The organism is Gottfriedia endophytica (assembly GCF_017814275.1).
Lineage (GTDB): Bacteria > Bacillota > Bacilli > Bacillales > Bacillaceae_G > Gottfriedia > Gottfriedia endophytica.
Map to the genome: position 1 here is coordinate 1 of NZ_JAGIYQ010000007.1, position 57,671 is coordinate 57,671.

56 protein-coding genes and 2 pseudogenes are annotated in these 57,671 nt (G+C 32.5%); 7 read left to right on the plus strand and 51 right to left on the minus strand.

The window, feature by feature from the left end; translation table 11 throughout:
• Positions 1-370: 370 nt before the first annotated feature.
• The 3 genes from J5Y03_RS11515 to J5Y03_RS11525 form a co-directional block, all read right to left on the minus strand.
• A complete protein-coding gene (locus tag J5Y03_RS11515; protein WP_209405747.1) occupies positions 371-811 on the minus strand; it encodes a hypothetical protein in 441 nt (146 codons plus the stop codon).
• A 212-nt stretch (positions 812-1,023) separates the two neighbouring features.
• Positions 1,024-1,515, minus strand: coding sequence for a DinB family protein (locus J5Y03_RS11520; RefSeq protein ID WP_209405749.1), 492 nt, complete (start codon positions 1,513-1,515; stop codon positions 1,024-1,026).
• Positions 1,516-2,355: 840 nt separating this feature from the next.
• On the minus strand, positions 2,356-3,051 hold the full coding sequence (locus tag J5Y03_RS11525; protein ID WP_209405751.1) for a Dph6-related ATP pyrophosphatase: 696 nt from the start codon (positions 3,049-3,051) through the stop codon (positions 2,356-2,358).
• A gap of 765 nt (positions 3,052-3,816) precedes the next feature.
• Between J5Y03_RS11525 and J5Y03_RS11530 the strand changes: the two genes are divergently transcribed.
• Entirely contained in the window at positions 3,817-4,452 is a 636-nt protein-coding gene (locus J5Y03_RS11530; protein WP_209405753.1) for a YrrS family protein, read from the plus strand.
• 617 nt (positions 4,453-5,069) lie between these two features.
• On the opposite strand, the gene J5Y03_RS11535 is transcribed toward J5Y03_RS11530, so the two are convergent.
• From J5Y03_RS11535 to J5Y03_RS11655, 25 genes and pseudogenes are all read right to left on the minus strand, one after another.
• Complete coding sequence (locus J5Y03_RS11535; protein WP_209405755.1) at positions 5,070-7,028, minus strand: fructose-1,6-bisphosphatase; 1,959 nt, start codon at positions 7,026-7,028, stop codon at positions 5,070-5,072.
• A gap of 910 nt (positions 7,029-7,938) precedes the next feature.
• Positions 7,939-8,484 carry a nucleotidyltransferase domain-containing protein gene (locus tag J5Y03_RS11540; protein ID WP_209405757.1) on the minus strand — a complete coding sequence of 182 codons (546 nt, stop codon included), beginning with the start codon at positions 8,482-8,484 and terminating at the stop codon, positions 7,939-7,941.
• 149 nt (positions 8,485-8,633) lie between these two features.
• The gene (locus J5Y03_RS11545; protein WP_209405759.1) at positions 8,634-8,891 is read right to left on the minus strand and encodes a hypothetical protein; all 258 of its coding nucleotides are present in this window, start codon (positions 8,889-8,891) and stop codon (positions 8,634-8,636) included.
• An 86-nt stretch (positions 8,892-8,977) separates the two neighbouring features.
• Positions 8,978-9,940 (minus strand): NAD(P)H-dependent glycerol-3-phosphate dehydrogenase, encoded by a 963-nt coding sequence (locus tag J5Y03_RS11550; RefSeq protein WP_209405761.1) that lies wholly within the window; start codon positions 9,938-9,940, stop codon positions 8,978-8,980.
• A gap of 378 nt (positions 9,941-10,318) precedes the next feature.
• Positions 10,319-10,552 (minus strand): hypothetical protein, encoded by a 234-nt coding sequence (locus J5Y03_RS11555; RefSeq protein WP_209405763.1) that lies wholly within the window; start codon positions 10,550-10,552, stop codon positions 10,319-10,321.
• A 501-nt stretch (positions 10,553-11,053) separates the two neighbouring features.
• Entirely contained in the window at positions 11,054-11,638 is a 585-nt protein-coding gene (gene clpP, locus J5Y03_RS11560; RefSeq protein WP_209405765.1) for an ATP-dependent Clp endopeptidase proteolytic subunit ClpP, read from the minus strand.
• A 30-nt stretch (positions 11,639-11,668) separates the two neighbouring features.
• Entirely contained in the window at positions 11,669-12,388 is a 720-nt protein-coding gene (locus J5Y03_RS11565) for a sigma-70 family RNA polymerase sigma factor (RefSeq protein ID WP_209405767.1), read from the minus strand.
• Between the two features lie 337 nt (positions 12,389-12,725).
• Entirely contained in the window at positions 12,726-13,154 is a 429-nt protein-coding gene (locus tag J5Y03_RS11570; protein WP_209405769.1) for a hypothetical protein, read from the minus strand.
• Between the two features lie 175 nt (positions 13,155-13,329).
• Complete coding sequence (locus tag J5Y03_RS11575) at positions 13,330-13,536, minus strand: hypothetical protein (RefSeq protein WP_209405771.1); 207 nt, start codon at positions 13,534-13,536, stop codon at positions 13,330-13,332.
• Positions 13,537-13,806: 270 nt separating this feature from the next.
• A pseudogene (locus J5Y03_RS11580) lies at positions 13,807-14,840 on the minus strand (S66 family peptidase).
• A 274-nt stretch (positions 14,841-15,114) separates the two neighbouring features.
• Complete coding sequence (locus J5Y03_RS11585; RefSeq protein WP_209405773.1) at positions 15,115-16,494, minus strand: DJ-1/PfpI family protein; 1,380 nt, start codon at positions 16,492-16,494, stop codon at positions 15,115-15,117.
• A 418-nt stretch (positions 16,495-16,912) separates the two neighbouring features.
• Positions 16,913-17,263: a transposase gene (locus J5Y03_RS11590; RefSeq protein WP_209405775.1), complete on the minus strand. Its 351-nt coding sequence runs from the start codon at positions 17,261-17,263 to the stop codon at positions 16,913-16,915.
• A 173-nt stretch (positions 17,264-17,436) separates the two neighbouring features.
• Positions 17,437-18,636 carry a macrolide family glycosyltransferase gene (locus tag J5Y03_RS11595; RefSeq protein WP_209405777.1) on the minus strand — a complete coding sequence of 400 codons (1,200 nt, stop codon included), beginning with the start codon at positions 18,634-18,636 and terminating at the stop codon, positions 17,437-17,439.
• A 258-nt stretch (positions 18,637-18,894) separates the two neighbouring features.
• Positions 18,895-19,236: a hypothetical protein gene (locus J5Y03_RS11600; RefSeq protein ID WP_209405779.1), complete on the minus strand. Its 342-nt coding sequence runs from the start codon at positions 19,234-19,236 to the stop codon at positions 18,895-18,897.
• A 126-nt stretch (positions 19,237-19,362) separates the two neighbouring features.
• The gene (locus tag J5Y03_RS11605) at positions 19,363-19,542 is read right to left on the minus strand and encodes a hypothetical protein (protein ID WP_209405781.1); all 180 of its coding nucleotides are present in this window, start codon (positions 19,540-19,542) and stop codon (positions 19,363-19,365) included.
• A 177-nt stretch (positions 19,543-19,719) separates the two neighbouring features.
• On the minus strand, positions 19,720-20,187 hold the full coding sequence (locus J5Y03_RS11610; protein WP_209405783.1) for a DUF3291 domain-containing protein: 468 nt from the start codon (positions 20,185-20,187) through the stop codon (positions 19,720-19,722).
• 228 nt (positions 20,188-20,415) lie between these two features.
• On the minus strand, positions 20,416-20,931 hold the full coding sequence (locus tag J5Y03_RS11615; RefSeq protein ID WP_209405784.1) for a GrpB family protein: 516 nt from the start codon (positions 20,929-20,931) through the stop codon (positions 20,416-20,418).
• Between the two features lie 118 nt (positions 20,932-21,049).
• Entirely contained in the window at positions 21,050-21,598 is a 549-nt protein-coding gene (locus J5Y03_RS11620; RefSeq protein ID WP_209405786.1) for a GNAT family N-acetyltransferase, read from the minus strand.
• 355 nt (positions 21,599-21,953) lie between these two features.
• A complete protein-coding gene (locus tag J5Y03_RS20010; protein WP_209406119.1) occupies positions 21,954-22,103 on the minus strand; it encodes an anti sigma factor C-terminal domain-containing protein in 150 nt (49 codons plus the stop codon).
• Between the two features lie 393 nt (positions 22,104-22,496).
• Positions 22,497-23,417, minus strand: a complete 921-nt coding sequence (locus tag J5Y03_RS11630; RefSeq protein WP_209405788.1) for an alpha/beta hydrolase — start codon at positions 23,415-23,417, stop codon at positions 22,497-22,499.
• A 40-nt stretch (positions 23,418-23,457) separates the two neighbouring features.
• Positions 23,458-24,273 carry an alpha/beta fold hydrolase gene (locus J5Y03_RS11635; protein ID WP_209405790.1) on the minus strand — a complete coding sequence of 272 codons (816 nt, stop codon included), beginning with the start codon at positions 24,271-24,273 and terminating at the stop codon, positions 23,458-23,460.
• Between the two features lie 120 nt (positions 24,274-24,393).
• Positions 24,394-24,816 (minus strand): MarR family winged helix-turn-helix transcriptional regulator, encoded by a 423-nt coding sequence (locus J5Y03_RS11640; RefSeq protein WP_209405792.1) that lies wholly within the window; start codon positions 24,814-24,816, stop codon positions 24,394-24,396.
• Between the two features lie 291 nt (positions 24,817-25,107).
• Positions 25,108-25,399, minus strand: a pseudogene (locus J5Y03_RS11645) (hypothetical protein).
• Positions 25,400-25,411: 12 nt separating this feature from the next.
• Positions 25,412-26,359 carry a class I SAM-dependent methyltransferase gene (locus J5Y03_RS11650; protein WP_209406121.1) on the minus strand — a complete coding sequence of 316 codons (948 nt, stop codon included), beginning with the start codon at positions 26,357-26,359 and terminating at the stop codon, positions 25,412-25,414.
• Positions 26,360-26,749: 390 nt separating this feature from the next.
• Positions 26,750-27,673, minus strand: coding sequence for a DMT family transporter (locus J5Y03_RS11655; protein WP_209405794.1), 924 nt, complete (start codon positions 27,671-27,673; stop codon positions 26,750-26,752).
• Positions 27,674-27,903: 230 nt separating this feature from the next.
• Here J5Y03_RS11655 and J5Y03_RS11660 point away from each other — a divergent pair, with 230 nt between their 5' ends.
• Together J5Y03_RS11660 and cuyA are read left to right on the plus strand one after the other, a co-directional pair.
• Positions 27,904-28,389, plus strand: coding sequence for an Lrp/AsnC family transcriptional regulator (locus tag J5Y03_RS11660; protein ID WP_209405797.1), 486 nt, complete (start codon positions 27,904-27,906; stop codon positions 28,387-28,389).
• A 302-nt stretch (positions 28,390-28,691) separates the two neighbouring features.
• Positions 28,692-29,693 carry a D-cysteate sulfo-lyase gene (cuyA, locus tag J5Y03_RS11665; RefSeq protein ID WP_209405799.1) on the plus strand — a complete coding sequence of 334 codons (1,002 nt, stop codon included), beginning with the start codon at positions 28,692-28,694 and terminating at the stop codon, positions 29,691-29,693.
• Positions 29,694-29,741: 48 nt separating this feature from the next.
• Here the strand turns inward: cuyA and J5Y03_RS11670 are convergent, their stop codons facing one another.
• The 6 genes from J5Y03_RS11670 to J5Y03_RS11695 all read right to left on the minus strand — a co-directional run bounded on the left by J5Y03_RS11670 (position 29,742) and on the right by J5Y03_RS11695 (position 37,321).
• A complete protein-coding gene (locus J5Y03_RS11670) occupies positions 29,742-30,050 on the minus strand; it encodes a DUF3892 domain-containing protein (RefSeq protein ID WP_209405801.1) in 309 nt (102 codons plus the stop codon).
• Positions 30,051-30,516: 466 nt separating this feature from the next.
• A complete protein-coding gene (locus J5Y03_RS11675) occupies positions 30,517-31,044 on the minus strand; it encodes a DinB family protein (protein WP_209405803.1) in 528 nt (175 codons plus the stop codon).
• A 444-nt stretch (positions 31,045-31,488) separates the two neighbouring features.
• Positions 31,489-33,519: a sigma-54 interaction domain-containing protein gene (locus tag J5Y03_RS11680; protein WP_209405805.1), complete on the minus strand. Its 2,031-nt coding sequence runs from the start codon at positions 33,517-33,519 to the stop codon at positions 31,489-31,491.
• 250 nt (positions 33,520-33,769) lie between these two features.
• Positions 33,770-34,930 carry a beta-aspartyl-peptidase gene (iadA, locus tag J5Y03_RS11685; RefSeq protein ID WP_245208872.1) on the minus strand — a complete coding sequence of 387 codons (1,161 nt, stop codon included), beginning with the start codon at positions 34,928-34,930 and terminating at the stop codon, positions 33,770-33,772.
• A 700-nt stretch (positions 34,931-35,630) separates the two neighbouring features.
• The gene (locus J5Y03_RS11690; RefSeq protein WP_209405807.1) at positions 35,631-36,659 is read right to left on the minus strand and encodes a galactose ABC transporter substrate-binding protein; all 1,029 of its coding nucleotides are present in this window, start codon (positions 36,657-36,659) and stop codon (positions 35,631-35,633) included.
• Positions 36,660-36,838: 179 nt separating this feature from the next.
• Positions 36,839-37,321, minus strand: a complete 483-nt coding sequence (locus J5Y03_RS11695) for an NUDIX domain-containing protein (RefSeq protein ID WP_209405809.1) — start codon at positions 37,319-37,321, stop codon at positions 36,839-36,841.
• Positions 37,322-37,574: 253 nt separating this feature from the next.
• On the opposite strand from J5Y03_RS11695, the gene J5Y03_RS11700 reads away from it, so the two are divergent.
• Positions 37,575-38,291 carry a CPBP family intramembrane glutamic endopeptidase gene (locus J5Y03_RS11700; protein WP_209405811.1) on the plus strand — a complete coding sequence of 239 codons (717 nt, stop codon included), beginning with the start codon at positions 37,575-37,577 and terminating at the stop codon, positions 38,289-38,291.
• An 81-nt stretch (positions 38,292-38,372) separates the two neighbouring features.
• On the opposite strand, the gene J5Y03_RS11705 is transcribed toward J5Y03_RS11700, so the two are convergent.
• The 12 genes from J5Y03_RS11705 to J5Y03_RS11760 form a co-directional block, all read right to left on the minus strand.
• Entirely contained in the window at positions 38,373-38,549 is a 177-nt protein-coding gene (locus J5Y03_RS11705) for a hypothetical protein (RefSeq protein ID WP_209405813.1), read from the minus strand.
• 282 nt (positions 38,550-38,831) lie between these two features.
• Positions 38,832-40,052 (minus strand): phospholipase D-like domain-containing protein, encoded by a 1,221-nt coding sequence (locus J5Y03_RS11710; protein ID WP_245208873.1) that lies wholly within the window; start codon positions 40,050-40,052, stop codon positions 38,832-38,834.
• A 113-nt stretch (positions 40,053-40,165) separates the two neighbouring features.
• Positions 40,166-40,936 carry a 3-hydroxyacyl-CoA dehydrogenase gene (locus J5Y03_RS11715; RefSeq protein ID WP_209405815.1) on the minus strand — a complete coding sequence of 257 codons (771 nt, stop codon included), beginning with the start codon at positions 40,934-40,936 and terminating at the stop codon, positions 40,166-40,168.
• A 24-nt stretch (positions 40,937-40,960) separates the two neighbouring features.
• Positions 40,961-42,112, minus strand: a complete 1,152-nt coding sequence (locus J5Y03_RS11720) for a thiolase family protein (protein WP_209405817.1) — start codon at positions 42,110-42,112, stop codon at positions 40,961-40,963.
• Positions 42,113-42,261: 149 nt separating this feature from the next.
• Positions 42,262-43,407, minus strand: coding sequence for an acyl-CoA dehydrogenase family protein (locus J5Y03_RS11725; RefSeq protein ID WP_209405819.1), 1,146 nt, complete (start codon positions 43,405-43,407; stop codon positions 42,262-42,264).
• Between the two features lie 345 nt (positions 43,408-43,752).
• Complete coding sequence (locus J5Y03_RS11730) at positions 43,753-44,772, minus strand: quinone oxidoreductase family protein (protein WP_209405821.1); 1,020 nt, start codon at positions 44,770-44,772, stop codon at positions 43,753-43,755.
• Between the two features lie 118 nt (positions 44,773-44,890).
• Positions 44,891-45,751 carry a DegV family protein gene (locus J5Y03_RS11735; RefSeq protein WP_209405823.1) on the minus strand — a complete coding sequence of 287 codons (861 nt, stop codon included), beginning with the start codon at positions 45,749-45,751 and terminating at the stop codon, positions 44,891-44,893.
• 456 nt (positions 45,752-46,207) lie between these two features.
• A complete protein-coding gene (locus J5Y03_RS11740; RefSeq protein WP_209405825.1) occupies positions 46,208-46,651 on the minus strand; it encodes a DinB family protein in 444 nt (147 codons plus the stop codon).
• A gap of 62 nt (positions 46,652-46,713) precedes the next feature.
• Positions 46,714-47,901 carry an MFS transporter gene (locus tag J5Y03_RS11745; RefSeq protein WP_209405827.1) on the minus strand — a complete coding sequence of 396 codons (1,188 nt, stop codon included), beginning with the start codon at positions 47,899-47,901 and terminating at the stop codon, positions 46,714-46,716.
• Between the two features lie 145 nt (positions 47,902-48,046).
• Positions 48,047-48,913, minus strand: coding sequence for a DegV family protein (locus J5Y03_RS11750; RefSeq protein WP_209405829.1), 867 nt, complete (start codon positions 48,911-48,913; stop codon positions 48,047-48,049).
• Between the two features lie 167 nt (positions 48,914-49,080).
• Positions 49,081-49,533, minus strand: a complete 453-nt coding sequence (locus J5Y03_RS11755; protein WP_209405831.1) for a YkvA family protein — start codon at positions 49,531-49,533, stop codon at positions 49,081-49,083.
• Positions 49,534-49,620: 87 nt separating this feature from the next.
• Complete coding sequence (locus J5Y03_RS11760; RefSeq protein WP_209405832.1) at positions 49,621-51,243, minus strand: ABC-F family ATP-binding cassette domain-containing protein; 1,623 nt, start codon at positions 51,241-51,243, stop codon at positions 49,621-49,623.
• Positions 51,244-51,557: 314 nt separating this feature from the next.
• On the opposite strand from J5Y03_RS11760, the gene J5Y03_RS11765 reads away from it, so the two are divergent.
• Positions 51,558-51,767, plus strand: a complete 210-nt coding sequence (locus J5Y03_RS11765; protein ID WP_209405834.1) for a hypothetical protein — start codon at positions 51,558-51,560, stop codon at positions 51,765-51,767.
• 350 nt (positions 51,768-52,117) lie between these two features.
• Here the strand turns inward: J5Y03_RS11765 and J5Y03_RS11770 are convergent, their stop codons facing one another.
• Together J5Y03_RS11770 and J5Y03_RS11775 are read right to left on the minus strand one after the other, a co-directional pair.
• Complete coding sequence (locus tag J5Y03_RS11770; RefSeq protein WP_209405836.1) at positions 52,118-52,666, minus strand: hypothetical protein; 549 nt, start codon at positions 52,664-52,666, stop codon at positions 52,118-52,120.
• Between the two features lie 228 nt (positions 52,667-52,894).
• Positions 52,895-53,353 (minus strand): PH domain-containing protein, encoded by a 459-nt coding sequence (locus tag J5Y03_RS11775; protein WP_322099575.1) that lies wholly within the window; start codon positions 53,351-53,353, stop codon positions 52,895-52,897.
• 235 nt (positions 53,354-53,588) lie between these two features.
• Between J5Y03_RS11775 and lepB the strand changes: the two genes are divergently transcribed.
• Together lepB and J5Y03_RS11785 are read left to right on the plus strand one after the other, a co-directional pair.
• Positions 53,589-54,128, plus strand: a complete 540-nt coding sequence (gene lepB, locus J5Y03_RS11780; RefSeq protein ID WP_209405838.1) for a signal peptidase I — start codon at positions 53,589-53,591, stop codon at positions 54,126-54,128.
• Between the two features lie 210 nt (positions 54,129-54,338).
• Complete coding sequence (locus J5Y03_RS11785) at positions 54,339-54,980, plus strand: DUF1062 domain-containing protein (protein WP_209405841.1); 642 nt, start codon at positions 54,339-54,341, stop codon at positions 54,978-54,980.
• Between the two features lie 283 nt (positions 54,981-55,263).
• Here the strand turns inward: J5Y03_RS11785 and J5Y03_RS11790 are convergent, their stop codons facing one another.
• The 3 genes from J5Y03_RS11790 to J5Y03_RS11800 all read right to left on the minus strand — a co-directional run bounded on the left by J5Y03_RS11790 (position 55,264) and on the right by J5Y03_RS11800 (position 57,544).
• Positions 55,264-56,337 carry a hypothetical protein gene (locus J5Y03_RS11790; RefSeq protein ID WP_209405843.1) on the minus strand — a complete coding sequence of 358 codons (1,074 nt, stop codon included), beginning with the start codon at positions 56,335-56,337 and terminating at the stop codon, positions 55,264-55,266.
• A gap of 290 nt (positions 56,338-56,627) precedes the next feature.
• Positions 56,628-57,263 carry an SdpI family protein gene (locus J5Y03_RS11795; RefSeq protein WP_209405845.1) on the minus strand — a complete coding sequence of 212 codons (636 nt, stop codon included), beginning with the start codon at positions 57,261-57,263 and terminating at the stop codon, positions 56,628-56,630.
• Positions 57,260-57,544 carry an autorepressor SdpR family transcription factor gene (locus J5Y03_RS11800; protein ID WP_209405847.1) on the minus strand — a complete coding sequence of 95 codons (285 nt, stop codon included), beginning with the start codon at positions 57,542-57,544 and terminating at the stop codon, positions 57,260-57,262. The genes J5Y03_RS11795 and J5Y03_RS11800 overlap by 4 nt, the downstream gene beginning before the upstream one ends.
• Between the last annotated feature and the right edge of the window lie 127 nt (positions 57,545-57,671).

Genomic DNA, 57,671 nt, shown 5'->3' on the forward strand with positions numbered 1-57,671 from the left:
TGCCGCCGACTTCCTTCAGATTCTGCGTCACCACAGACACCCTTGTCTTAAGCTAACCACTACTACTGCCTTCATGGCTCGGGACTTACACCCTATAGATTATGCACATGCTGGGCGCACATAGAAAAATAGGAGCTGAATGATCAGCCCCTATACTTTGTTCAACTATAGGATTATATGATGTTATTACTAGGACTCTTCCAAAATTAACTACTAATAAAGTTGTCAAAAATACAAATCATATTACCTTTCCTTCTCTACATAAATTTTTAACGTACTGTAGAGATAACCCCTATAATTTCGCAGCTTCTATTTGTTGTACAACAATCGTATGCTTTAGTTCAATTAGTAATTTTAAATTACTCTGCAATTATTTATCTTTCCAGCCATCTTTTGAATGAACTTGAATTATCTTACTGTTACTCATAAATTCAACTGTTTTTCCATCAACTGTATACTTATTTACTTTAAATTTAATCTTTGCAGAATCGTATTCAGGATGTCTTGACATATAATTATCCGTTATAAGTACAGTATTTGCTCCATCGCTAATTTCCCAATATAGCCAATTTGTTTTCGTCTCAACAGAATATTTATAACGAAGCCTATCTTGTATAGAAAAAAGTTGTCTAATTTCATCTGTGGTTAAATATTTTGTAACGATTGAATCTTTTTTCGTCTTATGAACAATAAATTTGTTATATGAACTTTGAATTTTAGTAAAGGAGTTTACAGCTATTGCCAAAACAATAATAATAATTACCAATCCTAAAATTAAACTTGTTTTAAGACTTTTTTTTCTTTCATCCATAATTATAAGCACTCCTTACAATATAAGTCCTAATTTATAGATATTAAATAATAAAGTGAAAAATCCTTTTATGTAATAAATTAATTTCATCCTTGTTCAACTAAACTGCCCTGATGAATAAGAAAAAGCGATCTTCTATTGAAGAATCGCATGCGTAAGTGAGTATTGCAAAAAACATGTCATTGTGAAACTTAAGCAATTTTAATCATCGTTTATAAATATGGGCGCTGAGCTGGCCATGAACCTTGGAGTTTACGAAGTTGTACAATTTGTCCTGTATGATAAGCATCGTGCAAAAGGATATTCAGATATTGTTGCCAAACTGGTAGAGAAGGACATTGATGATCCAGTTCTGCTTCTTGAAGGGATGTTAATGAAGATTGTAAGGCATCATGTACTTGAAGTGTTCGCTTCACTGTTTGCTGCCAAGCATCATCATCATTAGGTCCACCTTGGACAAACGTTTCATCATTATTTTGTGGAGCTACAAATGTGTCATCTTGATGTAAGCGGGAAAGTAAGCGCTCTTTAAAGATTAGTAAATGGTTTACATTTTCCCAAATCGTATTACTGGCCTTTCCATCTGGTTGCCAACATGCTTGTGCAACGGTAAGATTCTTTAAAGCTTCTGATATCGGTGGGTACCATTCTTCTTCATAAAAAACTTGCTTGATTCCATTTTGCAAGATTTCTTTTTTACTCATTAGTATAGCCTCCTTTTTTTGTAATTTCCCAAAAAATACAGAACAGCCAAAATATTCATGTCCTTTATATCTGTGGAGCTCAATCCTTAATCAACGATAACCTGTGCGTAACGTATGAGTCACAATTTCCTGAAGACCTTTTCCTAACATATTTCTTTCATAAAAAAGTTAAGACTTTATTAAGAGCCCACCTTTGGAAGTAAATGAGCTATGTCTTACACGCTCTAACTATTGTAATTGATGGTCAGATAGTTGCTCTTGTGTTGGACTTTTGCCGAAAACTAGTGCGTTTAAAATAGCTACTAATACTATATTACAGATAGTACTTCCAGCAATCCATATCACTACTAATTCCCCTTCTTCTAATATGAAAATTTCTTTATTTCAAATCGATTATTTTTTATATAATTACCAATATTATATTCCATTTAATTCCAAAAAGTCCTTTACTTATTTAACCAAATTGCTAATGAGCAAAATAAAAAGGCTACCAAAGCAGCCTGCATAAAACTATAAAAAATTCTAATCTTTAACGTCGATTCTTTTATAAAAATCGTAAACAATTGGATAAATGTCTGGTTTTGTCTTATAGTAATTCCCTTTTTCTTGGGAATATTAGTATTTTCATTTTCAATAAAATTTTCTCCCTTTTTATATAAATAATTACATCAGACGGAATATTAAACCATCCACCTTTATAAGTCATTCACCCAGTATAACGAACAACTAAATTGTTATCTTGTTCTAGGAAAACATCTAACACCCATTCATCGTCCTTGAAAACTTAATCATACGTATTCCTTCTTATCCTTTTCTACTAGTATATTTCTTTCTCAACAATTAAAGCTGAACCAAGTCTGTAAAACAAAATCTAGTTTCTCCTGAATAAACATCAGCTGTCAGCTTCTTTTCTCCTACATGAAACTGAATTGGCTTTTTAAAAATAGGACCATCAAAAACAAATGAATGGTACTCCCCATTTTCACCGCAAGGATCAACCTCATAAGGAAGTTCATCAATAAATTGATCATTTATTTCTTTACCTGAAAATTCTTCTGTTAATCTTGTTAAATCCACACAGGTAATAATGGTTTTATAACCTAGTGATAAAAACCGTTTAAGAACGTCTGTCGTATTTTCTCCCCACAGAGGAAAAATCGGATTTATATTTAATGGTTTTAGCATTTCCTCTCGATATTTACGCACATCTTCAAGAAATAGATCACCAAAGGCAATATCCTCAATCCCCTGCTCCTTTAACTCTATATTTACCTCAGTCATTATCTCTTGATATTTTTGATTAGAACAACTTTCTGGAATCCATATTTTCCGCAGTGGAAGTCCAATAGATTTTGCCTGAGCCTCCAATAATTCTACCCTAACACCATGAATACTAGTGCGATTCAAACCTTCCGTTACTGTTGCAATTAGCAAAACTACTTCAAATTCATCAGTATGTAAAAGATCATGCAAAGCCAAGGTTGAGTCCTTACCGCTAAAAGATACGGCTACTTTTCTTTTAATGATGATGATCACTTCCTTCTTCAGATTTATGTTCTCTATTACTTACCTTACGCAACTAACTCATTCGTTAGTTATTAACTGCCATTTCAGCTATGCCTTCGTGAAACCATAATGGATAAGCTGAAACACCAGATTTTTACCTTCTACCATTCGACTGAATATATAATGAGTGTACTCATGTAAAATAGATTTTTGAAAGATATATAGCGGTGTTTCTTTTCTTTCTAAAATCGCTTCCTTATCGTCGCACTTTATTGCCAATAACTTGTCAAATCCGAATATACCCCTGATACATCTATAAGATTACTTATCTTGTTCATCTCTTTCTTGTCTTTAATTACATGCCCTCAAAATTAGTAGACAGAAACATTTTATTGATGAAAAAAAGGTAAGTTTTCATGAGTTTTTTTCTCTAAAGTTTCGTGAATAAATACACCCACACCAATGACAAATAAAAGTACAATTAATAATATGGTAGATAAAGTGATACTGAAAATTTAAAAAAATCTTTTCATTTTGCTAAACCTCACTAGTTTATGAGATAATAGAACAGAATAAAAGTAAGAATATTCCAATTTTACCATACATAAGAAAGTTCGTAATTAATAATGCAATTTTCTTATCACCAACTCAAATATGCACTAGTTACTTTTAATAGTGTGAGTGGTAATGAAAAAGGTACTTATCAGTTGTATTACGAAATGGTTAAGTTTGTGATTAAATACTTCAAGTTTTTCACAACACATGATAAAATTTTGACATTCTCAGTTTGGGAGAGTGATTAGACTGAATAATTTTCAAGGCAATTCTCGTGCAAAGGCAAGAGCAAAAAGAAAAAAAACCAAGTTCATTTTAAACGGATCAATTGTTGTCGTTCTTATACTTATTGCATTTGTTTCGTATTCGATTTTTAACAAGGGAGCATCCAAAAAAAGTGTTCAATCCTCAGCCGAAAAACAATCGGTTCACAACATAACGAAGGATAATCCCGCTGGAAATAATAGTTCAACAAACAATCAAACAAATGAGGGCTCATCGTCCCAAGATCAAACTCAAAATGATCAAACGAATACTGATTCAGCATCAGCAGGCAGTTCATCCTCATTTTCATCGGGTAGCTCGCAGTCAAGTTCAACAATAGCACCGGAAACACCGGAACAAACGGGTATGAAGCATGTTACAAGCTATGATTCAAGTTCTCAAGATTGGCAGGAGATGCTACAGTCAATCTCTTCTGCTACTGGAATAGACCAAAACAATATGACTGTATGGTTTTTAGGAAGCGATAAAAGCACCCCAGGCGGCTCAGTCGGTACTGTATCAGCAAAAGCAAAAGGCTCGCAAAAATATCGTGTGTATCTCCAATGGAATGGCTCAGGCTATACAGCATCTAAAGTTGAACCTGCTTCATAATAAGGTAAATAGGTTATACCTAAGGTACATCATCAGGCTGTCGAAAACACTCGACAGCCTATTTTAATTCAACTATTCATTGGGATAAGCTTTTAACTACGCACAACCAATTGATAGAACCACATTGATTGTTAGTCCCCAATAAATATTACTGTACGCCTGAGCTAGTGATAAATTCTTCTGCCAATTAAGAGCACTTGCTGTCGTCGCAACTCCAAATGCCCCACTAAAAAATTGTAGTAATTGAAACAGGCCTATCCCAACTCCAATTTGAGATGGTTATAATATTTTAGACATCTCATTTGAAATAATACTTGAAAGGATTGAGATACTTACGCTCATTATCATGTAAATTCCCATGATTGCAAAGTAATCCCCCCTTCAAATAATGCTAACAATACGACCTATGCTAAAAGTAATCGGAATATGCTTAATAAGGCCATTGTTTCCGAAACTCTTCTCTAAAATAGAAAAGAAGACCATCAATAAAATGATCTTCTTACTAAAGTAAGTTTAAAATTGATAATGCATTGACTTTCCACATTCAATATTTGCAGCTGCTTAACTAGGATTTAATAAAGAACATAGCATTAAGCATCTATGTTTAAATAAAGTCTTTAATCATTAGATTGTAATGATTGGTCTAAACTCATATAGCGATATTCCAACAGACTTTTTAAAACAGATATTTCCTGTAATAATAGCTCTCCCACATTAGTTTCTAGAACAATTTTTCTCTCGAGTTCTTTGTCCACCAATCTCTTTACTGATAAAACATCTGACCCTTTTAGTAGAACATCTTTTTTTGAATTAAATTTTTCATGGGCGACAAGTTGTATACCGTAGGAATTATATAATAAAGTGTATCCAGCAATACCGGTTGTTGATTGATAAGCCTTGGAAAATCCTCCATCAATGACAATCATCTTTCCGTTTGCTTTAATTGGATTCTCTCCTTTTATTTCTTTAACAGGTGTATGTCCGTTTATTATATGACCTACGTTAGGATTAAGATTCATTTCTGCTAAAATTTTACTGCAGATTTCCTCTTTTTCGCGTAAATAGTAGTATGGGTTCTTAATCTCTTTATGGGTTTCTTTGTCTTTAATGAAATACCTTTCAAAGGTCGTCATTGCTCTTTTCCCAAATAATGATGAATATTCTCCTGTCCATAAATACCAGACCATATCTGTTGCGAGATCATCTGTCTCCTCAGGATGTTCAAAAGCATGTCGTAAATAATGTTCAAAAATATCAAGTAAATCACGACCTGCATAGGTATGATTTTCAATTACCATTTTTTCCATATTTCCTTCTTCATCAATTGGGATGCATCCATGTATTAATAAGTTTCCATTATATTTCAAATAAAGACTGCCTTTCTTCAAAAGAAAATTCATATGTCTGGCCAACTTTTCCGAATGCTGGACAAAAAACAATAGTCTGTCCATAACTTGCTCTTCTTCCTCTAATAATTCGCCAGGATTATCTGGATTAATGGTTGCAAAGCAAGTATTTTCTAATGGATAAGTTTTCCCATTAATTGTTATTTCATTTTTGTCATAATTAATTTTTTCAAGCAAAAGCCTTTCTGACATATTAAAATCCGGGCGTCTCTTTATGATTGACATTTCAAGCTTAAACTGAATAATTGCAATCGCTTGATGAATTTTAGTGATTTGCAAAAGTTCATGATCAGACTTTTTTTCATCCGAATTGCTCTTGGGTCTAAACGCTTGATTGTCCTCATAGTACTTATCCGCAAGATTAAGAAGTGGTATAAGATTTATTCCATACACATCTTCAATAATATTTAAATTGTCGTACCTGGCACAGATACGAATAATATTAGCTAGGCAAACCTTTGATCCAGAAAAGGCACCGATCCATAGGGCATCATGATTTCCCCATTGAATATCAACAGAATGATAATTAATTAGAGTCTCCATAATTTTATCAGGTTCAGGTCCGCGATCATATATATCACCCACGACATGAAGATGGTCAACAACCAACCTCTGAGTAGAATATGCCAGACCTGTAATTAGCTTGTCTGCCTGACCAAGAGAAATAATTTGCTGGACTATTTTTGAATAATATGGTTTTTTATTTGTGAATTCATCCGTTTTGTATAGTAGCTCTTCTATTATATAAACAAACTGTTGAGGCAATGCTTTATGTAATTTTGAGCGTGTATATTTAGAAGAGGAATAAGAAATTAGCTTTAACATACGGTCAATGGTTTCTGTGTACCATTGATGTAATTCTTGTTTATTGACACACTTATCTCTAATTAACTTTAATTTTTCTTCAGGATAGTAAACTAACGTCGCAAACTCATTAAGTTCTGTGTCAGATAGTTCATCTTGAAATAGGTCTCTTATTTTCTCGTTTACTCTACCCGAACCATTTCTTAACACATGTTGAAAAGCTTGATACTCCCCGTGTAAATCACTGACAAAATGCTCTGTCCCCTTTGGCAGATTGAGGGTGGCTTCAAGATTAATAATCTCAGTTACCACTTTTTCTTCACTATCATATTTATGAGCCAGTAAATCTAAGTATTTTTTGTTCAACTTTATGATATCTCCTTTATAATTTCTTCATTTGTTTTTCTCTCGATGTTTGGTCTTAATACTTACATAATAAAAGAAAACTCGATTCTATTTTAGAATAGTATATTACATTTTTAGAGTAAATATATATATTTAAGGATGCCTCTCCTTTTAAATCGTTTCACTGCAGTGTATCCTTCTAATAAAGAGTTATCTTATTTATTCACTACTGTCGCAGGCAGGTATTGAATTTCATTTTTATCCAACTCTTTTAATATATTTTCCAACTTAAAAGAAGCAAGAAACCATCCCTAATCGTTAGCTAAATAATTTATTTTCTTTCCTTCTTTAAGATGATATTGTTCAAATCCCAAACTATCTTCACAATAACACAGAATGTCACTTTTATTGCTATCATTCAAAAGTAATTTATAATATTTCATACCTACTTCCACCCATTAATTATATCTATATTTTAGCATTTCTTATTCAACTATCCTTCCCAGTTGAAGAACTTCCATCGAAAAAAATAGACAAAGTGTTTACAAATTAAAAAGCCATATTATCTCCTAACAGAGATGATATGACTCATTAATATTCAAGCAAAGGCTAAACAAACAAGTTGTTAGTTGTTTCCTAATATATGTGTTTTTTATTATCATAACTATTTTTTACCCTTTACTAAAAACTCAATTTAGTCCAATAAAAGAAATGCCTTATCAACTCACTTCATATCCAAAATTAATTGGAAAGAATTTCTCCCCATTTACTAAATTAATTATTAGAGTCTAGAACTATCTAAAAGCATTGCTATTGAAATAAATCACACAATTATTAAACCATACAAACTTATAGGGTTGATTTAAATCGTCCTTTCTGACTAAGTAATGCTAATAAAATTGAAAGTCCTACACCACAAAACAGAATAGCACTAGTCCATTAAATTTAAATCAGAAATTATACGACGAAGTATCTTTTTGCTTTCTGCATCCTTTAATCGAGGTATTCGACCAATTCGTTCATATACTTCTTTTTCTTCTAAAAGTTGTTTTGGATTTAAGACTTGAGCTGATATTCCTTGCAACATATAGCTTTGAGATAACAATGAATCTTCTCGCCATTTCCATTCAGGTAATCCATTCATAATAAGGCTTCCACCCTCGGAATGAGTTATATAGCCAAATGTGATTTCTACATTATCTTTAAGAAAATCAGACTGCCTTAAACGAAACTCTTCTTTAACAGGTGTCTGCACATAACCAACTTTTGAAAGTTCATATTCTAACTGTTCCCGATTATTTATCCACGTTATTATATCGATATCGTCGTGTGAACGAGTAATCTTGCCAAGTAGAAAATCGATAGCCCATCCTCCGCGTAACCAGAATTCAATTCCAATTGCCTCAGAAAGTGTACTTATTTCTTTCAATACCTTTAATTGTGACTCAGTTTGTCCATCGAAGATTTGGTGAGTCATTTGAAACCTCCTTCTATCATTCTTTAGTTCATAAGAGAGTTTGCATATCTACATTTTTATTCACTAACCTGCCCCTTAGTAAAATAGACGATGATTGCTCATCCTCTAAATGGTCTTCATCTTTCTTTAAATAAAAACGGTAAGAACTTTCATTTGATTGTTTTACTAATACTCATTTTTCCTTTTATTAAGATGCCAATACTCGTAATAAGCATCAATAAAGGTATTCCTTGTAAAAGTAAAAACCCAAATAGAAATCCTTCCCACGCTTCCGCTTGGTTTTCAGCAGCATCTGTGCCCATACAGCCTATAAAGTAAGCTAATGGGAAAACAAATATATTAACCACAATACTTATCGAAAAGAATTTATTCTCAAATAATTTTCCAACTTTGTCATCAAATGACATCTCAATTGCTCCAACTTTCTTTCTAGTAATAAAATATAAAGACCCTGAAACATTTGTTTAGAATAAGATGATATGGCATATTTTTATTAAAATTCAAATTTCACAGGTCGTAAAAATAAATTTTTTAGTGTTTCATCTGCATTTTTATTCTCAAATATTATTTCAAATAATGCATTACAAATCGGGAGTTGAACATCATATTGAATGGATAATTTTCTTAAGGCCTTTATAGTTGCAACACCTTCAGCTAATTTTCCAAACTCAATTCCTTCAACTAACGCTTGCCCAAATTTTCTATTATGACTATGTTCCGAGAATAATGTTGCTTCGAAGTCTCCTAGATGGCTTAATCCATATACCGTTACATCATTTCCTCCCATTGCTCTAACTAGACGAGAGATTTCCCTTGTCCCTCTAGCCATAAGGGAACCTTTTAAACTACTATAATTTAATCCATCTAACATCCCTGCTGCTAAGCCCATAACATTTTTTGCAGCAGCCCCAATCTCATTTCCGATAAGATCTTGCCCATAGTAGAACCTAATTAAATCACTATTCAATTCTTGTACAATTTTCTTTGTTACTTCAATATTATCAGAACCTATAACCATGCAATTTGGTATATTATTCACGAAATCTTGTACGTGTCCAGGTCCAACCCATACTGCTGTATTTATATTTTTTCCAACCTCTTCCCCAAATACATGAGAAAGTCTTTTTCCACTAGTAGACTCTAATCCTTTCATACATAAAATAAATGTTTTACCTTGTATCTCATTTAATGAACTTAATCGATTTGCAAATGAACGTAATTCTTGAGCACTAATAGAAATAATTATTATTTCAGTAAATGACACTGCATTTTCTAATGAACTAGTTAACTCTAAATCTTCTGGTAATGAAAGATAATCATTTCTTCTAGTATCTTTTAATCCAATGAAATTCCTTGAGGTTTCTCTCCCCCATAACATAACATTGTGTCCAATTTTATTAGCATACCAAGCCAAAAAAGTTCCCCAACGTCCACAACCTAAAACTGAAATATTCAAAATTACACCCTCGTTTTTTTAATTTTATTATTCTCTTTTTTTTATAAGGACAAGGGTTATATTCGACTAGCTTTACAAAATATCCTTCCTATCGTTAATATTCATTAGTTAACTATTTTGCAATTTACGTAAATAAAAAAAGCCACAAAAGTGACTCGAGATCTTCAATAACGGATACGTTAGTTGTATTATAAATTAAAATCATAGTCAGGATTTATACTATCGAACTCAATAATTTCTTCAAATTATTAGTTTCTCTAATATAAAGTTGGCGCGCGTAAATTCAAAAGAAAATAAAAGGTCGTCTTTATAGAAGAATCGTTCGTTTTGTTCCAAATTATTCATACAGTGATGAACTTTTCTTTTTCTACTAAGTCTTCAATATTTGAAAAAGACAATGATTGAAAAAATGGTGAGTATTACTATAATAAATACTGTTATAAATTTGGTAAAACGTATATAATCATCGGAAAGTTCAGGTTCTTCATTATACATCCATCTTTTTCCCCATAATAAACTTTCTCTTGGGTCGATTAAAGTCCATATTAAAACAGCATATAAAGGAATTAATATGATAAACAATATAATTTTTCCAGCTACAGATTCACTCAATTATACTCTCCTCCAATTTCACTTGAATATTTAGCTCCCAAAGTAAAATTCAACTAAAACATTCATTAGTTCTCTAAAGAACCTTTAATTGCTCCAAAAAATACAATTATTGAAACAATAAAATAAATATAACAGGCTCTTTTTTTTAGATTGTTGCTTTTAGGTTATGTAATTTATAAGACAGAAGTTGATTGGAATGGAAGGGTACAGAGGTTCTGTGGGAGATGCGGGAAGGCTGAAACCTCACAGGAGCGTATGCGACGAGGAGGCTCAGCTCACGCCCCAAGGAAAGCGAGTATCCTGGAGTGGAAAGCAACTAATACATACTTAAATATCAACAATGTCTTAATAAATTATCTATCCAGGTTGTTTATTGGTATATTCTGCAATCTTACTCATTATTCCTTTTTCAACTAACTCATGCGCTTTATCGGGTTGCTGTGCTCGCAAAAAAAGGCTAGCTTTGCTAACCTTTTTTTGTTGAAAATATTATATATAAAGTTAATTTTTAGGATAGAGAATCTCATCAATAATCCCGTATTCTTTTGCTTCTTCTGCGCTCATGAAATAGTCTCTATCTGTATCCTTGGCAACCTTTTCAACCTGCTGTCCTGTTCGATCGGCAATGATTTGATTAATGTGCTCACGTAATTTTAATATTCGGCGAGCAGATATTTCGATTTCAGTTGCCTGGCCTCTTGCCCCTCCTAATGGTTGATGGATCATGATTTCGCTGTTTGGGAGCGCATATCGCTTCCCTTTCGTTCCTGCCAGCAAAAGCATTGCACCAAAGGACGCTGCCATTCCGGTACAAATCGTTCTAATATCGGGCTTAATGTATTGCATTGTATCAAAAATGGCAAATCCTGCTGAAGTCGATCCACCAGGGCTATTTATATAGAGAGAAATTTCTTTATCTGGATCATCTGCAGCCAAAAATAATAATTGGGCAACAACACTGTTAGCTATTTGATCATTTATTTCATCACCAATTATAATAATCCGATCTTTTAACAAACGGGAATAAATATCATACGAACGTTCACCACGATTAGATTGTTCAATTACATAAGGAATTGTACTCATTTAATAATCCTCCTTGAAAGCATTAATTGGCTATGCTACCATACAGAGAGTGCTTGAAGGAGTTTGAGATCGACATGACTGGAAGTTACAGAACAACATTTTAGGTCCATCAGCGATACTATCTAAAGAAGGAATAGCTTGAATAAGAACAGTAGGGTCTTGTACTTCTAAAGCTACATGAAAAAGTTCCTCAAGCTGCTCTCGGTCATCCTCATTCCAAAAATATTCTACAGAAATGGATTCTTCTTCTTTGTTGGTTTTTTCTAGCCGCTTTTTTGCTCGATTCACGCTGGATTTTATTGCCATTTCTGTCGTTCCTAAGATGTCTGCAATTTCCTTAATTCGATATTGAAACGCTTCTTTTAGAAAAAAGATAACTGCTTGTTTTGGAGTAAAATGATTTAGTAAAAGCTCTACACTATTGATTTTATCAGCAATTTGATTATTTCCTTCATATTGGGAAAGTTCAATATCAGGACGAACTGTTTCATCTTTTCTTTTCCGTAAAGTATCAATCCAATGATTGTAAGCTATTTTCTTCAATAAAGCTGAGTTCATCTTTTCAATATTGTAGTATTTTATTGCTTTAAAAAAGGCTTCCTGCGCAATATCGTCACCATCCCATTCATTTTGAGCAAGAAAATGACAATAGCGCTGCAGTTTAGGATAGTACTCGTTCAAATAATATTCATCAGACCTTTCATCCTGTTTTCCCTTTTCTATGCTGTGCAGGCTAAACTTACTAGACATTCATGTTCACTCCTTTGTTAACACTCTCTTACCTATAAACGTTTCAAGCAGTATAAAAAGATACGGGGTCAAAAAGTTTTTTTATTTAATGTATGTAGTTTATAAAAAAATTCTTCTAAAATTATCCTTCGTTTTCTATTTTAATGCATCTTACCTTAATTAGGAAAATAGCTACCTATACAAAAAAAGCGAGCTACAATAGTGCCTCGAGGTCTTCTCTTTACTAACGCATGCACTAGGTGAATAGCATCCTAAAAATTGTATTATCTAACCCTCACTAAAACTTATATTGAAAAAGCGAAATAACAAGTGTAATAATGAGCAAAACAAATCTTAATTAAATAAAATTCCAGTAATTTTTTTTCATTTTATTATATTTCACTGTGTAATCCTTATATGCTACTTTGACCATTTCATTAACTTCTGTTTCAGTTTCATCATAACTTTTCTCTTCACTTTTACTAATAAACTGCTCAATTTTTGGGAAAAGCTCTTTGTTTATTTTTCGAGAGTTAAAAAATCGCCAAATTACTACGTACAGTCCAAATCCCAAAATCCATGCGAAGAACAGAGCGAATAAAGCGTCATCAAAATTTGAAGTCAGTTTCCTTACGAATTGGATAACCTCACCAAAAAACAACAGTATTGCAAATGCAGTTAATATTAATACGATAATTGCCGTTACTGGCTTAATTCGGTAGGTTTTTTTTATATTTCCCAAAATTTCTTCTTTGCTCTTCGTCATTTCTGTGGTAGGTTGGTTCATCAAAGTCTTCTCCTGTCTTTGTATATAGATAATAATATTCTTTTATTTTTTTTAATTAACCTTCTACAAGTACACTGCCAGTTAGCACCCAAAATAGAGTGGCCAAACAATTGAACACAAAAATGAGCTACCATAAGTAACTCGTGATCTTTAACTAATGCATGCGTAAACTGAATTAATTTTTATTTCTTCTTAAGAACCAACTTACAAAATGGATAAACTCGCCTATTAAAATTCCAATTCCCACCGAAATTAATAAATGGATTTTATCTGGGTTCAACGTTATGTTTTTATAGTAACTAAATGCAATTAAAATACCTATGAATGCACCTGATAAGATAAATAATAAGTTTTTCAATCTATTTATTAAATAGGTCTTCATTATTCACCTCTAACAAATGGGTTTCTGCAATCTACTATACAATTAAACTATGCGTTAGTTGTATGGTAATATGAAAAATCTATGTTTTTGGAACCGAACAAAAAGAGAGAGCATATTTTGAAAAAAATGTTCAAATGATGCTCTTAATAAATTCTATTGGATTTTTCTTTTAAAAAATGGTTGATCATTTCTATGATACTTATTCAATTTAAGCACCCGATTACGGAAGATTAAACTTCGTAAAATGGTTTAGTCAATTACACCGTTCAACTATTTTACTCCGCTTTCCAGAATCGAGAATTGCCCCTTCTTACAATCTATTTCTGCTAGCACACCATAAGGCAAAATAAACTTAGGTTCGGTATGACCAAAATTCAAATTATAAAGAATTGGCAAATATTCTAAATTATATTCCTTCATAACCTTCAGAATTTCATGTTTATATTCTTCATAATATTTCTCGTCTTTTGGTTTACCAAAAATGATCCCCTTTGTTCTTTGTAGGATACCTTGTGTAGCATAATTTCGTAACCAATACTTAAAATAATGTGGTTCTGGCTGTTCTTCAGATGTTTCAAAGAAAAGAATGCTATTTTCCCAATATTTTTTTCCTCAGGCCATAGTTCTGTTCCTTTTATGAACTCCAGTACTTCAATACAACCTCCTATCAAACGTCCTTGTACGATATCTAAGCCTTGAAGTATTTCATATCCTGTGTTCTGGTTCATAGTACGCCGTTTATTCTTGTTCACTTCTATCCATTCTAAACGTTCACTCGTCCATTCTTTGGCCGGTTGAATTTTACCAATAATCTCATTTGTAAAGAGCGTTCGATTCACCATTTCAATTGTATATGGATCCATCTCAACGTTTTCAGCAAAATCGGTTAATATTGCTGGACCGTAAAAAGAAGAAATTCCTGCTTTATGGCAAAAAAAATGTGAAACCGTCACATCAGAGTAACCCATAAAAATTTTCGGATTTTCACGTATAACATCAAAATCAATATATGGAAGTAAGCGAACACTATCATCTCCACCAATATTAGCAATGATTCCTTTAATACTTTTATCTTTAAATGCCGTCATCAAATCTTCTGCACGAGCTTGTGGATTCTTATAAAGGTAGTCTCCACCTTTCAAACTATTCGGCATTGGGACTACCTTAAGGCCGAAAATTTCTTCTAACCTCTTTACTCCTTGCTCATAACGCCATCTAAGTTCAGGATCACCTGCCCCTCCCCATGAAGGACTTACTGTCGCAACAATATCTCCTGGTTGCAATTTATTTGGTTTTATTAACACATTAACTCCCACCCTAATATGAATCAATTTTCTACGTATATACGCCCCACTTAGTTGAAGAACATAGTCTATGACTTTAATTTCTACAACAACTATAAATTTACCTGCTGTTATTCATGAAACCCACTCATTCGTGGGTGGCTAACTGACAAGATAGCGGAGTTGACTGAATTACAGGTCTCCCTGGATCGATAATTTACTATGATTCTAGTTATCAATCGTTAAATGAAGAGAAATGAAAAAAACCGCTCGAAAGCGGTAGTGATTAACTGGCTTATTTATACGATTTGAAAATTGGTTTCTTCATAATGAATCGTCTATCAATACAGAAAGCTACCAACCAAGCTAGTAAAATGGTTAGAAGTAAATTAACGTATGTTCCAAGAGGATATGGTTTTCCTTCAAGATGGATACCATTTGCACGATATTCAAGTCGTATTTCAGCACGCTTGGCAGTTAAAAGGTCTTCTTGTTTAGCTAAATCTTCCAATGGTGCTTCGAATACATATCTGTTTGGTGAACCACTATGAATCAGGAGTGTTTCTTTTGCTTTACCCTTTTCACTCCAAAGTTTTATATCTGATTCAGCTAGGGATTTTGCGTCGCCACCTGGTATGATCATTTTATCCAATTTTGGAGTATTAGATATTTGATTCCTAGCCACGATATTAAGATGATGTTTCGTAGTTATTGGCGCATCCGAACTAGAAACGGTCAAGACTTGTGTCGTTCCGGTGTCTCCATATACACCAATTACAGAAGACAAAGCTAATTCATCCATACCATTATACAGAAGTACCCCCATCTGTGTCTTATTCCAATGGAATCCAATATTTAGCCAATATGTTAAAAATTTTATATCCCAGTGAAAAGGATGATCCACTTTTGGATTTTGAACGAAGTGATAAGAAGGATAATTGATTTCGTTCGAAATTTTTGCTGCCATAGGCTCTCCTAACTGTTGAGCTATCAGATGTAGCACGCCATCGATACCGGAAGTTTGACCAGCAGTGGTTAAGGTGTTACCTTCTTGAACATACCTCATATCGTCTTTCCAAAGTGTATCAGGAAATTGCTTCTTTAAAAAAGGTATGAATTGCCAATGGGAAGTGGCTGATTTTCCTTTTAATAAGCCTGCATCAGCAAGATTCATTGAACCACCACAAATACTTAAAAAGATGGTTTTTGCATTAGAGTGCTTCTGAATCCATTCACGAGTTGGTTGATATTTTTTTCCACCAACGTTTGGCATGTAAGGGACCACGACAATATCAGGACTTTTACCTATTAATTGATCTAGTTCTTTATAAGAGTAATGTGGAACAACATCCAAACCTCCCGATAAAGGCTTGATGTTTTTATCTGGTGCAACAGCATAAACATTGTAGGCATCCGTCATAGATAACAGTGTGTATGGCATGAGAAAATCGAAATCTTCAGTTGTTATTGATGAATCCGCCATTACAACTGCCACAGTTGGTTTATGAGGGTCATACTGAGGGACTTTCACTCCTTGTAATGAAGGAACTGGCTCATGGCGGACGTTGTAGTAAAAATCTTTTTTATGACGCATAAATCCATAGAACCCGATCCCTCCCACAATTACAACGAAACTCAATAAATAAACAACGAAACGTACTACTAGCCTTTTCATTTTATTTTCCTCCCTAATTTCCTACCACCAACATGTGGTTATTTGTTATTGACTACCCTTATGTTACATTTTACTTAGATTGACAATGATAATTACCGCAAAATTTCGTGGTACCCCCAAAGGGTATTTTTCACCTTGATTTCATATTATCTTTTTTTAAAGCTTTGATAATTGTTCTAGAGAATGATTTTTATTTCAGACTTTAGACTTAGCTAGTTTCAGACCACAAAAAAACAGAGACTGAAATAGTCTCTGCTTACATTAATAACTGATATCAAGTTAAAAGAAATAGACCTTAACTTGAACAATCAATAAAGACTGCTAAAACGAACAATTACTATACATCTAAACAAGTATTTATATAAAGCATATTTAATTGTATTTATAATACAATTGTCGCATGCGAAAGTTACATAACTTACCTATTTTCTTCATCGGTTTCAAAGAATAAATCTTGTAGGTCTCCATTTACTTTTTCATCGGAACCTTCAATTGTCATATTTATGTCAATGTCTTGACCTTGCAATGAAACTACTCCATCCAAAACACCTAAAACATTTGCAATTGATTCGACTTTTACTTGCTCAATTATTTTAAAAAGAACCTCTTTATTTTCAACACTAAGTTCCGAAAACATTTTTAACGCATCTTTCCAGTAAGAATCTATAACTTCATTGATTTCTGTATTTAAAAATAAGTCTTGATAAATTTCACCATCTTCTTTAATTAATGATTGATACAAACTTTTAATAAATAAATCGCTATTCAAAATATATTTCCCCTTTTTTAGACTTAATTTCTGAAATTATTATACCTTCTTATAACTATTTGCTTAATTGTAAAATAGTAATATTCATCAAAAAATAATATACTATTAAACTATTCTGCCATTCCTCCAATAAAAAATAGCCACCATTAAAAGTAGCTTAGCAATTTTTATATTTAGATTTCATATTGACTTTTAAATTTGAAAATCTCATCAACAGATTGGTGATATCCACCTGATTTTTGAAAGGATTCTTTAATATTTGCAACAGCTTTATTGAAGGATGGGTCTTTTAATACATGATCTGCAGCTTCACTTAATTGATTTGCCGTCAAACTTTGCATTTGTAATTGAATACCTGCTCCTATTTTAACAACTTGCCCCGCAATTATCGGCTGGTCCGCACTTAACGGAAGTACAATTAGCGGAACCCCGTAATAGAGAGCTTCGTTGGTACTGTTCATTCCACCATGTGTGATAAATAATTTGGTGTATTTTAGCACTTCGGTTTGTGGAACATAATTTTTTACAATGAAGTTTTTGGGGATCTCTCCCAATTCACCTAGTTGGGTTTGTTGCCCAATAGACATGACAATGGTATGATCAGTGTTCTCAAATGCCTTAATACAAAGCTTATAGAAATCAATTGCTTGATTAAGGATCGTACCCAGTGAAATGTAAATTGGACTTTTTCCATTGATTTCATTAAGGTCGAAGCTTTTCGTTAATCGTAATGAGATTGATGGACCTACAAATTTATATGTTTTATCAAATGCTTCTCCAAATGGTTGGAACTCCCTAGTTGTATAAACGATTGTAAGTGGTGCAGGGTTGCAAAAAACTTCATAAGGAGAACTAATTTCAACATTATATTTTTCTTTGATTTTTGTTGTCAGGTTTTGAAAATCATCATTTATCCTTTTAATAATTTCTGTTGGGACATTTTGTGAAAGATGTTCTAATGTTCTATCGAATGATATTTTATTCTGCGCAAAAGATGTACACGAATTAATAGCGGGAAGCTTAAGGATTTGGGCAAGCAAACGTCCACAACCAAACATAGAATCGTGGATGATGTAATCAAAATGCTCTCCTTTAATCTGTTCAAGAACATCAGGTATGACGATATCTGCCGTATGTAAAAGACCGTTTACTCTTTCAAGTAAATGATTTCTTCCACCTGAAATAAAGGCTTTTATAAATTTTTGACCGTCAATTGTTCGTACAGTAGCTCCCGTTTTCTCAATACGCTTTCGAAAAGCTTCTATTGTAAAATAAACTACCTCTTCTCCACGTGAAATAAGCTCTTGCACAACTCCAATCGTTGGATTGATATGACCTTCTGATCCTGCATTAATAAATAAAACACGTGCCAATTCTACCACTCCTTAGGTAAGATGTTGTCTAGATTTTGTAAGAGTAAGGATCACTATCCCATATCAATGCTTAATAATGTTAAAGTACCGTGGGTTCTTTTAGCAAGTGCAATCAAGTATCATTTTTCACTAATCCGTCCAGTTCATAGAAACTCCTCACAATCCTGGAGCTGTAAATTTTTTTACTAATTATTGATAATCTAACAGTTCTTTATCTTTTTTTAACTGCCAGATGGAGAAAAACAAAATCTATCTGTCCTATTTTGGCTCTTTAACAGATTGAAATTGCAACCATTTTTTTATTTCACTTTTAATAAATATTTTTTGATCTCCAACTTCAGCATAAGGTAAAAAACGATATGTTTCCCATGAACCATTTCCTATTAATTTAGCTTTTTCATATTTATCATCTTCTATAATATTATTAAGTTCTTTTTCTGATATTGATAGATAGTTTAATAGTTCTTTTTGTGACAATAAATCGTTACTTTTTTCTTTATGTCGAATGGAATCAGAGAGTAAATTTGCACACCACATTAATGCACCTGAGAGGATCAAAGTATTAAGCAAATTAAAAATGTAATGATGTTTAGACCTCATATAATGCCTCTTTTCAATTTAAATTTTTGATGATAATAAAGCATAACCACTTATAATCACCTTTTTTATATTTAGAAAGTCCTTCACGATTTTTATCAACTAACACATGCGTTGAAGAAGGCATTATTAGTAAAATACATAGTTAAGTATGAAAAACGCTATAAAAACTGTAATAAGTAAACCAAGTTTTTGCATTCTAGTTTTTTTGGTAAACCACTGCCACCTTTTGCTTTCTTCACGAAACCACATATAATCAAAAACACATAGTAATAACGTACCTAGTAAGACTCCAGTAATACCAGACATGGTAACACCTCCTGTTCACACCATTATATATATTACTATCTTTATTAATAAAATCCTTGTTCTACTAATCTTCCATTAAACTTTATATGTAAACAAAAAAAGACCGTCAATCCTACTTAGATTAACGTCATCTTTATGGAAAATGGATTATGTGACAATTAATCAAGAGACCACCCGCTACTTAACCAAGTACGACTCCCCTTTTTCATCAAATGCGTGCTTAAAATCAAACGCAAAAGGTGTTGATCCATTTTGAATATAATATTCGTATCTCTTGAAAGCCTCATCCCATGAGACATCTTTCAGCTGTTCTGTCCACCACACTACATATGACTGATGTTTCCCTTCATAATGCTCCATCCATTTACTCCTATCTCTCAACGCTTCCCTATGCTTACCTGAATAGGTAAAACGATATAAAGATTGAAGACTTTTCCATACTGTAAGTGTAAGAATAGGGTAACCATCCCCTTTTATAGCTTCTTCTGGGAAAGGGACTCCCTCAGGTGAAAACCCCTCTATAAGTTGTCCTGTTTTGGTTGCTTGACGATATACTTCATTTCCAACTTTAAAAAAATCACGAGAATCAGGGTGGTCATATGGGTGATTTAGCCTACCAACAGTATAGATTGAAACTATAGCCATAAACAGCCCTCCATATACAGTTTTTTTACTTATATATATTCAAGTAAGATGGGACCTCATAACAAATCTTTGTCAACTAACGTTATATGATATTTAATAACTTTGTGTATTTATTTGAAGTGATCGAGTAATGATAAATCTCAACATTACTTTTATTCACTTAAAAAGCATTACTCCCTGCTATTAAATTAATGCTTGCGTATGGTAAATAAGAAATTAATGTTCCTATTAAATCATTTCTTCCCTTGCCTTTTTAATAACCGAATTTATAAAATCATTTTTTCCATTCGTATATGCAACTCTATCGAATGGATATTTTTCAGCTAATTCTCTTTTTAATTGAAAATACTCGTTGAGAATTACAAGATTACTCCTCAAATAATCTCTAAATAAAATATTATTTTTCCAAAAAACACTATTATATTGATGGATATGAAGATGGTGTGTTCCTGCTCTATATTTACCTTTCCTAAAGAAACGCCTTTCAGGGAATTCTTGGTGCCAGACGAATTCATATCCAATATCTTCAAAAGAGCTTATAAAACCATTGATTTCACTTAAATCTTTAACTCCGCACATTATATCAATAATCGATTTTGATCCTAAATTCTCAATAGAAGTACTACCAATATGTTCAATTTGAATTAATTTTTTACCTAAAACTTTTTTAATCCTAATTTCTTCTTGTTTATAATCCAAAACCCATTGCTTAGTGTAATCCTCAATAATTACTTTTCCATCCATCTAGTTCCCCCTAGTTATTCCTCTTAAACTCATGTTCTTCAGCTAATACATGCTTTAGTTCTAGATTAAAATAGTTATTTATTCCACTATTAATATAACTAAATATGTTCTTAATAAATTATTCTTTTTGATCCCAATCTTCTGCTAACATACCATATAGGTAGTGATCTACATAATGATCATAGAGCCACTCAGCTTTTCTAATCCGACCTTCTTGTAGAAATCCAAGCCTCTCAGGAATAGCTCGACTTTTCGTATTTTCTATTGCTACGCGTATCTCAACTCGATTTAATCCCAAATCTTTAATTGCATAGTTAACAAATGCTTTACATGCTTTTATCATTAACCCTGACCCTTCAAATCCTTTCCCTAACCAGTAGCCAATACTGGTCGTTTTGTTTCGCCAATCAATTTTATGAAAGCCTATAACTCCAGCAAGTTTCCCGTTTGACCATATTCCGGCTTGAAACCCATTATTCTCAGCAAATTGTTTCATAGTCGATTTGATAAAATTCTCCGTATCTTCAATTTTTGTATTATATGCAATCAGTGGTAACCATTTTTTTAAATGGTCCATTGATTCAATCGTCAATTCAAAAAATTCCTCTGCATCTTGTAAAGACAGCATCTTTAATTTTAAGTTTTCATCGATTTCATAAGTAAACATAAAAATTTCTCCTTTTTATATGCATTAAAAATTACTATTCTTAAGCGTTTCTTTTTACTTAATACGTCTAAATAAAGTGCATATTAAATATTTTCTACAAATTTATTTAACAATCCTACATTTATTCGGAAAAATTTCTTTATACATATTCAATTAAACTGAAATTTCGTAACATAAGAAAATGCCGTCAATTTGACGGCACTGATAGCGATTCATTTTTCAATAAGACAAGATAGAAAAATCACTGTTTAGATTTAATTTATGGATATCGTTTTGCTTCCCATCCTTTATCATTAACCCTATATTCCTTCCTTTTGCATTGGAAGAGATACATACATCATCTTCTCTCTCATAATCATTTCGAATTATTCCAATTCCAAAAACCAACCTCACCAAAACTTGTCTTTCCTACCCACTTTTCATTCTGTAATTTCAGTAATTCTTTTGTTGGCCCTGTTACAACAACCTCGTAAATTCTTACATCATTTTTATGAATATAAGTAATATTTTTTTAAAATTCCTTTTTCGATATAGTAGTGAAATTTCGAGAAACCATTTAGTTTGAGTTCATTAGATCTAATACGTCTAAAAACTCTTTGTTTCTTTTTTCCCATCACCATATTCTTCAAGACTTTGACCTTCCCCTTGGACAGATACAACATTAACGTTTTTCACGTAGATGTTACTCGTAATATGGAAAACCTAACGTACCTGAGTTAATATGATCCCGTATACCTGTATCTACTATAGCCAGACTGGTTTCATTAGATGGACTCCCCTTCTCATCCGTTATAATCTTAAAAAGCCCTGCTGAAAAAGGGTAATTTATAAGTTGTTCTTCGTTCAACCCCGTCCTTGCAGTAGTTATATACAATTCACTTAAATCTTTTCCTCTATCCTATACATTAGATACAATGGATGCGACATCCTCAATTGCCTTTTTGGCTACTGAGCTGATGCCTGCAAGCTGAAAGAATCCGTGATTCACCCCAAGATATCTTCGGCATTGTGCCTCTACACCAGATTCCAACAAACGACGGTATAAAGTTTCACCCTCGTCGACAAGAGCATCAAATTCAGCAGTTAATATATGGGTTTCTGGAAGTCCTTTGAGATCATTCCTGAATAATGGACTAGCTTCTGGGTGATACGGAGATATATTAGATAAATAAGCCTCAAAACCACTTAAAAGTGCATCTCGTGTAATCACATAATCATCACCAAATCTTTTGTAACTGTCGCTCGAAGCTGTCGCATCAAGCATCGGATAAATGAGAATTTGACGCTTCGGCATCCATTGCTCTTGGGCCTTGAGACGAAGACAAGTAACTAGGGCAAGATGCCCACCTGCGCTGTCGCCTGCGAGTGTAATGTCATCCTGATTCCCACCCCAAGTCGAGGCATATTGACGTGTGATGTAGGCAGCTTTGATCGCATCGTCATGTGCAGCAGGATAAACATGTTCTGGTGCCAAGCGGTAATCAACGGCAACTACCAGACAACATCCCAAATTAGCCAACATTCTCAATTGGCGATCGTGGGTGTCGAAATCACCACTTACAAAGCAGCCTCCATGATAATAAATCAAAATCGGAAGGTTAATTTTATCCAATGGTTTATATATACGTAGAGCTAAGCCATTAATCGTCTGATCAAAAATATCCCATACGTGGACAGCCTCTCCGGCAAGGTCAATTGTACTCAAATATCCAAGTCGACGATCCTGAATGCTTTGTTGCCTTGCTGACGGTCTCCCAGCTTCTATAAACTGTTCCACCAATTTACGAATACCAGGTTCTAGATTGTTTAAATGTGTCATTCATGATTCCCCTTCTATTTTTTACTAAAAACATTGTTGTTTATCCTTTTACTTCTAACAGTCTATCCAACCACTCATTAATAAGTGTGTTGAATAAAACCTCTTGCTCAATTTGTAGATTGTGTCCAGCTTTATCTAATACTGAAAAAGTTGCACGTGGGAAATTTTCTAGTATTTTAAAAGCATCTTTATATCCAACGATCGAATCTTGTAATCCTAAAAGAAAGATACTCGGAGATTCAAACGTTATTGTATCTACATCAAATGTGAAACCGTAACTTTTCTTTATTTTGGATAAGAAGCGCTGATCTGCAATTGAACACCCACTTACCACCTCGTTTTTATAGCGAATCCAAGTATTCTTATCTAATACAACATTATTTGAACGGAAGTCTGTCTTCTCATCTTCACTTAACTGAATAATGAATTCTTTATCTTCAACTACAACGAAATGCTCTGGTAATGACCTTTTCTCCATTTCCGGAACTATCATTGGACAAATAAAAGCCACTCCATCTACTTTTTCTTTTCTTTTAGCAATGACTCCTCTAGATAAGTACCCTCCATAGGATTCACCAACTAACAAGAACGATTGATCAGATATAATCGTATCAATAAAGTCAATAACTATACGCAACATATCATCAGAACTGTTAATTGTTTTGCTTCCATTCGTTTTTCCCATTCCCGGTAGGTCTAAATAGATCCTTTTATACCCGTCTCTTTTAGTGAATATAGGTTCCATACATCCAATCATTAACCGACTATCACAAGAAAATCCATGTATAAACAAAATAGGTGTTCCTGATCCAAAGACTTCATAATTAACCGTTATTGAATCTAAATAACACTTCATACTTATACCTCCAAATCACCAATTATATAGATGTCTATGCATTTAACTATCTTATAGATAATTAGATATCTATAAATTTAACCAAAAAATACATAGATGTCTATATATTTTAAAAAAATTTCAAAAACGAGAATATATTTTTTCTAAATATAATTCTAGTTGTTCTTTTTGATCATTAGTTAAGCCACCATATATTATCTCATTTATTTGATCAGATACTTCAATATATATTGATTCTAGTTGCGCTCCTTTTTCAGTTAAGAAAATCAATGTAACTCTACTATCCTTCTCGTCTTTGATTTTTTTTACATATCCCAACTTTTCTAATTTATTAACAAGAACCGTGACCGTAGGCTGCGTTTTATTGATTTTTTCAGCAATTGTTTTGATAGGAAGCCCATTTTTTTGATAGAGTGACCACAGAATATCTCCATGAGAAGGAACAATACCACATACATTATGCTTTTCTAGTTCCAAAACAATTTTATTATTTACTTTATTTCTAATTTTACTAAACATTACGGCTGCATTATTTTTTATCATAACTTCATCTTATTAAATTTAATTTACTATTTCAAGTAGCACCTTAATCTCAGGTATCTAGTTAATTTCCTATTCCCCACTACTTATTGTGCGTATAATAATTCCAAAAAAAAGAAATGTACTTTGTATTCAATTAAATTGTACGGCAATAAAATATAGGAGCAAATCATTCAGCTCCTGAGTGTTGAACAATTTACTATTTAGTTGGCTCTCCTCTTTTTTTAACGATAGAGCAGGGTCTTTGTCATTTTACTTTCCTAAAGTAACATATTTTCATGGTAGTTTCATAAGTTAGCGTTTAATCGCATCAACAATTAGTGATGGAAAACCAAGTTCATCACCGTGATTTCTAGGGTCAAACCTTTTGAAGGGAAATAACACCATCGTTTCCATCCCATTCTTTGTAATGAAAATCCCAAATGTGTTCTGCTAAGATTGCAGTAATAATGTTTACCTTAAATTTCTCGTTCTATTGTATTTTATCTAATAAACTTAAATCCTCTTCTTGTGTATGTATCCAACCAGGGTTATTATTGTATAACCCAGCTCCAACTACTACCTTGATATCTTCTTTTGATAACATTGATTTCACCTCTCATTTTTTACATAAATAGAATCCTACATCTTTTGGATCTCGCCATACTTTTCCATTTCGTAATAATATATTCTCTGCTTCAATTTTCAGCCAATTTTTCATGTCAGTATATAAATCTGTATTGTCAGGTATGTTTAAAGATGGAAACATACTGGTTATATAATTCACGATTGGTTCAGCCTGTTCAAAAACTAATGAATTTGATATCACTTTTTCTTCTACGCTATCAAACGTTGAACTTAAAATTTCTTTTGCATTTTCTATACAAAATGGTGCAGCAGAAGAAATTCTTTCAGGAAATCCAAATTCTACTAGCATGTTATTACAAAGTTCCATTATTCGAGGTAATGAATTACGAGAATTTGTAGTTGTAACTAATCCACCATTTGGTTTAATTATCCTTTTAAACCCTTCAATTGTTTTTTGAATGTCTGGTACATGATACAGCATGTGTCTTGCTACCACCCAATCATAGGAATTACTAGAAAATGGAAGTTTTCTGGCATCTCCAATAATCCACTCAATATTTAAATTCTTTTGTTGAGATTTCTTATTTGCTTCTTCAATCATTTTAGGTGACTGATCAAGTCCTGTAAGTTGGCCCTTATGACCTATTGTTTGTAATAGTGTAAGGAATGCTCCAGTAGCACAACCAATATCAAGAATCTTTTCATCATTTGTTAAATTTAATAGATTGATAACCATTTCATCTAAATCAATACGTTTTTCTTCATACTTAACATGTGTATCAATTCGTACTTGTAAATGAGTACTGGTTCCATATTGACGCTTAATATCATTCATTTTTTCTGATTCCACTTTTGAACAAAAATTTTGAATAGCATGTGTTAAGAATTCTGTTTTGTTTATTCCTTCATATATCAAGGCTTCTTCAAACTTTTCTAAAATTGTTTCGTTAATTCTAATATGAATACTCTTTCCTTTGATACTGGTTCCCTCCCTTTTATTATTAATAAAAACATAGCATGATATGGAATTTTCAGTAAGTATTTGTGTACACAAATGAATTAGAAGTACTTCAATTTTTGATTAATACCCTTAGTTTAAGCCTTATGTAACTCAATATTTATTTACCCTTTTATTTAAAGGACAAATGGATCTATCAGCTAGTTAGTTAAATAAGCCCTTCAACAAGTCCATGACAATTTCATCTATTATATTCATTTTACCTTCTCCACCACCACACAAAAAACCACCTATCATAGGTGGCACAAATATACTTCCAGATAAATATTATTCTCATCATAACTAAACTAAACAGCTTTGCACTTAACCATGCCTTAAGTTGTGCTCCTCTACCCCACAGCTCATATGACTCTATGCTGAAGATTTCTTTACTTCATCCAAAATCCGTATATTTTTTGAGATTCCATTTGTTTTAAAGTATGTGAATAAGAGACTTCCTAATATAACAATAATGCTCCCAAGTCCTTGAATCCACGTAATTTTTTCGTTTAATAAGAAAAATGCTAAAATCATTGTGAAAATCGGATTGAAATTTAAGAAAATACCTGCTGATGTTGCCCCAAGTTTTTGAACACCAATATTCCAAAAGACCATGCATAAAACAGTTGAGACAATACCTGTGTATAAAATTGAGGAAATAAACGCGCCATTTATTTTTATAATCGTAAAATCATTGAGATTAAAAGGAATGATTATTACAAGTCCAAATATCCCTGAGTACAGGGTGGACATCATAGGTGATATCATGCTCGTCGCCCATCTACTGCAAACCGAATATATTCCCCAAATACATACGGCAATTATCATCCATAAATCACCTACATTAAAGTTCATTGAAAATAATTGACTAATCTCTCCTTTTGAAAGCACAAGAATAACTCCAACAAACGAAAGAAGAATCGAAAATATTTGTAACAGATTTATTCTTTCTTTTAAAAATATAGATGAAAATACAGCAATAGAGATTGTATTTAATGTAGAAATTAAACCAACATTAGTTGCAGATGTCTTTTCTAATGCCATAAATTGAAAAAGATTAAACAGAACAACACCTGTTATTCCCATGATGATTAATGGAATAATAGCTTTTCGTGGAGGAAATAGCTTTTTTTCTTTCCACCATACAATTGGTAATAGAAAAATAATTGCAATCCCCCACCTTAGGATCGTCAAGGTCATTGGAGAGGCATGACCAACAAGTGATTTTCCAACGACAAAATTTCCTCCCCATAACAAACTTGTTAATAATAACAACAGTACATAAAAGATCGGCATTCTAAAAGCTCCCATTTCACTGTTCTTAATGTATAAAAAGACTTTGGACAGTGATAACTTTCTAATTTTTAAATAAGTTTAACACAACTATTTATTTCACCATATATTATTTTGTATAATTGAATAAATACAAAACAATAGTAATCAAAATTGATATTTTGAAGAATAAATATAATTTTATATATTAATTTCATACCATTTACCGAATATTTGAAAGGAAGTTGATAAATGTGGAACCTCTTGGAAATAAAGTGTTAGATGATGTAGATCTAAAAATTTTAAATAAGTTACAAAAGGAAGCTCAATTAAGCAATACAGAACTAGCACGACATGTGAATTTGTCGCCACCAGCAACACATGCAAGAGTTAAACGATTAGAAAATGAAGGGTATATCGATCGGCAAGTTGCTATCTTGAACCAAGAGAAGCTAGGCTTTGACTTACTTTGTTTTATTTTTATCAATACAAATATTCATCAAGCGGAGAAGTTAGAAGTGTTAGAGAAAGAGTTAAAATCCATGCCGGAAGTGTTAGAGTGCCATTTATTAACAGGAGAGTATGACTATCTTTTAAAAGTAGCGAACAGAGAACGAAAGGAATTGGAAAACTTTATTCGAAAGCTAAATCAACTTGGAATTACAAGAATTCAAACAAGTTTAGCTTTAAGAGAAATTAAATATTCTACCGTTTTACCGATTAGTGAAGGTGAAGAATAAGATTTTTTAAGAATGAAACTGTAACCATAACATAAACCAAAATCCAAGTAAGATTATTTCCTTGGACTTTGGTTTGCATGGGATCAACTATCCAATGAGTAAATGGACAATTTTTTTCTAAGAATTATCCGACTAGAAGCACGATTGACGTTATTCGTTTACCTAAAGATGCTTTGTTTGAAATCGAAGCGGTTACTATGATTTAATCTTATTAAAAGAAAAGAGAAAGTTAGATTGTTATCCTCTTTTCTGTCATTTACATATGGCTAGACTTAAACAGTTGATACAGGAGGAGATTTAATATGAATTTAGCGCAATTTCCTAGAAAGCGATATACACCAACCTATACACCCCTTGAAAAATTAGATCATTTTTCTGAAGTTCTAGGAGGCCCTTCAATCTATATTAAACGAGATGATTTACTTGGGCTAACAGCGGGTGGAAATAAAACAAGAAAACTAGAGTTCCTGGTTGCGGATGCAGTGGAAAAAGGTGCGGATACGTTAATTACTTGTGGAGGTATTCAATCAAATCATTGCCGTTTAACATTGGCAGCTGCTGTTAAAGAGAAAATGAAGTGCATTCTTGTATTAGAAGAAGGACTTTTAACAAATTCTGAGCCAGATTTTAATGGTAACTACTTTCTATATCATTTACTAGGCGCTGAAAATGTCAAAGTTGTGCCTAATGGGACTGACTTGATGAAAGAAATGCAGAAAGTAGCTCAAGAAGTAACTGAAGAGGGAAATAAACCTTATATAATTCCGGTTGGGGGATCGAATAGCATTGGTGCAACAGGATATGCTGCTTGTGCTCAGGAAATTTTGGCCCAGTCTTTTGATCTAGGGGTCAATATAAATGCTGTCGTTTGTGTAAGCGGTAGCGGAGGAATGCATGCAGGTTTGGTGGCTGGATTTTACGGAAATCAAAGTAAAATCCCAGTAATTGGAATAAACGTAAGTAGAGGAAAAGCGGAACAAGAAGAGAAAGTTTTTCAGATTGTTAAAGAAACTTCAGCACACATTGGCATTCCAAATGCAATCCCTCGTGAAGCTGTTACATGTTTTGATGAGTATGTCGGACCAGGCTATGCTATACCTACGCCTGAAATGGTGGAAGCTGTCAAGCTCATGGCAAGAACAGAAGGGATTTTGCTGGATCCAGTATATACAGGTAAAGCAGCTGCGGGACTTATTGATTTAATAAAAAAAGGCGTCTTTAAACAGGACGACAACATTCTATTTGTGCACTCTGGAGGCGCCACAGCGTTATATGCCAATACCTCGCTCTTTAATGAAGTTTAATAATATGTGTTTGGTACATAAATACAAAAAGCGACCAATATTGGTCGCTTAAAACTCTGGTAAGTTACTCAAATTATTCTCTTTTATTCCATCTGGTTCACTTCGGATAATCTCTCGCCCGTATTTATGGATGATGTCTACATTAGCGAGTTTTCCTTGTTTGATTTCCTCTAATGCTTGAAGGTAATCTAACTCTCTATTTTGATTCGTTTGAAATGCGATAAGGTCGCCATCTTCATTTTTTCGGACCGCCACAATTTGCTCCTGAACAAGCTCTTTTTCTACTTGCTCATATTCGCTTCCTTGTCCACTGTCCCTTTTGTATTGTTCATATGCTTCTTCAAATCGGTCTGTCAATTGGTCTCACTCCTTTATCCATAGTGTGACCTTTATAGGAAATAGTATGATAGATTATTTTTGTCAACATCTGAAGTTATTTCTGAACTATTTCACTTTCATGTTTAACTAATCTGCAAATAAGTAAAATAGGAGCTGATCATCATTCAGCTCCTAAGTTTTGTTCAACAAAGGCATACTTTAATTGAATAAAAGATAAATCGCACCTCATTATACTTTATTGGAAAAGATGGTGTATTAACCTATCTTTATCTTCAAAAAATTGTTTCATAATCGAATAATGATTTGCTCCTAAGAAGAAAATTGAAAATGCAACTAGATTATTTTTCATCTCTCATCATTATTTTCGTTATTTATTTAATTATCCCTTTCAATATCTATATTTCCTTATTCAAATATCCACCCTGCTACTTCAATAAAAAACGAGTTACCTTAAGTAACTCGTGATCTTCATTTACCGCATATGTTAAGCTTTACTTTTATACAATTTACGAATCATTCTTATTTGTCCACGATGATTAATTTCGTCTTCAAATACATGGAACCATTTGAAATAATTTGTGGCTTTTGCCCACCAAAATTCTGACGTCTCGAGTAACCACTCGTCTGGAAGTGTATTAAATTTTGCATAAGTATCTTCTCGAACCGAATTTAAAAGATTAATATAATAGGTTGCATCTTTGCCTTTAATTTTCTCTCTTGCCTCTTCACCTAACTCTAAACCAAGGAACCATTTCTCTTCTTCTTCATTGAAATCTCGATTTTCGAAGGTAATTACTTGATATGCATATTCAACTGCTGCCATATGTGTCAGTAACATCCCTATTGTATTACCCGCTGGCGAGTGTAGATAATCCAGTTCATCTACTGTAATATCTTTAATTGCTTCCAGTGTTGTATATCTAACATAATTCATCATAGATATTAATGTATTAAAATCTCCTTTAACCCCATCTTGTTCACCAACTAATAATACCTTGTTTACATCGATCATTTTTGCAGCCCCTCTCATTTTTATCCAATCTATCTATTTCTAGATAAGAAGGAAAAATACCTACAAAAATTAAAAAATACCTAACATTATTTTATAGGGTAAATAACGTAAACACATAAAAACAAAAGGCACGCACATGTTAGAAATGTCTATTATGTGCGTGCCTTAATTAACTTAGTATTGAACTAACACAAGCGTCAGTTCAATTAGAAAATGTATTATTTCATTGCTGAATTATTAATTGTTTTTAAGTAAAGAATAGACATTTTTATCGTGAGCTACTCCATTTTGATACTTATAATCCTTCAAAACTTCCTCTTTTTGAAAACCTATTTTAGTTAGTAAATTATTTGAGGCTTCACTTGCATATCCTTTACCCCATTTTTCTGGGAAAGAGCATAGCTTATGTTTGCTCTTTTATGTTCAAGCGAACACCAAACTTCATCATTTTCTCATAAAAAGCCGATTAACATATTTCTTTCCTTCTTCTGTCACAACACATCCCCTAACTCCTTTATTTACCTGGATCAACTGTTTAATCCGCAATGAGTCAATGATACTCTTCACTTTTGCTTCCCCTATATTTACGCCTCTTTGCGCAAGCTCTAGTACGATTTTGCGTCGACCGATTCCAAATTTTAAATAAATGATCATCAGCACGTGTTCTTCTTCTGTCAGCATGCTTTCAGATACATTTTTTACTTCCACATTTTTTTGGTCAGTGGCTTCTTTTAATAAATAATGGGGTAAATCACTTAATTGGATTTTTTGATCGGTCATTTTTACATTCACCATGTACTCCACGACATTAACTAGCTCTCGGACATTTCCCGGCCACGGATGTTGCTGCAAAAATTCGATTGTTTCTTTTTCTATATACTCGTTTATATGATAGATCTCGCCATTACTGAACTTATTGATGTAATCATGCAGCAATAGTAGAATGTCTTCCCTTCTTTCCCGTAACGGCAAGGTTTGAAGTGGAAGAACGTTTAATCGATAATATAAATCTTGCCTGAATGTACCTTCTTGCACTTTTTCTTCCAAGTTTACGTTTGTCGCGGCAATGATGCGAATATCAATGGGAACTTGTTCATTTCCACCGACTCTTCGAACCACTCCTTCTTGCAGCACTCTCAATAACTTCACTTGCAAATCAAGCGGCGCATCTCCAATCTCATCCATAAAAATCGTTCCTTGATGAGCCTCTTCAAACAGCCCTCTTTTTCCGCCTTTTTTGGCACCTGTAAACGCGCCTTCTTCATATCCAAACAGCTCGCTTTCCAATACGGAAGTGGAAAGAGCCGCAAAATTGACAGCGACAAATGGCTGGTCGGTACGTAATGAAGCATTATGAATGGCTTGTGCCAATAGTTCTTTTCCTGTACCGCTTTCTCCTTGAATGAGTACGGTTGAATCCCGTTTCGCTATTTTTTTTGCAAGTTCCAATGTTTTTATCATTTTGGTGCTTCGTGAGTATAAATGAGTAAAGTCATAGCGCGCAAAAAACTTCTTATTTTTTAATTTCGAACGGATGGCCGTATCAATTCGTTTGAATATATCGTAATTTTCAAACTCTATAAGATAACAAATGGTTTCTTCATCTTGTTCAACTTTATCAATGGAAACGATATATGTATGATCATGAAAAATGAAAATTTCATCTTCATGATTGTATGTTGGTTGTATCTTAAAATCATTACCTAGAAAGTCTTTTATATTAGCATTCAATAATGAATAACCATCAAACAACCGTTTTATTTTCTCGTTAAAATATGTAATCATTCCTTGATCATCACAAAATAATAATGCTTTTGGAAATTTGTCAAAAATCGTTGTCAGTAAAAGATTAGAATGATCTAGCTTGTGGTTTAATACGGACAAATATTTCGTCAATCCGATAATTTCACTTACAAATTCTGAAGAAGCTACTGCTCCTCTTTGAGATAAAAGATTTAATTCACTCAGGATCACCGTTATAGTTGTAATGTCCACTTGTCTATTTCCAATGTCAATGACTTGCGATATCTCACTTGGTACAAGATGATGTTCTCCTGGAGTAATGGCTATCGAGCACGATTCGTATGTTTTAATCCCCGGATAATATGGAAAAAAGGAAAGTGATTGAAATCCATGTCCTTTTAGCTGCTCAATTGTTTCTAGACAACTTTCTTTTAAGTCATTAACCAATAAAATCTTCGTTTTTTCTTTTAGCGTAAACAGCTGTTCAATGTTTTCATATCGTAAAGCCCTTCTTGCAATAATGACTTTTGAGGCATCCTGAATTTGTTCAGATGCGAGACGCAGAACGATTTCCCCTGTTATTAACACAATCTTCCCAGAGAAATCTTCGTCAAATCCTTCTTCTATTGAATATCCCCTTATTGCCACTTCTTTTCCTACATAGCTTTTGATCTGCTTTATGACACTATGTAATGTATTGATTCCTACTGAAATTACAATCAATTCTTTCATCTTTTTCCCTCCTTATACGGCCAATTCTATGAAAACTATAAATTTTTGTCTTACCATTATGAAAGAGAACGACCTTTGTGTCAATGGAAGAAAAAAGAATTGCCTCATAAGTTCAAGATAAACAGCAGAAATGCTTTTACTTATAAACCCAGACAACAATACCTTGATTTTCTGATTTCACATTCCGGGTCTCTATCAAGGGGATACCTCAAAAAAGTATGATTTTACAAGGTATCACCCTTCAAAGCTCTTATTCAAACATTCCTTTTTTGATAACTTCATAATCTTTCACAAATGGGATTCCGCTTACAAATACATCGCGAACATTTAACTTTTCGTCCATTAAAACAAGATCAGCATATCCATTTTCTACAATAACGCCCCGCTCATGACCAATGCCCAACCCTTTTGCCGGGTTGATCGTGAATGGCATTAACGCTTTATCAAGCGGCAGCCCTTCTTGATTGACCAATTCTCTCAAGGTATGTAGAGTTGGTTCAAAGCCTGCAACTTCAAGTCTGATGAATTGGCCGCCTTCATCAAAGACAGGCATACTTCCATTTGCATCGGAGCTAAGGGTAATTCGATTGATATCAACTCCATGATTGAGTAAATACACAAGCGCCTTGCCCGGTGTTAGCATCTTTCCTTCCGTCATCAAATTGATATTGGACGTAATATCGACCAGGCCGCCGCGTTTAGCAAATTCGATGGAAGCATCCAATAGACGTACATTTCGGTTAATATGAGTAGGACTGAAAAGACTGATAGGCAAATCTGTTTCATCTATTATCTCATAAATCATCTCGTATAATCTTTGTCCGTTCCCCATATGCAAATGAATGAATCCCGACTTTTTTGAAAGCATGGATGACACTCTAACATGGGCAGCCAATCTCTTCAGCTCTTCTTTCGTCACGTATGAAGAACGATGATCCTCAATGGCCAGCTTCAAGCCAAGCACTTCGCCAAAAAACATGATGTCATCTCTTACATCACCCATGATGGTGTTCGGCGGATATCCATAACCTCCTGTCAAAATATAGGCATTCAGCCCTTCTTCTCTTAGCGATTTCGCTTTGACCAGTAAGTTTTTTGTATTCCTCGCCAAATCGTTTGTACCTAATAATCCAACAACAGTTGTGATGCCCTGTTGAACGACCGTACTGATTTGAACCTCAGGTGTACTTGACGAGAAGCCTCCTTCACCGCCACCACCCGTAATATGAACATGACGATCAATGATTCCGGGTATACACTTTGTATTGGTACCATCAATTATTTGTATGTCAACGCCAGTTATATTAATTTCATCCTCTATTTTCACAATACGATCATTTGCTATTAATATATCTTTTTTCCCTTCGTATTGCGGTGTGTAAAGTTCCGTATTTTTGATCAGTTGTAACATTATGATTCCCCCTGTGAATATCCTCAAATGACGTTTTAGTTTGTTGTTTTATCGTTTGAGGAACTATTAATTTTTTCAATCGTAAAACCAGTATACCCATAAGTAATTTAATCCAAGATAACACGTAATCGTCTATGGTAAATATTCAATAACCGATTCACCTAATGTGCTGGACATTTAATCATCTGTCATCGACCAAGGTATAAAAATTGTAGAAGCATACAAGAAGCTTGGTCATTACATAAAAGATACGTGTTCATCATCGTTTAGCCACTTACCATATAACAATGCAATTATCGTGCCAACTTGTTTTTTGTCCGAACAAACAGATTAATCCCCCTTTTCGAGCCATTAAATGATGAATAATCTCTTCAATAAAACGGTATTTAATGGGATAGAAAGAAAATAAAACACCATTAACACACCATTAATATCGAGTACCATGGCATCTTTAAAGAGTATCCAATATAGGGCATAATGAATAAGCACTTAAACAAAACCATGAATATCTCATCTATTATATTCTTACTCCCTTCTCCATCCCCCACATAAAAAACCACCTATCCCTAGGTGGCTCAAATATACTTCCGATGAAAATTCTTCCCATCATAACTCAAGGTTGAAGAGCATTTTTAAATGAACAGAAACCTTATCAAGCAGCAATTGTATAAATTGGACATCTTTAAGGAGGGAGGTATTTCTATTCTGCTTCATCCAAATTATCTCTCGTAATTTTTTTAAATGGAATCCATATATATTTGCCATCTGTCATTTCAAAGTCCATATTGTCTTGTGAAGGAATCTTCTTTTTAGCCAATGAGATTGCGAGTTGAGATATAGCTTTACCTTGACTCTTTCCATCATTTAATACCGTTCCAAGTAATGTTCCAGTTTTTATAGCCTGTAACGCTTCACCAGTTCCATCTATTCCAACTACTGGGATATATTTAGTCCCGTTAAAATATCCCTTTGCCTTTAGTGCATCGATTACTCCTAAAGCCATATCATCATTATTTGCAATTACCGCTTCAATTTTATTGACCTGTGTTGATAAAATTGAGGACATTTTTGTCTCTGCTTTTTTCCGATCCCACATTGCTGTGTCTTCCGCTATTTTCTGAACTTTTAAACCCCAATTTTCAATTGCGTCGACTGAAAATTTTGTTCGTAATTCAGTATCTTGTTCCTTAGGTGTACCTGTTAGCATGACATATTGAATAATGCCATCTTTATTTTTATCTGCTTCTGGATGAGCTTTAGAGTAGTCAACAACTATTTCCCCTTCTAATGAAGGTGATTGTTCTGGAAGTGTTCCTACATAATAGGCTTTATCATATTTTTGTAAATCTGTTCCTTCAGGTTTATTATTAAAAAATATTACTGGGACGTTTTCCTCTTTAGCTCTTTCAATCAAGTGACTTGCTGCAGTCCGATCAACTAGGTTGATTGCTATTACATCATATTTTTTGCTTAAAAATTGATCAATATTATCATTTTGGATAGGCTGAGAATCCTGGCAATCTACGATATCAACTTTTAATTTCCCTCTTGCTTCATCTGTAATAGCAGTTTTAACTTCAGATAGAAAGGGATCATTTAGATTGGAAATAGCAACTCCAATTTTGGGTTGATTTATTCTTATTAGTAATCTATTGTCTGAATTGGAACAAGCAACAACCAATAGTGATAATAAAGCTCCTATGGAAAATAAAGATAGTAATTTCTTCATCTTCCTCCCCCCTTTGAATGGATAAAATTGATGCTTATTTTTATAGCACATTTTGTGTCACTAAAAAAAGAATGCCTTCATGATTAATTTATTTAAGAATGTTTTCGGATATGAACGCTTTTAAATAAGCATTAACCCTTTTTTTAGTTAATGCTTTTCCACCAAAATATAATTTTTAGTTACTTTAAAATTTTTTGCTCTTCTAATTCGAATTCATTTATAAAATGACCTTCTTTAAGTTCACCATTAACATACTGAATAATTTGTTCCTTTATATTTGGATAGAGGGTAATATTATCTAATTGACTGAGCGGAATCCATTTTACGCCAGTTTGATTTACATCTGGGTTACTCGGGAAGTGAGGAATCGAACCATTTTTAATATTACAGTTAAACATCAAACTTAAAGAATGAAATGATATTCCACTTTTACTTTGATGAGGTGCATCTTCTGAAACAAAAACTAAAGAACCAACTTCTACATCTACTCCTGCCTCTTCTTTAGCCTCTCTTCTAACAGCTTCTATAATCGTCTCCCCCGGTTCAGCTCCACCAGCTGGAAGATTATAATGGACCCCATCTTCATCAGTAAATTCAACCAACAAAACTGAATCATTCTCAATAATTAATGCACAAGCTCTAACACGAATATGGAAATTCATCATTTCCCCTCCAATATGTATAAGTAAATTAAATAAGAATTCTAATTATCTACTATCACAAAGAAAAATACAATAATTAATTTTGAATTTTCCGATATTTATTATGATATAATTAAAAATGTTTATTTAAGTAGTCGAAAAAGGTGCGAGAAATTTAAACGAATATTAAAAAGATTCAAAGTAAAAAGCGGAATATGGATTTTTACTCTATTATAATTGTTTTAAATAATTGAATTTAGTAAGGAGTGAATACATGGTTTTTTTAACAATATTTTTACTACTAATTGTTGCAGGTTATCCAATTTGGGATTATTTTTATATGAAAAAGATAAAAAGCAACCTTGTAAAAAAAGGAAGAATGTACGGAGAAATTATGATTGTTCAATGGGGGTTAGTAATTCTTTTGTTCATCTATTGGTTTGTAACAAACCGTTCTATAAATGATATATTTTTCATTAACAAACCTTTATTTTCAATTCCAACTAAATATTTTTGGACTTTTGGCATTGGAGTAGGACTTGGGATAATATTGCTTGTTATACTATTTAGTTTTTCAAAAACAATGAGAAAGAAATATTCCGATGCTCTAAGTGATGCCAGTATCCAATTTTTAATCCCCTCATCTATCAGAGAACGTTTATTGTTTCTGTTTGTTTCCATTACAGCCGGAGTTTGCGAAGAAATCATTTTTCGAGGTGTATTTCTTTATTATTTAAATCATCTTCAGTTTGAACTATCGATCATTGCCATTGGAATCATCTCAAGTTTATTATTTGGAATTGTTCATTTATATCAAGGTTGGAAAGGCGTATTCCTTACAGCTTATTTAGGCGGATTTTTGTTTTTTCTATTTGTTTTAACAGGATCTTTATGGATTCCAATCATCTTACATTTTCTAATTGATGCAAAGTTTGTATTTTTACCAAATAAAAAGCAATTATCGATTGATACTGAAACAAAGAATATATAAGGAAAGTTTATGATAAAGGATGCTAAGACAGACAGTTAATATTACTGTCTGTCTTATTTTATGTAGGTCAATATTTAAGAATTAGTTTTCACTTATTTTATCTAGTTTATCTGATATATCTTTTAGAATACGATTCTTTTCTTGTTGAACTTTTAGAAATTTTAAAAGAAACCAGACAACAAATACTGCAAATATAATTGGAACTAGATAGAACAGTAGAGTTACAATTGGAAAAAGAATTAAAGATGCATTGTTCATTTCATTTCCTCCTTTCATATTAGAATATAATGTTACTTGTAAATATGTATCCTATTTTATAATCACCATTTTTCTTGTGGAATTAAAACCGTCTTAACATCGAAATTATTTTCAAACCAATCCTTGACCTCGTTCCATTATCAAATGATAGATAATAATTTCTTACTTTAACAGTAACTTATTTTAAAATTTAGATTTTTTAAATAGTATAGCACATTTAGAATCTCTTATTTAAAACTGCCAAAAATAAAACTGACATCAAAGTGTCAGTTCTAAAAGTGGTTATAAATAATACTCTATTAAATCACCAAAAAATTGTTTTATTTTATCTTTCCAATCAAGTTTGTCCAAAAAGCTTTTTGTAATTTCAGTCGAATTGATAAACTCATTTTGCAAAGTAGGTTCAACTTTTTTAATAAAATTTTTGTCGTAAATGTAACAATTGAATTCATCTGTGATATGAAATGATCTTGAATCAAAATTTGTCGTTCCAATCATCAATACTGAATCGTCAATTAATATTGATTTACCATGGAAAATTCCTTTTGTGTATCCATAAACTTTCATTCCATTTTTAATTGCTTTTTCAATATAAGGATACGCAGCCTCTTCGACTAAGGGTGCATCAGACTTTTTTGAATAGAGAAACTTTACAGTGACTCCTCTTTTTGATGCATCTACTAGTGAATTCCAAATCACTTTATCACTAGGAATGAAATAAGGTGAATAAATTGTTATACTTTTTTTTGCCCCATCAAAAAGTTGTTTGTAATCGGTATTTAAACCTGTTTTTGTATATGCGGCAAACTGATGTGCGCTATGTCCTTTTACAGTACTAAGAGATTTAGCTTGTACAAATCCACTTCGATTAGAATTCCAGTCATAGCCAAATTGTTTTTCAATGGATTGCACACCTTCTCCTTCTAGTCTTAAATGTAAATCCTCCCAGTGCCCTAATCGTTTCTTTTGACTAATATATTTTTTCCCAATATTAAAGCCACCGACATACCCTATTTTCCCATCTATTACTGCCATTCTTCTATGATTCCGATGATCAATGGAAGCGAATAGATAAGGTAATGATGGATAATTAAAATAAGTAAAGTGAACGCCATGTTCTTTTAATAAATTTTCTTGTTTATGGGATAGTAAAGTTCCTCCTAGCCAATCCACTGCGAAATAAACTTTTACTCCTTCATCACTTTTCTTTTTTAATAAATTTAGAAATTTATGACTTACTTGATCATTTGAAACTGAAAAGAAATAAATATGAACATCGTTTTTAGCATTTGAAATATCATTAAATAACCGATTATTTAATTCTTTTCCATTTGTAAACAATTCTAAATTACTATATTGCACAGGATATCTTTTTGGTTCAGCGCTAATTACATTTTGTTTTCTTACAATGAACATTTCAATCTCACGAACAAAAACTAGAAACAAGGTGAATGTAATAATTAAACCAATTATACCAATTACCCATTTAAAGAAAGTCTTCATTTGTTCAACCCTTACAATTTACATTTTCTCTATTTTTTGTAAAAAATGAATGTTCTATACAAAAAAGATGATTCATAGGTTACTCCCATTGAATCATCTTTTAAAAACTATCATTATTTAGGTTGCAATCTTACTGCACCGTCTAGACGAATAACTTCTCCATTTAACATTGGATTTTCGATAATACTTTGAGCAAGCTGTGCGTATTCTGAAGGATAGCCTAATCTAGAAGGAAAAGGAACCATTTCTCCAAGCGAAACTCTCGCTTTTTCAGGGATCATATCAAACATTGGTGTTTCAAATAAGCCAGGTGCAATACTCATATTTCGAATGCCATATCTAGCTAGTTCTCTAGCAATTGGTAAGGTCATTCCAACTACTCCACCCTTTGAAGCACTATATGCCGCTTGACCAATTTGACCATCAAAGGCCGCAACTGAAGCTGTACTGATAATTACCCCACGTTCTCCATTTTCATTTGGAGTATTGTTAATCATTGCCTCTGCAGCTAATCGAATCACATTAAAAGTTCCAACCAAATTTATATTGATTACTTTTTGGAAGGTATGTAAAGAATGTGCTCCATCTTTTTTATTCACTTTTTCTCCTAATACAATCCCTGCACAGTTTACTACTGTATTAATTGAACCAAATTTAGAAATTGCTCCATCAATTGCACGTTTTACGTCTTCTTCGTTTGTAACATCTGTTTTAATAAAACAAACTTGATCAGAACCTAGATTTTCAATTAATTGATTTGCTTTTTCTTCAGCTAAATCTAAAATGACAGCTTTTCCGCCTTGTTGAACAATTCGTGTAACAGTTGCTCCCCCAAGTCCTGATGCACCACCAGTTACAATTGCAATACTATCTTGAATCTTCATTTTAGTCCCCTCTTTCTATTTGTATTAATCTAATCGCTCGATTATTGTTGCATTCGCCATTCCATGTCCTTCACAAATTGCTTGAAGTCCATATTTTTCTCCTCTTCGTTCTAATTCGTGACAAAGGGTAGCCATTACTCTCGCACCACTAGCACCAAGTGGATGACCTAATGCAATTGCCCCACCATTAACATTTAATTTTGTTTGATCCGCTCCAGTTTCTAATTGCCATACCATTGGAACGCATGCAAATGCTTCATTTACTTCAAATAAATTAATATCATTCAACGTTAAACCATTTTTTTCTAGTACTTTTTTTGTTGCAGCAATTGGTCCTGTAAGCATTAACTCAGGATCTGACCCAATGACTGTACGACCTATTATTCGGAAACGAGGTTTAAGTCCTAGCTTCTCAGCTTTTTCACGAGACATGATTAATAATGCTGATGCACCATCACTTATTTGACTGGCATTTCCAGCATGAATGATTCCATTTTCTTTAAAAACTGGCTTTAATGTACTTAACTTTTCAACAGTAGAACCTTCCCTAGGACCTTCATCTTTTGTAACTTCCACTACTTCACCATTAGGTAGAGTAACCCTTACTGGCACGATCTCACGATCAAAATAACCGTCTTGTTGTGCTTTTAAGGCTTTTTTATGACTTAAAACTGAAAATTCATCAAGCTGCTTTCGTGAAAGATTCCATTTTTCGCAGATTTTTTCTGCTGATAGTCCTTGATTAAAATCTCCAAAACGTTCTGTCAATTTTTCGTTCCATTTTACACCAGCAAGGTTTGAAAACATAGGTACCCTGCTCATACTTTCCACACCAGCAGCAACGACTACATCCATATCACCACTTAATATTGCTTGAGCAGCAAAATGAACAGCTTGTTGACTTGATCCACATTGTCGATCAATTGTCGTACCTGGAACTTCAATTGGATATCCAGCTAATAAAGAAGCGACTCTAGCTATATCCCCAGCTTGTTCAGACACCTGAGACACACAACCCATGATGACATCATCGATTTCATTTGGATCGATCCCTGTTCTAGTTACTAATTCTTTTAAAACAAGCGCAGCCAAGTCATCAGATCGCATATGACTTAAAGCTCCTCCTCTTCGGCCTATCGGAGTACGAACCGCTTCAACAATTACAGCTTCTCTCATTGAGAATTCACCTTCTTTATTTCATAGATTTATAATTCTTTGAAATAATCATGAATAAAAAATTTTGGCATTTTCAAATAATGGTAAACTCTTTTTCTATTTTCCTAGGTCCTTGTTTCCTATTATCCTAGTTACCTTACTTCCTATTTTTATAATCCCATATTTTTAGCAATGATATTTTTCATAATCTCATTTGTTCCTGCATAAATAGATAAGATTTGAATATCTCTAAACCTTCTTGCAATTGGATATTCTTCCATATAGCCATAACCACCATGAAGCTGTAAGCATTCTGAAGCTACCTTTTTCGCTAAATCAGTAATCCACCATTTTGCCATTGAGACACCATTAACAATATTTTTTCCTTCTATATGTTCCGCAATAAGGGAATCCATAAAAGTACGGCCAATTTGGACCTCGGTTTGTAATTCAACAAGCTTAAATTGAGTGTTTTGGAATTTACTAATTGGTTTGCCGAATGCAATTCTAGATTTTGTGTATTCTATCGTTTCTTTTACCATGACTTCTGCAGATACAAGAGCCTCTAGGGCAACAATTAATCGTTCTTGCTGCAGTTTCTCCATTAAATAATAGAAACCTTTTCCTTCCTCTCCTAATAAGTTTTCACAAGGTACTTCTGCATCTTGGAAAATTAATTCAGCAGTATCTTGACTATGTAATCCAACTTTATTTAATTTCTTTCCACGCGTAAACCCAGGCGTGTTTCGATCAACTACAAATAAACTGATCCCTTTATAAGCTGGGATAGCAGCTGGATCTGTTTTACATGCGATGATCACTAAATCAGAAAGTATGCCATTCGTAATAAATGTTTTTTCACCATTTACAATATATTTATCCCCTTTTCGAATGGCAGTTGTTTTAATATTGGCCAAATCTGAACCCGCGCCAGGTTCCGTCATTGCTATTGCAGTAATATATTCACCAGTCACACATTTAGGCAACCAACGTTTTTTCTGTTCTTCATTTCCAAACGTATCAAGATATGGAACAACTATATCATTATGAAGTGCTAAACCTACTAAACTTGAACCAACTTTCTCTAGCTCTTCGGTTATAACGACTGAGTAGCCGAAATCAGCATTAAATCCACCATATTGTTCATCAACCCATGGACATAAAAATCCTTCTTTTCCCATTTTGTCCCAAAATGACCTTGGTACGATTTTATCTTGTTCCCATTGTTCATAATTTGGATAAGCTTCTTTTTCTAAAAATTTTCGAAATGAGTTTCGAAAAATTTCATGCTCATCTTTTAAGTACGAATGTTTCATCATCAATTCTCCTTTACATTAGGTCATCTTATTATTTACTATCCTTAGAAAACGCTTACTTATAAAGAAAAACAAAAACAGCAATCCCATTTAAGTATAGTAAAGATACTACTTATTTTTAGAATAATGTTACTATTCGAAATTGTCAATGCGATAGAGTATTATTAATTTGGTTGTAATCTAGAAAAAATTAATCACTTCAGAAAGCTGATTGTAAGCGAAAGTCAATGTGTCAGTAAAGAATAATTACAGCAAGTCAAAAAATATGATTTTTTATTTACAATTAGTCAACTTTAACCATAAAAAAATGTTTCTGCCTAATGACAGAAACATTCGTTTTAACCTTTATAAGCTTTTATGATTTGGTACAGTTAATGTGATTTTACCGAAATTATTTCCTTCACCCATATATTTCAAAGCTTCAATAGCTTCATCTAACATAAATGAACGATCAAGAATCGGTTTTAATTGATTTTTTTCATAAAATTTTAGCATACTATCAAATTCCCGTGGACTTCCCATTGTTGTTCCACGTATATCCATGTTTTTAAAGAAAATTTTGGGCATTACAGTTTTAGGGACCGGTCCATTTGTAGCACCATACGAAACAATACGTCCCCCCTGAGCAGTTACATCAATTAATCGATTGAAGTTTTCTCCACCTACTCCGTCTACTACTAAATTCACATGACCAATTTCTTTTCTTAGTTTTTTATGCCATTCCTCATCTTTGTAATTGTATCCTGCAATTGCACCTAGTTTAAGTGCATTATTAATTTTTTCATCACTACTAGATGTTACAATTACTTTTGCTCCTATTGCTACAGCCATTTGCAATAGATATAATGCAACTCCACTACCAATACCTGGAATTAAAACTGTTTCTCCATCACGTAATTGGCCCCGTGTCACAAGAGAACGGTATGCTGTTACCCCTGCAAGAGGGATCGCAGCAGCTTCTTCCCAGCTCATATAATCTGGTTTTTTATGTACATTTTCTTCTGGAACCACTACATATTCAGCAAAAGTACCATTTGAAGGCATTCCTAAAACTGTAAAATCGTCTCTACAATAATCATCGTGATCTCCCCAGTTTAATCCCGGGTCAATTATTACATTATCTCCAATTGAAAAATTGCTTACATTTTTACCAATTGCAAAAACTTTTCCCGCCCCATCTGAACCTAAAACACAAGGGGTTTGCATTCCGGGATACATTCCATGAGAAATATAGAAATCTCTTCTATTTAAAGCAGCTGAATGAATTTTTATGACTACTTCATTTTCAGCAGGAGTAGGAATTGGAATTTCTACGATCGAAAGCTTTTCAGGACCACCAATTTCATTTAATAATACTGCTTTCATACTTATCGCTCCCATATATTAGAATTCTATTGTCTCTATCATACTCTTAACTATACATTTTTCAATTTTTTTGATTTATTTTCGTTTGTTTACTATCCTACCTTGGTAAAGAGTTTACCTATCTCTTTTTGTTCAAGAAAAACACACCATAGGCTCCGGGCCCTGCATGAGCTCCAATTGAAGCACCGATTGAATTGATAATAAACTTGTCACACCCAAAACGTTTTACAATTTCTTCTTTCAGTTGATTTGCAATTTGAATATTATCAGCATGTGCAATTCCAATTGTTTGATTTTTCAAATCATCTCCACGCTTTTCAATAATAGATAAAATTCTTTCAAATGTTTTCTTAGTTCCTCGTAATTTTTCAAATGGAGTTAGTACTCCGTCTTTTAAATGTAGAATTGGCTTAATGTTTAAAAGGCCACCAATGAATCCTTGAAATTTACTTACTCTTCCGCCTCGAACAAAGTATTGTAAGTCATCCACTGTAATTATGTGCTCCATATGATTTGATAAAAATTGAATATGGCTAAGGAGTACTTCTTTTGTAGCACCTTCATTTGCTAATCTTGCTGCTTCAATTACAATGATTCCCTCTCCAATACTCCCACATTTTGTGTCAAAAATTTCTGCATTCCAGTCTAGATACTGTTCTTTTAATTCGTTAAAAACAAGCTTTACTGCTTGATGTGTGCCAGATAATTCTCCAGTAAGTGATAAATGAATGAGTGGTGTATTACTCATTGCATATGTTTCTAGTACGTTTTTAATTGATTCATATGAAGGTAATGACGTTTTATAAACTTTCCCGATTTTCATATCATTAAATAATTGCAGAGTTGATAATGTTTCACCATCAAAATATTCATTTCCTTCTTCATCATAAACTCGCAATGGAATTACTTTAATTTTATATTTTTCACAAAGTTCTATTGGCAGATCAGCTGCACTATCTGTTGTAATATTAATGTTCATTTCAATGACCTCTGTTAAAATTTTCAGATAATTTTATATCTATTATTATTACATGGTACTAAAAAAGTGTAAAGTTTTCTTTTAAAGCACTCTTTGTAAAAGCATTTTTTGTAAACTTTGTTGCTATTTTAGAATGCGTTAGTTGATAACAACTCCAGGATGCTCGCTTTCCGTGGGGCGTGAGCTGAGCCTCCTCGGCAAGCCTGCGGGGTCTCAGCCTTCCCACTATTCCCACAGGAGTCTCGCACCTTCCGTTGTAATCAACTTTTGTCATTAAAATTAATATATCAAAAGCAACAATCTTTTAGAAAAGAGCCTTTCAGAAAAGAAAAGAGTGAAGAAAATTATTAGTAAAATTTTAAAATAAAGTTTTTACTTTAAACATTACGGTAATTGAAATTTATCAAAAGAATACAAAACAAGCTTAACTTCCAATAAAAGTTAAGCTTGTTTATCCTAATCAGAAAAGATTTGTTTCAAATGATGGTTCATATGTTGAATATAATCCGAAACTAACCATTCTAACGTTACAATCGTTTGGTCTTCTAATTTACACGAGAGATTCCATTGGTTTTCCTTGATATTACTTAAAAGTTTAACAATACGTTCATTTATTGATCTCCACAAATTTAGAATTTCTTTTATAGAATATGACTCTTGATAATTATGAACCTGAACCCATAAAACTTGATTATATCCACTAAGGGTTACTTGTTCATTTGAAATAAGAATTTCAACAAATCGTTTATGGTTAATACTTCCTGAATCACATAAATGACCTAGTATTTCTATTTTTGACCATTTAGATGGATTTGTTTTTTCATTTACATATGGAAGAGATTCAATTTTATTTGGAACCTCATTTATCAAATTTCTAAGTTCGACTACTAACTCTGACATCAAATCACCCTCAAATTTAATAGATAAAAGATATATAATATGAATCCTCTTAAACTATTGAACTAAGATCCTATCTTTAATTGTTCTTCACTTTTGTTTACAGATTTTAAACTAACTGAATTAAGCGCAAAAATGATTGCAATTATACCAATCAACACACTTATACTGATAAAGAAATTTAAGTGTGGAAATAGTTCCATTACCTTTCCACCGATAATCGGACCAGAAACACTACCAATACTAAAAGCCATTCCTGTGATAATATTACCTGCAGGAATTAAATCTTCTGAAAGTAAATCATTAACATAGCCTAAACCTAAAGAAAAACATGACCCAAGTAACGTGCCCGTCAAGATTAGTACAATAGCAATGAAATAAAATTGACTTGTAAATGAGCCAGTTAAAAAGACACAGGTTGACAAGATTAATACGACTTTTAAAACCTTTCCCCTACCAAACCTGTCACCTAAATAACCTAATGGTATTTGCGTTATTATCCCACCTACTGTAAAACCTAATAATAAGAAAGAAATATCTTTTATTGAAAAACCACTACGCATTGCAAAAACTGGAAAATTACTGTTTAACATCGCTTCAAGGATTCCATATACCATAGGTCCTAACATAGCTACCCAAGAATACTTAAGAACTAAACGATATCGATTAAAAGAACTTCTATTAGATGAATCTTTTTCAGATGAAACAGGGATAGAGTTTTTTAAAGGTAGTACAAATAACCAACCAATAAAGCAGCATATTCCTGAAATTAAAAATGGAACGTACTCGCCAAATTGTAATGTATTGGATAATATAGGGCCTATTGCAAAACCTACACTAAAAAACAATCCATAAATTGATAAACTTCTACCCATTTTTGACTTATCTGTACTTGTAGTAATCCATGTTTGCGAACCTACGTGAAGCATATGATCCCCAACACCAATTAAAAATCTTAGTACTAACCAACTAATAAAACCTTTAATGAATATAAAAAGAAAAAGTGAGCTCCAAACAGCTAAACAACCTATTAAGATCATTGGTTTTGTCCCATATCTTCTAAGTGGCTTTTCTAAAAATGGGGAAATTGCTAATATCCCTAAATAAAGAACAGAAGCATGAAATCCATTTAACCCAGCACTTACTCCCTCTTTTTCAAATATTACTGCAATTACTGGTAACAACATTCCTTGAGAGATTCCAGATATTGTTACAATACTAATCATGACATAAAACTGAAACTTATTCTTCACAATTTAACCCTTTCATTTTTTAAAACTTTTCAACAATTCATATACTCCCCCATTGTAATATGTGTATATTTTACAAACAAGGCTTGATAATTTAGTAAAATGAAAAAAGCACTCAACCTAAGTTGAATGCTCTTTCGAATATTAATTAATTATTGTCCTCAATATTCAAAAAGAATAAAGCTAAAGTTCCAGGTCCAGAATGCGCACCAATTGCAGCACCAATTGAATTAATCACAAAATACTCGCATCCAAACTTTTCTTTTATTAATTCTTTTAATGCAAGAGCAGCTTCTAAATCATCTCCATGTGAAATACCAATGATTTGATTTCTTAAATCGACGCCACGTTCTTCCATAATTTCTGTCATACGTTTATATACTTTTTTAGTACCTCTAATTTTTTCTAAAGGAATTAACTTACCATCTTCAACGTTCAAAATTGGTTTGATGTTTAACAAACCACCTACGAATCCAGCAACTTTACTAACACGTCCGCCTCTTACTAAGTATTGGAGGTCATCAACCGTAAAGATGTGTTCCATATGAGTAGCATAATTTTGAATTTTTTTACTTATGTCTTCTTTCCCAATACCTTCTTTTGCTAATTTGGCTGCTTTTAAAACAACTAAACCTTGACCTATACTTGCACATTTTGTATCAATAGCAGCAAAATCAAATGAAGGAAGTTCTTCCTTTATTTCATTCAAAACTAATAAAGTTGACTGAAATGTACCTGACAACTCTGAAGAAAACGATAAATAGATACACGGAGTTTCACTTTTTGCATATGTCATAAACGTTTCTTTAATGGATTCATATGAAGGAAGTGAGGTTTTAAAGGAAATACCATCTCTCATTTTTTGAAAAAGATCCCTTGGCATCAATGTCTCTCCATCAAAAAATTCAATATCCATTTCATCGTAAACTCGTATTGGAATAATGTCTATCTCATACTCTTCTATTATTTCTTTTGGCAAATCACACGCACTATCTGTAATTATTTTCACATTCATACTCAAGTCACCACTTTTTTATCTCTTTTTTATCACAAAATTTTTACACAAAATGTAAAAACGTTATGAATTTTGATCATTTACTTATTTAATATATATATCTATTTTCTTCAAATTATTTACAAATCCTTTAAACTTATTAATTTCTTTTAATTATGCATGTTCCATTACTCATCTTTTTTTGATGAATCTTGTATGATTTCAGCATCAAGAATAGTGTTTTTGTCTTGTTCATTTTTTTCTTTCCATAGCTTAAATGAATCTAAGTCTTTACTAATTTGTCTAACCGTAAAAGCTATAACAGCCGCATCATCTATATAACCGAACCCTAAAAGAAAATCTGGAATTGCATCAATTGGACTGACAAAGTATAACAATGCTGCAATAACTGACAAGATTGACTTCGTTGGAATTTCACGATATTGTCCATTAATATATGCTTTAAAAAGTTCGATTAGAAGCTGTAATTTTTCCCAAACTTCATTTAAAGAACCCTTTTTCTTAGCAGAAAGGACAACTGCATTTTTTAATAACCTATTAGATTTATCTTTATTTTGTAAATAACTTGAAGCTTTTTGGAAAAACTTTTTATAAAAACGTTCTTTTGGTGTAATCTTCATATCTCAACTCTCCTTTAACTTTCATTGTATCAAAGAAAGTTATAGGAATAAAGAAACCACTAAAGCTAGGCTCTAGTGGTCATCAATTTATTTATTGTATAATTCTTCAACTTGTTTTTGTAATGCATCATTCTCAAGGAATTCATCGTAAGTTGTTTCCTTATCAACAATTCCGTTTGGAGTAACTTCAATAATTCTGTTAGCAATTGTTTGAATGAATTGATGGTCATGAGATGTAAATAACATTGAACTTTTAAATGCAATCAAGCCGTCATTTAACGCTGTAATTGATTCTAAGTCTAAATGGTTTGTAGGGTCATCTAATACTAATACGTTAGCGCCACTTAACATCATTTTTGACAACATACAACGAACTTTTTCTCCCCCAGAAAGTACTGAAGCTTTCTTCATTACTTCTTCACCAGAGAATAACATTCTTCCAAGGAACCCACGAAGGAAACTTTCTGATTCATCTTGAGGTGAGTATTGACGTAACCACTCAATTAAGTTCATGTCTGATTTCACAAAGAACTCAGAGTTGTCTTTTGGGAAAAAGGCTTGAGATGTTGTAACACCCCACTTAAATGAACCACTATCTGCTTCCATTTCACCCATAAGAATTTTGAAAAGAGTTGTAATCGCAAGGTCATTTTTACCTACAAAAGCAATTTTATCACCTTTGTTAACAGTGAATCGAACATTATCTAACACTTTTTCGCCATCAATTGTTTTTGAAAGGCCTTCTACTGTTAATAAGTCATTCCCTACTTCTCGTTCAGGTGTAAATCCAACGAAAGGATAACGACGAGATGATGGTCTAATATCGTCTAATGTAATTTTATCTAATAACTTCTTACGAGAAGTTGCTTGTTTTGCTTTAGAAGCGTTTGAACTAAAACGCGCAATAAAGTTTTGTAATTCTTTAATTTTTTCTTCTTTTTTCTTGTTTTGATCTGACATCATACGTTGTGCAAGCTGACTAGATTCATACCAGAAGTCATAGTTCCCAACATATAATTGAATTTTACCGAAATCAAGATCAGCCATGTGTGTACATACTTGGTTTAAGAAGTGACGGTCATGGGAAACTACAATTACAGTATTATCAAAATTAATTAAGAAGTTTTCTAACCATTGAACAGCTTTTAAATCCAAGTTATTCGTAGGCTCATCTAGTAATAAAATATCAGGTTGGCCGAATAGAGCTTGCGCAAGAAGAACTTTAACTTTTTCTCCCGCTGTTAATTCAGCCATTTTTTTCGTATGAAGGTCATCTGTAATTCCTAAGCCTTTTAAAAGAATAGCAGCTTCTGATTCAGCTTCCCAACCATTTAATTCAGCAAATTCACCTTCAAGTTCAGCTGCTTTCATGCCGTCTTCTTCAGTGAAATCTTCTTTCATATAAATTGCATCTTTTTCTTTCATTACTTCAAATAGACGAGTATGTCCCATAATAACTGTTTGAAGTACTTCTACTTCTTCATATTCAAATTGGTTCTGTTTTAAAACCGCTAAACGTTCACCAGGTGTAATACTTATATCACCAGTACTTGCATCAATTTCACCTGATAAGATTTTTAAAAATGTTGATTTTCCAGCACCGTTTGCTCCAATTAGACCATAACAGTTACCTGGTGTGAATTTTATATTTACATCATCAAACAACTTGCGGTCAGCAAATCGTAAACTTACATTACTAACTGTAATCATTTTATTCCTCCGTTCATATAAAAGGGATTAGAAGTATAATCCTCTAATCCACTTACAATTAATTTCATTAGATTGGTTCATTTTTAACTATTCTAGTTTATCATCTGTTATCTATTAATACAACAGAACTTCTATATAATTATGAATACAGACTACAATTTTGAGAGTTCACATCATAAATTGGTTGATTCAAATTCCATCAGCATTCACCATAACATTATTCTATTCCCTTCGGCTTGTCACTTTAGTCCAAGAGTTTCTAAACAAGCTGAATACTATAGTATTAATTTCTTAATCTAAAGGAGTTGAAAATGGTGAGTAAATTTCCAGATGTTATCGTTATTGTTAGAGACAAAAAAAATTTTGCTCTCATTGGCAGTTTTCAAATAATCGGAAGTGCAAAGCCCTGTAAAGAATTTTTAAAAGTAGGAGCACCAGTAAGAGAGCTTGTGTTTTGTCTTCTTCAGAATGGGTTTACAATAACTGAGCAAGGAGAAGTCGGTGTATTTTTCCGTACTCGGTAAAGAAAATCATATCTAGCTGCTCCTGAAGTCTCTACAGACATTAAAATACCTCCTTCTCATTGATGGTGAGATTCATTTGGTTGGATAAATCATCTCATACATTTCATCCTGAAGACACCAAAATAATCGAACAACACATCATCGAAGAAGCCATACATTCCGGTAAATAAGGAGAACTTTGACCGGCAATAGTTCAAAAAATTCACCGTTGATTTCTCATTTCCTTTCTGAAACCAAATATAATGACATACAGAAATTTTTATCATCTTTTTTATGCTCTATCTTAACGAAAAGTGATGATTTCAGAAAAAATAAATCGGATGTTCAATTGAACGTCCGATTTATTAATATTATTTGATCATTTGATTAGCTAAATCAATTAATTGTTTATCTGAGAGATTCGACCCATCTTCTGCCGTGTAACCAATTTCGTAAGTAATGTTATCATTTTTAAAGTAAATTAACTTACCTTGTATATAACCTTTTACTTTATTCTTCAATTTGACTTCCTTTTTTGTACCTGCGAATGTGACATTCTTTTGATTTGTTACTAATATTGATACCATTTTAATATTATTTTTCTCTTTATTAAAAGCTGTAAATTCAACTCGAATTGTTTTACCGTCATGACGAACATCCTGTAATTGTTGAAGTTTAAATGGGGTAGATTCAAAAGGTAATTTAGATGGAAGTTTCACTTCAAAAGGCAATGATTTTAAAGCAATTTTTGTTGATGGTGCTTTATAATCAATAGGTAATGTTTTCAGTTGATCCTTACTGATATTTCCAATTCCTTTTGGTGGAATTTTTTCTAAATTTGAAGTATCTAATGTAAGGTTTTGATTCTGACAACTAATCAGACCCGCAGATAAAGCAACGATTAAAATGATTTTTTTCATAAACTCACCTCCTATTCTCTTATTATACAATATTTTGAGAAGTAACCTTTACAAAATTCTTATAATTAAGAATAATCACATTAACGAAACTTCTCACGATAAACAAAGGTTTTTTAGATTATTGAAAAGTAGTCACCACCCTTATAATTATTGGTTGAATGAATTTACAACTGTTACTTTTGTTTGGGTTGAACTATGTTCTTTAAATAAGTAATACAAAATTTTTTGTTATCGTATTACTCTTGCATTAGGGCAGTGTTTTTTTATCTCTTCTATAAAACTCTCAACATTTTTAGGCGAAATTTTAACGCTACCTAAGATTCCTGTTGTATAAAATATTTCTATCCCCTCCTTGGAGGATAATAAGCGATAACCTGTTAGAATTTCACTTGTTGGTGAAACTTTAATAATAGTTTCGTATGGTATTCTGCTTCTAAATAATCCTGCTTTAACAAAAATACATTCTTTTAAAAATACATATTTTATTGAAAAGGAACACCATAAAATAAAGCCTATTATTAAAATACATAATGATAATCCAATCACAGTATCTAGACTTGATCTGGAATCATCTAAAAACATAGGAATTAAAAATGCTGAAATAACTATCAGTATGACAATTGATATGAATATCAAAAAATACTTATCTATTTTTGATTGAAACTGCATATTTTTAGCTCCCTTCAATTTCCAATCACTTCTTCTAAAGTTAAATTACGAGAAGCATAGACTAAAATGACATCTTTTAAATTTGTATCCCTACGTAATTTCTTTAGCTTTTCTTTTGAATCAAAATATTTTTATATTTCTTTAAATGTTTCAATATCTTCTTAAGGATGAGATAAAAACCAGATTTTGAAAGGTCTTATGAAAACCCATGTAGAATACTAAATTAATATATAAAAAAGTGGAGGTTAGTTATATGAATATTAACCAAAAAAAGGAAATAAAAAGTTGGGTAAAGACATTAACTATTGGTTTAGGACTGGCATTTGGAATAAAAACGTTTTTCTTTGCACCTTATATAGTAGATGGTGCATCTATGGAACCGACGTTACATAATCACGAAAAAATCTTCGTAAACAAATTAAATTTCATTGATAATTTTAATAGAGGAGACATTGTAATTATTAAAGGAAAAGAAGAAAACTACGTTAAAAGGATTATTGGTCTCCCTGGAGATAAGATTGAAATGAAAGATGATAAATTATTTATTAATGGTGTACTATTCAAAGAACCTTACCTATCTCAAAATCTAAAATTAGCCAAGGAAATGGGTACCCAATTTACAGACGATTTTGGACCGATTACAGTACCAAAAAACAAATATTTTGTAATGGGTGATAATCGATTAGTTAGTACGGATAGTCGAAATGGCTTAGGATTTTTTTCAAAGGAAGACATCGTTGGACACAGTGAATTTGTCTTCTTTCCTTTCTCGAACATTAGAGATACAAAGTAATTCTGAAATCACCCATTGAATGATATAAATATCGAATAAGGATAATTTTGGTAATAAAAAGTAATTCTTAAATGAAAGTGAGGTATAGTCCAATGAATTCTTCATTAGTTAATTTCTAAATTTATCAAAGGGGTGAGACCAATGATAAAATAACACTTTCACGCAAATAACTTTTGGAATAGTCCGATAACATTTTCCGAGGTGAAAGTGATGAGTTTTAAACAAAAATACTCTATGAATGAAAAAAATATAATTACCTGGTCTATAAAGCCGAAGAGCACACCATTGGTTCTAAGGAACTGTAATAAATGCGGGGAAAAAAAGGAATTTTATTGTAGTGAACTTTTTAGAATGAATGCGAATAAACAAAAAATAGATGTATGGTTAATTTATAAATGTAATCAATGTGATTCTACATGGAACGTAACTATCTTTTCTCGCATTAACCCGGTAAATATAGATAAAAGCTTATTTGACAAAATGTCAAGTAATGATAAGGAAACTGCATGGAAATATGCCTTCGATATGGAAACACTTAGGAGTAATCAAGCAGAAGCAATTTTTAACATTAATTATATCGCAGAAGGCGAAAACATTGATTTTTATAAAAACCTGTCGGAAGAAATATTTATTAACATTGAGTCACAATATAGCTTTAATCTTCGCCTAGACAAGTTACTTAAAGAGAAATTAAACGTTTCAAGAAAAATGCTTTGGGAGATGATAGAAAACGGTTTTATATACACAATTCCCGAAGTTAATATAAGAAAGCATAAAATAAAAGAAAAACAAATCAAAATTACTATTACTTACGATGCACTAAAAATGATTAACTCAACTTTTGCATTTTAAAATCACCAATAAACATCCCTTTCTTTGATTGTGAGGCTCGTTGATCATTATTATTGTCTTTAAGTTTATCTTAAAATTGAGTATTCCGCTAAAGAGCGCTTTAACGAAATAACTAAAGCCTAATTTCTCACTTATAATACCGAGAAATTAGGCTTTTTTATAGTTGGATTTCCTTAACGTTGTAAATCCGTATTTTCCTGGCGCTAACCCTTGTAGTAAATGAGGTTATTAAGAGGTCTTAAAAACAAAAAGCACACTACTATTTATAAGTGAATCCTAATTTTCAGGCTAAACCTTGTAATACCATTAAACATAAATCCAATCTATTTTTTAATATATTTTTGTCACCCATTTTCAATTTAATTTTTTGATTTATATTCCCCTTCTTTAAAATGCTGTAATGGTCATACGCCTCTAGTAAAACCCAAAGTAAATATTCATCTATTAATTTTTTATATTCTTTCTGATCATCGTTAGTGTATTGATTTGCAAAGCCTTCTGCTATTGAGCTTAAGACTAACCTATTTTTTTCATATTCATTTTCAATATATCTTGGTGCACTGGAATATGCAGGAAGTAGAAATTTATAACAAAAAAAGAAATAACCTGCAAATTTAAACTCAAAATCTAACTTTGGATAAGGATCGATTAAAGACACACTGTTTTCAGTAAATATAATATTCTCAGGAGTTACATCCTGATTTACTAATGAGATTTTTTGAAATTGTTTTCTTCGATACTTAATAATACTGTGTATTCTGTCACTTACTTTTTGTCGATCAAACGTTAATAGTGACTTAATTAATTTTTCTAACGTGTCTAAGTAGAAGTCATTTTCTTTCTTCCAAATTTGTTCAACATCTAACTTTTCAGTACCTATTAAGCTTTTCCCATCCCAAACTAAGTTTCCAATTCCTTTTATTTTTGGTTTCTCATTGTGCATTTTTTTAAAGAACTCACCTAAAATTACCCCATAATCATATGCTTGAGTATTATTGAGATCATTTAGTTTCAAACTTTTCCCCATAAAACTTTCTACTGTAAAAACTGTTTTATGATCAATAAAGTAATCAAAATCTTTAGGACAAAACTGTGAATAGCATTCGTTAGCTTGTTTATAATACAGTTTTGTAGATTCATATTCAGATAGTAATTCGTTTTTATTAAATTCTTGAATTTCACCATATGCCTTCTCTTTTTTTATTCTGACTACTAGTTCTTTTCTATGTTTTCCCTTTATTTTATAAACTTCATGCCAAGCACCTTCTCCTATATTGACACAATACTCTAACTCCGATTGATTGAGTCCTAGTTTTTCAAAAACATAGGTAAGTTTTTCCTTATAATCCTTTTCCATATTCAAATTCACCTTTACAGTTATTATTACTTTAATTCAATTAATTCCTTGTACTTTTCTAAAATATCCAATAGCCCAGTCCCTTTAGCTTCCTTTAACACTTCAGACGAGCATTGTATTCATTAAGCTTTTCTTCATGTTATCTAAATTCGATAAAATTCGATTATATTCCTGTTTCAGGCTAAGTAATTAGTAGATAGAAAAAAACACCGTTCTTTTAAAAACAGTGTTTAAATCTTTACAAGCAATATTAAACTTTCTAATAGATCAATTTGCGAATATTCTTACCCCTACTTCATACCTTTCTTAAACATAAAATATGAATAGGCCGTTGGAATAATGATAACAATTGCAATCATTGAGATAATAATTCCCGTACTCAAATACATAGGTAAAAATGGTGATACAAATATAACAATTCCTGCAACAAAACATATTTTCCCACTTAATCTGTGCGTTTTAATCCAAATATCTTCATTGCTTAATGTCCAAGGAGTACGAATTCCCATAAAATAATTAGATTTTACTTGAGGTAAATAGTTACCCATAACGATAAATAGTATCCCTACTAAAATTGGCACGATTTTTCCAATTGGAACATTATATCCAAGACATGATAAAACAGTAGCAATATTAATTAAAAAGAAGATAAGTGAAATTGTAAATATAATCATGTTATATGCTTTTGTAAAATTTTTATATTTTTCTTTTCTAGGATCAATTTTTGGGAGAAATAACATCATTAAATACATAAATATCAAAAATCCATTAAATATAAAAAATGCTCCTAATTTAGAAGAGTAACCATCCGGTTCACCACCTAGATCCCAATGAACAGGTATTTGTGCTGGTAAGCTATTGAAATTTACTAACCAAAAAACAATGGATGATATTATTACTAAAATAAAAAATAAATGCTTTTTCATTTTTCTTCTCCCCCATTTTTATCTTTCTTTTGGGTAAAATCATATGCCCAACTAATTAAATCTTGAAAAACAGTTGTATTTAATGAGTAATAGATGAATTGACCAATTTTCTCGTCTTGGATTAAATCTGCATGTTTTAATAATTTCAAATGCTGAGAAATACTTGGTTTTGACATATTAAAATGATCCGAAATTTCTCCGGCAGATAAATTCCTCTCTTTCAACAACTGTAAAATTTTTCTTCGCGTGGGGTCTGATAAGGCTTTAAATGCTTCATTCAAGGAAATCACCTCTACCATTCATCATTTAGTTAATTAACTAAATGCTATATCCTATGGTATTATTTGTCAACTCAATTTGTGAACCTAAATTTGGAAATTCACCACCTATTTAATGTACATCCCCATT

What these genes read in the sequence shown, in the direction of transcription:
- J5Y03_RS11515 (WP_209405747.1), bottom strand. Translation starts at nt 811, where the DNA reads ATGGATGAAAGAAAAAAAAGTCTTAAAACAAGTTTAATTTTAGGATTG.
- J5Y03_RS11520 (WP_209405749.1), bottom strand. Translation starts at nt 1,515, where the DNA reads ATGAGTAAAAAAGAAATCTTGCAAAATGGAATCAAGCAAGTTTTTTAT.
- J5Y03_RS11540 (WP_209405757.1), bottom strand. Translation starts at nt 8,484, where the DNA reads ATGACTCACCAAATCTTCGATGGACAAACTGAGTCACAATTAAAGGTA.
- J5Y03_RS11545 (WP_209405759.1), bottom strand. Translation starts at nt 8,891, where the DNA reads ATGTCATTTGATGACAAAGTTGGAAAATTATTTGAGAATAAATTCTTT.
- clpP (WP_209405765.1), bottom strand. Translation starts at nt 11,638, where the DNA reads ATGAGTACAATTCCTTATGTAATTGAACAATCTAATCGTGGTGAACGT.
- J5Y03_RS11565 (WP_209405767.1), bottom strand. Translation starts at nt 12,388, where the DNA reads ATGTCTAGTAAGTTTAGCCTGCACAGCATAGAAAAGGGAAAACAGGAT.
- J5Y03_RS11570 (WP_209405769.1), bottom strand. Translation starts at nt 13,154, where the DNA reads ATGAACCAACCTACCACAGAAATGACGAAGAGCAAAGAAGAAATTTTG.
- J5Y03_RS11575 (WP_209405771.1), bottom strand. Translation starts at nt 13,536, where the DNA reads ATGAAGACCTATTTAATAAATAGATTGAAAAACTTATTATTTATCTTA.
- J5Y03_RS11585 (WP_209405773.1), bottom strand. Translation starts at nt 16,494, where the DNA reads ATGAAAAGGCTAGTAGTACGTTTCGTTGTTTATTTATTGAGTTTCGTT.
- J5Y03_RS11600 (WP_209405779.1), bottom strand. Translation starts at nt 19,236, where the DNA reads ATGAGGTCTAAACATCATTACATTTTTAATTTGCTTAATACTTTGATC.
- J5Y03_RS11605 (WP_209405781.1), bottom strand. Translation starts at nt 19,542, where the DNA reads ATGTCTGGTATTACTGGAGTCTTACTAGGTACGTTATTACTATGTGTT.
- J5Y03_RS11610 (WP_209405783.1), bottom strand. Translation starts at nt 20,187, where the DNA reads ATGGCTATAGTTTCAATCTATACTGTTGGTAGGCTAAATCACCCATAT.
- J5Y03_RS11615 (WP_209405784.1), bottom strand. Translation starts at nt 20,931, where the DNA reads ATGGATGGAAAAGTAATTATTGAGGATTACACTAAGCAATGGGTTTTG.
- J5Y03_RS11620 (WP_209405786.1), bottom strand. Translation starts at nt 21,598, where the DNA reads ATGTTTACTTATGAAATCGATGAAAACTTAAAATTAAAGATGCTGTCT.
- J5Y03_RS11630 (WP_209405788.1), bottom strand. Translation starts at nt 23,417, where the DNA reads ATGACACATTTAAACAATCTAGAACCTGGTATTCGTAAATTGGTGGAA.
- J5Y03_RS11635 (WP_209405790.1), bottom strand. Translation starts at nt 24,273, where the DNA reads ATGAAGTGTTATTTAGATTCAATAACGGTTAATTATGAAGTCTTTGGA.
- J5Y03_RS11640 (WP_209405792.1), bottom strand. Translation starts at nt 24,816, where the DNA reads ATGATAAAAAATAATGCAGCCGTAATGTTTAGTAAAATTAGAAATAAA.
- J5Y03_RS11655 (WP_209405794.1), bottom strand. Translation starts at nt 27,673, where the DNA reads ATGCCGATCTTTTATGTACTGTTGTTATTATTAACAAGTTTGTTATGG.
- cuyA (WP_209405799.1), top strand. Translation starts at nt 28,692, where the DNA reads ATGAATTTAGCGCAATTTCCTAGAAAGCGATATACACCAACCTATACA.
- J5Y03_RS11675 (WP_209405803.1), bottom strand. Translation starts at nt 31,044, where the DNA reads ATGATCGATGTAAACAAGGTATTATTAGTTGGTGAACAAGATGGGGTT.
- J5Y03_RS11680 (WP_209405805.1), bottom strand. Translation starts at nt 33,519, where the DNA reads ATGAAAGAATTGATTGTAATTTCAGTAGGAATCAATACATTACATAGT.
- iadA (WP_245208872.1), bottom strand. Translation starts at nt 34,930, where the DNA reads ATGTTACAACTGATCAAAAATACGGAACTTTACACACCGCAATACGAA.
- J5Y03_RS11690 (WP_209405807.1), bottom strand. Translation starts at nt 36,659, where the DNA reads ATGAAGAAATTACTATCTTTATTTTCCATAGGAGCTTTATTATCACTA.
- J5Y03_RS11695 (WP_209405809.1), bottom strand. Translation starts at nt 37,321, where the DNA reads ATGAATTTCCATATTCGTGTTAGAGCTTGTGCATTAATTATTGAGAAT.
- J5Y03_RS11700 (WP_209405811.1), top strand. Translation starts at nt 37,575, where the DNA reads ATGGTTTTTTTAACAATATTTTTACTACTAATTGTTGCAGGTTATCCA.
- J5Y03_RS11705 (WP_209405813.1), bottom strand. Translation starts at nt 38,549, where the DNA reads ATGAACAATGCATCTTTAATTCTTTTTCCAATTGTAACTCTACTGTTC.
- J5Y03_RS11710 (WP_245208873.1), bottom strand. Translation starts at nt 40,052, where the DNA reads ATGAAGACTTTCTTTAAATGGGTAATTGGTATAATTGGTTTAATTATT.
- J5Y03_RS11715 (WP_209405815.1), bottom strand. Translation starts at nt 40,936, where the DNA reads ATGAAGATTCAAGATAGTATTGCAATTGTAACTGGTGGTGCATCAGGA.
- J5Y03_RS11720 (WP_209405817.1), bottom strand. Translation starts at nt 42,112, where the DNA reads ATGAGAGAAGCTGTAATTGTTGAAGCGGTTCGTACTCCGATAGGCCGA.
- J5Y03_RS11725 (WP_209405819.1), bottom strand. Translation starts at nt 43,407, where the DNA reads ATGAAACATTCGTACTTAAAAGATGAGCATGAAATTTTTCGAAACTCA.
- J5Y03_RS11730 (WP_209405821.1), bottom strand. Translation starts at nt 44,772, where the DNA reads ATGAAAGCAGTATTATTAAATGAAATTGGTGGTCCTGAAAAGCTTTCG.
- J5Y03_RS11735 (WP_209405823.1), bottom strand. Translation starts at nt 45,751, where the DNA reads ATGAACATTAATATTACAACAGATAGTGCAGCTGATCTGCCAATAGAA.
- J5Y03_RS11740 (WP_209405825.1), bottom strand. Translation starts at nt 46,651, where the DNA reads ATGTCAGAGTTAGTAGTCGAACTTAGAAATTTGATAAATGAGGTTCCA.
- J5Y03_RS11750 (WP_209405829.1), bottom strand. Translation starts at nt 48,913, where the DNA reads ATGAATGTGAAAATAATTACAGATAGTGCGTGTGATTTGCCAAAAGAA.
- J5Y03_RS11755 (WP_209405831.1), bottom strand. Translation starts at nt 49,533, where the DNA reads ATGAAGATTACACCAAAAGAACGTTTTTATAAAAAGTTTTTCCAAAAA.
- J5Y03_RS11760 (WP_209405832.1), bottom strand. Translation starts at nt 51,243, where the DNA reads ATGATTACAGTTAGTAATGTAAGTTTACGATTTGCTGACCGCAAGTTG.
- J5Y03_RS11770 (WP_209405836.1), bottom strand. Translation starts at nt 52,666, where the DNA reads ATGAAAAAAATCATTTTAATCGTTGCTTTATCTGCGGGTCTGATTAGT.
- lepB (WP_209405838.1), top strand. Translation starts at nt 53,589, where the DNA reads ATGAATATTAACCAAAAAAAGGAAATAAAAAGTTGGGTAAAGACATTA.
- J5Y03_RS11785 (WP_209405841.1), top strand. Translation starts at nt 54,339, where the DNA reads ATGAGTTTTAAACAAAAATACTCTATGAATGAAAAAAATATAATTACC.
- J5Y03_RS11790 (WP_209405843.1), bottom strand. Translation starts at nt 56,337, where the DNA reads ATGGAAAAGGATTATAAGGAAAAACTTACCTATGTTTTTGAAAAACTA.
- J5Y03_RS11795 (WP_209405845.1), bottom strand. Translation starts at nt 57,263, where the DNA reads ATGAAAAAGCATTTATTTTTTATTTTAGTAATAATATCATCCATTGTT.